The following is a 57,671-nucleotide window of genomic DNA, read 5'->3' as shown; positions in this document are numbered from 1 at the left end:
TCAACTTAACCGGCCCGCGAACAGCCGTAACTTGCTAGAAACGCTTGAATATCATCAGGTACCCATCGAATACCAATGCCGCTCTGGCTATTGTGGCTCCTGCCGCCTGCGCTTGCTGAAAGGCGAAGTCTGCTATTCGCAGCAACCTTTAGCTTTTATTCAGGCCGGCGAGATCCTGCCCTGTTGTTGTCAGCCAAAGGGCGATATTGAAATCGAGCTTTAAGCAGATAGATAAATCAGCCAATCGGATTTCACCTATAATCAGCCTGTTGAATAGATGATATTTTTGCATCTGGAATTAAAATCATAGGGACAAAAGATGAAAAGACTGTCAATCGCCATAACCAGCCTGTTAATGGCCGCCTCTGCCAGCACTATTGCCGCTACTGAGCCACCACTTAATCAACAACAGCCGTTAGAGAAGATTGCGCCTTATCCTCAAGCTGAAAAAGGAATGAGCCGCCAGGTCATTTTCCTCGAGCCACAAGAAGACGAAAGCCGCTTCAAAGTTGAATTGCTGATAGGTAAAACCATTGAAGTTGACTGCAACCGCCATATGCTCGGTGGCAATCTGGAAACCAGAACCTTGTCTGGCTGGGGCTTTGACTATTTGGTGATGGATAAAATCTCCGAACCGGCCTCAACCATGATGGCTTGCCCGGATAACACCCGCCGCCCACAATTTATCGCCGCCAATCTGGGGGACGCCGCTATGCAGCGCTATAACAGTCGCCTACCGATCGTGGTTTATGTACCAAAAGGAGTTGATGTGAAATACCGCATTTGGGAAGCAGGCAAAGATGTAAGAAACGCGCAGGTAAAATAAACGGTTCTGTCGCATTAAGACATCGTCAGGTAACATGCTGTTTTTTTTAAGATGTTGCCTAACCATGTCTCTGATCCGAAACGCCTTTAAACGCCGGCATTATCCCGTTGATATCATCGTACAATGTGTTCGCTGGTATCTGGCTTATACCCTGAGCCTGCGCAATTTGGAAGAGATGATGGCTGAACGCGGTATTGCCGTTGACCATTCCACGTTACATCGTTGGGTTATCCGCTTGGTGCCCTTGCTGGATAAGGCGTTTCGTCGGCATAAACGTACCGTAGGTCGGCGGTGGCGAATGGACGAGACCTACATCAAAGTCAAAGGTCAGTGGAAATATCTGTACCAGGCGGTCGATACTGCAGGCCAGACCATCGACTTCCTACTCACCGCCAAACGGGACGCTGGGGCGGCACTGCGTTTTTTCCGCAAGGCTATTCGCCAACACGGCGAACCTGAGGTGGTCACCATTGATAAAAGTGGTGCCAATACAGCGGCTCTGGCTACACTCAATGCCAGCAAACCGGCGGAAGAAAGCATTACCGTCAGGCAGAATAAGTACCTGAATAACCTTGTGGAGCAGGATCACCGAAATATCAAACGGCGGATACGATCGATGCTGGGCTTCAAATCATTTAGACGTGCGCAGACGATATTGGCGGGCATTGAGTTAGTGCACATGATACGCAAAGAACAGCTTCAACATCCAACTGGTGACAGATTGTCACCGGCGGAAAAATTTTATCTGTTGGCCACCTAAATAACCGACAACGCAACTTTTGCCAACTTCATATCACTAATACGACAGAGCCTTCTTGATAACGTATATCGGAGCAAGGCACTTTATTTTTTAAAGTATTTAGTATATGCAACTTTCAGGAAACACCATTAATGAGATAAAATATGTCTTCTTCATACAATATAGCAGGAAATAATTTATGATATTTTGGGTACGTATTTGTCTGGTAACATTAGTGTCAGCAGCATTTGGCTTCACATTTCATGTCTTATATGGAAGAGGATGGGTTTTAGACTACATGGATGCTGCAACTAAAGCAGGTAGGATGGATGGTCTTTTGCAGGAACCTTATCCTGTTTATATTGTAGTTATAGCTGCTTTAACTGCTTTAATCCCGACTCTGGGTAAAGTGTTTATTTGGTTATTTATTCGAGAGAAGCTACCTGGAAAAAATCTTCTAATCAAAGGAATGTGGTTTACTGTAATAATGATGATTGCTGACAGCGATTTGCTGCGTCAGTCTATAATGAATCTCCTTATAGGGATGCCTATAGATGTATGGTTTGTATACAGCGCTGAGCAGTGGATTATAGTACCAACTATGTGTTTTCTAATTGTTGCGCTATCTCCTAAGAATGAGGAAGGCTAACATGCTGTTTTTTATGATGTTACAACCCTATCAGTTAATAAATTCAATTCAAAAATGTTTCTGAATGGAGCAGGATTTTGGGGTAGGTCAAGCGTGAAGATCCGCCAGTTTGGGATAATTGGGGTAAAGCCAAGGGCAGCAGGAAGGGGAGATAATCCATGAGAAAATATTCCCTATCGTACGCTTCCGTACCATTGGACCTCAAACCCAGACTACTACAAAATATTCTTAACCATATCCAGCAGTAAAGAACTCCCCCCCATCTCAGTAAATCTATCTACACCGTGTGTACGCATATAGATAACCGATTGCCTCCACATGACAGGTTTATTAATATGCTCAGAGAGGTTTTTTATTACAGAGGATACGGTATACGGACAGGCCGTCCTATTGGAGATAACTGATATCGTGGGCGATGAAAATGAAAAGTCTTGTATATATTCCCCGAATTTTATAGCTGCGGAATTTAACATCGTACTATGAAAAGCACCACTCACTCTCAGTACAACATATTTAATTGCATAGTTATCGTAAAATATCTCTTCTGCCTGTTTAATACTCTCAATCGGCCCTGATATCACCATTTGTAAATCGGAGTTAATATTAGCTATCGAAATATCAAAAAGATTATTCTCCTCAAGGATTTGAGCCACTTCTTCAGCATTCAGACCAAGAACAGCAGCCATACCTCCCCCCTGACTTTCAGACATCAGCAAGGCTCTTTTTTTTACCAGACGCAATCCTGTTTCAAAGTCGAATACACCGGCGGCATGTAATGCATTAAATTCGCCAAGAGAATGACCCGCTAGAAATAATGGTAACGCCCCAGACTCATCAATATATCGACGATAATACAAAGCATTAACTGTATATAAAGCTGGCTGAACGTAAAGGGTGTTGCTAAACCGATCCGCAGGATAATCCAGAAAAAAATCACGAATACTAAACTCAGCAATTTCTTCAGCATCTGCCACTAATTTGGGGTAGATATCAAATATCGGAGCCCCCATGTCTGGACGCTGCGCCCCCTGCCCCGGAAATAAAATTGCATGATGTGATGCCATGTATCGCCCTCTTTACTGTGGTGGTGCTATAAAAATAGGTAATCTTTCCTATTTTAGTTCGGAAAATGGCCCCTCCGTAGGCCATAGTTCATAGATGTCTAAGCCTCTGAACTGCTCGTTACAAACATATCAATCAGGCCGTTTATAGATTTAATATTTTTTAACTCAGTACGTGGGATTTTTATTTTTAACTCTCTCATAGCACCTGAGACAACGGAAACTATGTCTAAGCTGCTTGCGCCATAGTCTGCCATTGATTTTTGCAAATCAATGTCATCTTCCTTGATACCATCGACAGAATTAATAATGTGTTTTTTCACAATATTAGCAATATATTCTCTATCCATAACATCCTCTCTTATTTATTAATAAAAATTTATTCTTCTCTGTTCCAAACAAGCTCAAACAACCATGACTCCCCATTGAGAAATATACCATCCGTGGATTTAAGAATTAACTTATCATACTCAAAAATAAAGTATCGGCGAAATTCAGTGCCAATTTGATTGGGAATTTTGCTATTTTCAATAAAATGCGTGACGATGTTTTTATCGTGATTCACATCGTAATGGCCACAATATGTTTCAAATTTAGGAAAATCTGCCACGATCTGTTCTGACGGGATAGCACGAATATCCTCCGTGCTAAATTGAGTTCTTTTACCTGATGCAATAAACACCATCATATATTGTTCGGTATAGGTCAACATACCAAACGGTTCACTACCTATAGGATAAATATGTATACCTCCACTGTTACCAACACAGGACTCAAGTTTCCATCGGCCAAGAAATGAGTTACCTTTGGAAATAGACATGATTAATACCTTTTAGGTTAAAGTAACGTGAATAATACCGAGCGATATATGAGTTAACTCGGAGTAATATTCGTGATAGAGGAGATTCTCCCTCATTATTTCTCGACAAAATGAGTTTCAATCATTTCGATCCACTTGGTAAAGTTGTCAGTAAACATCCTGCCATTATCAACGGTGATGACCTGACCACGCACGGCATCCATTAATCCGCTGCAAAGAGCTACACTTACATTGCCAACAGCCTCAGGTTTGACAATGAAATCTGGATCAAATTTTCGAATAAATGTTTGTGCTTTTTTACCAAAAACCAATTCAAAGGCTTCTGTATCTACCACACCAGGTGAAATGCAGTTAATAATGATATTTTCCCGTGCACCAATGTATTTAGTTAATGTTTCCAATACCGCTTTCGATGCCGCAACATAATCATAGCCTGTTATATGGCAACTACGATGTCCTTCGGAAGTAATTGCAACTACATAACCAGGATATTGAAAAAAATATTGCTTAATGCAATCTATATAAGTGACAAGTGGCCAGGAGTTGTGTTCAATACTATCAAGCAGCCCCCTAAATTTATAAGTATCTTTAAATTGGGGAGCAAACGCAGCATTGAGAATAAGAATATCGATTCTTTTGTTTTCTTGAGCAATGGTTTCAATTAGCCGTATGGTTGTGTCTTCATCACTGATATCCGCCTGAAGGAAGATTGGACGATTGATATATTGAGAAAAATAGTTTTCAACTTCATCTAAATTGTCTCCCCAAAAATAAGTGCCATATACTTTTGCTCCCGCCTTAACAAAGCTTTCAACAGTAGCCCGCCCGATACCTTTCGTACCGCCAGTTACCAATACGGTCATTTCACTAAAGTTATTCAGCATATCTAACCCGTGTAATTGTCTTGTATTTGCTGTTCAATATTGCTTTGATTAAATGCAATATGGTGCATAAACGCCTCTATGGTGCTTGTTTCCTCTAGTGTTTTTCGTCTGTCGATAGACATGTATTTTTTTAATAACTCCAAGCTATGGCGTGGTTTTTCAGCAATGGCTGTAGCCAATTCAATGGCTTTTTCCATGACCGTGGCGCGAGGCAAAATATAATTGAAACAACATTTTCCTTTCAGCTCACAGCCTCTAAGATAGTTACCGGTGACCATCATTTCAAAACCGGTATAGTAACCAAATGCCGCCTTACTCATGGCGGTTGATCCCATCCCTGGGGTGAAACCCATGTTCATAAATGACATGCCATAGCGGCTCTCTTCCGCCGCGACTAAAATATCCGCATATAAACCTAAGACTAATCCCCCACCTGTAGCACTGCCTTCCATCGCAGCAATAACTGGGATCGGTATATTCAGAAAGTTCTTGAGGTGATTGGCATACTCATGCTCAATATTAGTTTTGTAGTGTGTGATTAGGCTTTGTAAAAACGCCTCGGTTCCACCGGTACAAAATATATCAGGCAATCCGACTAAAATAAGTACTTTAATGGTTTTGTCTTTCTTTATCGTGTCGATAATACCATGCAACTGTAAACAGAATTCATCATCAATGGCATTATTGTTGACTGGATCGTTAATATGCATAAAAACGATGCCTTCATCAATTTTTCTTAAATAGAGTTTTTTCATATTTGTCATCCGCATATTCATCATTAAACAACTTGATGTTTTCTAAATACTGACATATTTTTTCTATGGTCTGAGAGTCATTTAATTTTTTCACCAGAAGATGTCCACCTAAATCCAGCCTTTCGTCGAAAGAATGATGTTCCGTCAACAGTAACTTACTTTCTTTTATAGCGGATGTTGGAACGCGAGATAGCTTCTTACTCATAACTTGAATATCTTGGTCTAAGTTTTCCAGTATATTTACCTGATCGATTAAACCCCATTTTAGGGCTTGTTTTGCCGAAATAACACTTGAACTCCATACGAAGTATTTAAGATGATGAGGCCTAATACGTTCAAGTAAGCAAGACATGGCTATTGTTGGTGTAATTCCAAATGTGACTTCTGGCAAACTAAAAGAAGCAGTATCGCTCGATAGAATAAAATCGACGACTGACAGTAAGGCAATTCCCCCCGCGATAACATTTCCTTCAACCTTAGCTAATACTGGCTTATGGCTACTCCTTACCATTTTTAGGATAGTGCAGAACTGTGACACAAAGTTGGCGTCATAATCGGTAGAAATATACGTAAGATCCATACCCATACTAAAGTAGGTAGGCCCGCCCGTAAGCACAATAACGTTATAGCGCTCGTTATTTAGCGCAGAGATAAAGCGGCTTTCGAAGTCGGCTAATGAATTGGGATTAAATTTGATAGGTACAGTGACATATTCATGCATAGCGATAACTCCGTAAGTGGTTATCAATACGCTCAAGAATAAGGAGCCCACTCCCGCTGTAATGTTGTGTATACCAGTCCTGTAAGTTGTCCCTGTCTAAGCTATAGTCTTTACCTTGCATTTGTGCACTACGCGCATTTTCCAGTTGCTCGTATGCCGCTATATCCAATATTTTCCGCTGGGCAAGCAATATGTCCAATGCCGTACCTTGCTGTTGCGCAATCTCTAACGCTTGATCCCCGACCTGCATACTGAAATACTCAGCACAGGACCCTGAACCATAAGAGTAGACCCCAATTCGATCACCTGGTTGAAGCTCTGGTGCTTTTACAATCAGTGAAAATAGGGAAAGAAAAATACTGCCACAATAGGTTGCCCCTATTTCTTGCGAATAATATAGAGAAGGCATAACTTTTTGTTTAAATAAAGTAGCTAATGCCTCTTTTCCAAAGAGCCCTTGGAGTTCTAATAATATTTTATGTGCTTCTTTACTAATTCCAGGGAAAGGGACGTGGTATAAATTATAATTGAAGTAGGCACTCTCTCGAGCATCAGGTGTCTGTTTACAATATTCCTCGAAAGCATTTTCGAGTCCATCCATATAAGAGAAAAGACTGGCTTCTACATCGAAAGCGACCTCTTTCCAAGGAAGAGGACGAATAACATCCGTCACTTCATGAGTATGAATACCCGATTTCCCCGTTTCAATGACCGCAAAAAGAGGATTATTTGAGATAAGCAAGGCAATAGCCCCAGCGCCAAGGCTATACTCCATCTTTCCGTGGCAAATCATGTTATTACTGATATCCACATTGATCAATAGCACTTTCTTACCGTGATTAAGACCGGATGATATCCATGACTCAGCCATTTTTAATGCCGCCGCTCCGGCATGGCAGGCAGATTTCAGTTCAAAAACACGGCAAGTCGCAGGCAGTCTCAAATAGCGGTGCGCCCAAGTACTTATAGCCTTTTCCTGGTCTAAGCCTGACTCTGTTGCAATAATAAATAAACCAATATCCGAACGGTCCTGATCGTTGAGCATATCTTTGGCACTATTGACTGCAAGGGTGACCGCATCTTCCCACTGTGGTACTAAACTGCGCTTTATAACCATTAAAGATTCTTGAATGTATTTGTTGTCTCCACCACGTGCTTGTGCCAATTCAGATAACTTCAGCGCCAAGCTACTTGGGTAGATACGGATTTTTTCAATACCAATATTATTCATTAAGGTATCCCGAAGTTAATAAACCCAGTCAATGCCACCGGTCACACTGAAAACCGCGCCGTTTACATAACTACTTTCTTTAGCTACAAGAAATAAAATGACCTCAGCTACTTCACTGGGGGAACCTAGCCTTCCCACTGGCGCATGTTGAGCAAAAAAATTCTTAATACCCTTAATGTCATTTCCAATAATTTCGGTATCAATTAAGCCTGGGACAACAACATTGGCCGTAATACCGAAACGTCCATATTCCTTCGCCGTTGTTTTAGTTAACCCGACCAAACCGGCTTTTGATGCAGCATAAGCCGCTTGTCCTGATGACCCATCTTTAGCGAGGGAAGATAGAGTGACAATGCGCCCATATTTATTGGCAAGAAATAAAGGCAAGAAATAACGAATGAGATAGAACGAGCCACTTAAATTGGTATTAAGTACTAAAGCCCAATCTTCATCAGTCATCGAAACCAAATTGCCAGGTAAATCTATCCCGGCATTGCAAATAACCGCATCAAAATTGCTAAAATCGGCGAGAAGGCAGTCACCTACTGACTCTACTGCGCCGCTGTCGGTAACATCGAGTTCATAAGCGCGACATAATTGTTGTGGGAACTGTGCGGCGGCGATATCAAGAAGTTGTTGTGCGCCATCCCTATTATTATAGTAACTAAAACCAACATTCCAGCCTTTGCCTAAAGCCGCAATGACCACACTCCGTCCAATGCCACTGGCACCACCGCTGATAAAAAGGTTCATGCTAACCATGGTATCGACCAAATAAGCTAGCGCTGTTAATCCCACCCATACCAAAAGAATTGTTTAGAAAAATATTAACTTCTTTTTTTACATTCCCAAAGGCACAAACATTTAATTCGACCTCGGGATCAAGGGTTTCGATATTATGTGATTGGTGGAATTCACCCTGCCTCATTTGCCAAATGGCTATCGCGGCTTCCACGCCACCAGATGACCACATCGTGTGCCCCAGCAAGGATTTTGGGGCATTGATAATCAGTTTTTCCGCATGCGTACCAAACACTTTTTTAATTGATTTTAATTCTACAATATCCCCTAATTTAGTAGAGGTGGCATGCGCACTGACATAATCAACTTGCTCTGGGGAGATATTGCATTTCTTTAGGACATCTTGAATAACCCGAACTTGCCCTTCATGAGAGGGATCGCCTAAATGGTTGGCATCAGAGTTAACATTGGCACCAAGAAGCTCAGCATAAATTCTAGCTCCCCGATTTTTGGCATGGTCTATTTGCTCAAGTATTAAGACTGCACCGCCTTCAGACGGCAGGAAGCCACTGCGATTTATGTCATAGGGACGACTGGCTTTGGTGGGAGTATCTTGATACTGGCTATAACAGATAGCGTCTAAAATCGTCAGCGAATGTAACATCATCGGGTGGAAAGAGGCCATTGGGCAAACAACGGCCATTACCTGTTTTTTTTCTACTGTAATTGCATTGATTGCCGCCTGAATAGCAATGTTCCCCGTAGCACAGGTGCCACCAACCAGATAGGCTAATCCTTTGGTATTTAATACCTGGGCCACAGAAGATGAATGGTCCGTATCAAGCGAATTTAACCCGGAAAAAGCATCAATAAATTCGGGTTCATCAGAGAAAATCTTTTGCTGATCAAGTAAATATTTATCAGAAAGGTTATGGCCCCCACAAATGACTCCGCAATCAAAAGGGTCAATAATTTGTTCAAATAACCCAGCGTCTAACCAGGCATCCATTGCCATCAATACTGAAAGTTGGACACCTGTGTTAGTTTGTTTAAAGACCTTCTCCGCACGGGCAAGCACGCTTTCTGGGATACGGTTTCTAAACGAGTGCAACTTGCTTTTAATATCATACTCAGGTAGCTGGCCGCCAATCTTTGAATAGATGTTGCTGGTATCAAAATTGCGCCAGTAACCAATGGCTGATTTTCCAGATAATAAATTATTGCCCACGAGATCTAATGTGTCACCAATGGGAGTATTAATGGCAATGCCTGTAACAACGATACGATCAGTAGACATAAAATTCTCCTTTTCCGATGGTTACGATCTGATCGTTAACCGTGATTTGAACAATGGCAGTGGCTATAAATGAGTCGTACTCTGTAATGCAGCAGCGAATAGTCATTAATTCACCGGGGTGTACTGCAGACAAATGAAAGACATCATAGACTCGAGTTCCCACCGCGTTAATAATATTATCCTCTACTGGTGGTATAGCCGTTTCATTTAACAGAAAATACATCAAAATAAGCGCGGTTTGAAACATGCTCTCTTGTTGCAATACACCTGGATATATAGGATCATTGGGGAAATGACCATCAAATACTGGGTTTTTTTCGTCTACTCTTCTTATTGCTTGTATTAACCTGAGCTCCAGATTGATCAGTTCCACATTGTCTACCATAAGAAATGGCTCACGATGCGGTATCATTTTTTTAATGACATCTTGTCCAAATGATGAATTCAACTCATTAGTAACATCGTTATTAAATAACAATTTCGTTTTTAAATTATTTAATTCAGTATTTTTCATATTTAAACATGGCCCATAAAAAGTGTTTGCCATCTGAACTTTACTTATATTTATCACGAAATTACTAGCCATTAATTTATGAGACATACTCCGCACGTCAGATTTTAAATCTTCTATAATATACACACCATAAACTTCAACTTAAATTGAATGTATCTTTAATTAAAAAGATAAAATATATCATCTAAAATCAATTATTAAATATAGCTTTTTTTTACATTCCCGTGATTAATCTGATAGATGATTTTTAATTCTCCACCTCGGGTGTACCATTCTCATTAAGGTCGACTAAATGTATCACCTACATGCCTGCCATCAATGACCGTTTCGCCAAGTGAACTAAAATATGCTCTCCAAAATAAGACCGCTTCTTCAGCATCTTCTTCGGAGGAAACGTTCTCTATTTCAAACACTTCGGAAATCTGAGGGTTCTGACTAACTTGCCAATCATGTAATATCTGATCTGGGCAAAGTTCTATCTGCTGCAATAAATACATTTCATGTGTTGGGATCGACTCGCACACATAATCAATGAACAGGCTATAATCGCGTGTCCCACAGACGCCATAAATGTGATAACAACCAGTACTTACCATCATATCGGCTCCTTTCTATTTAGTCACATCATAGTCATCTGCAATTCATATCCTACTTAAGAGATTATCGATAACTGGTTTAATAGAAAGTATATACAGTGTATTCAAGAATGCTAGTTGCATCCATAGATGCTGTAAAAGAGTCATTTTCTATTTAAATAAAACACAATTAATTGAAATAATTAGTTATTTAAGTTGTTTATTTGTTTTTTAAATAAGAATTATTGATGTTTTTTTTGGGAGAAAACTCAACTCCCCCACTAACTACAATTGATTATGTCGATTAATGCTGTAATTATGGTATTTAACACTGAGATATGTTTTTTACCATAAGAAATATTTCATATTAATATAACGGGCTGTGAAAATCATTTTCCCTAGTCTAGGGTATAGGAACAGTAAATTTCGGTGAATATGTAGGGTGTGAGTATTTTAAACTGTCATGTTTGTTTTAATTTTTGTTTTTAAATAAAAATTAACTGAAGTTGCCATAAGTGTATTTTTAAGGCAATGGCATGTATCGAGTTACACTCTATAAAAATAGGTATTACATGAAAAAAACAATATTGATAACGGGGGCGCTTTCTGGGATTGGGAATGCGGCGACTAAGCTATTCTCTGAAATGGGCTATAATGTCGTGTTTTCAGGTCGCCGACCCGAAGAAGGAGAAGTGATATTAAATTCCCTCAAACTCATTAATAAAGACGTACTTTATGTTAATGCTGATATGAATAGTGAATCAGATATAAAGCACCTTATCGAGATGACTCTGGAGCGATTCGACTCGTTGGATGTAGCTGTAAATTGTGCAGGCACGGTAGGTGAAACTGCAGAGATCCAAGCCGTAACCCAAGATAACTTTCATTTGGTATTCAATACCAACGTATTAGGTACTCTGCTGGCGATGAAATATCAAATTCCTGTGATGGTGGAAAGAGGAAAAGGTAGCATCATCAATATATCTTCAATTGCTGGTATCGTTGGCCTTCCTAACACTGGGATTTATGTTGCAAGTAAACACGCAATTGAGGGATTGACCAAAACAGCAGCTCTGGAAGTTGCAACTACTGGAGTTAGGGTTAATTCGATTTCCCCAGGGCCCGTAGAAGGAAAAATGTTTGATCGTTTTTTAGGCCATAGTGAAAACAATAAAAAGACATTTATAGAAATGATGCCAAACAAGCGTTTTACCACTCAGGAAGAGGTTGCACATACTATTGTTTTTCTTGCAGAAGATAACGTGACAGCTATTACTGGACAAACGATTACGATAGATGGTGGATACACAGCACAATAAGAAGAAAAGGCTTTTGTTGCAATAAGTGAAAATCAGGAGTGCGGGGGCTTCTGTCGCATTAAGGTGCAGAAAGGTAACATGCTGTTTTTTTAATGTTGCCTATTGCCATTCAGTCAAGTTATCTGCCAATCCAATAAACCGTGGAGGCTTTAATGACGACAACCCTTGATATTCTCAATAGTGCTAAAGACCTGGATCCTGCTGAGTATCGCGCGTTTTTTCTTCAAAGCAAGGCGCCCCTATTTTACGATCTGCGATTTCTTATCGCGGCTGAGCAATCACCGTTGTTAAACGTCAGTAAAATTTTCTATTTGCTTGCGCGAGACGAGGGGAGGCTGATTGCGCTGGTCCCGATTTATCTTCAAGAATTTCGGTCCGTTGATCCGTTAGGGTTATTGGTTTCCTCCACTAAGCTCTCGGTAGGATCTGAAGAGCGCGGACTGTTTAGTCATATTATACATTGTACGGATACCACGATACCGACGTTAAGTCACGACCCGAGTCTTTACGCACGAATATTCGATGCTATTACGGCTATCGCACAGGCTGAGCAGGCACGTTATTTCTGTTTTCTCAATGTACAGGATGGTGTGCTCTTGCGTGAGGCTCAACGTAATGGGCTAAATATAAACTACATGGCGGATAAATTTTCAATCGAACTGGATGCTTTTCCGGATTTTGACAGTTTTGTGCAGCCTTTGCCCAACTATGGGCATTACGAAATGATACGCCAGCTTCGTATCTTCAACCACAGCGATGCCAAAGTTCGAATACTTGCTCCTCCCTTTGATAATGAAATTGAGAAACTGGCCCGGTTGTATCATTTGACCACCAAACGGCTGGGGACGCCCTATTATTGGCCAGAATCACAATTGGCTGTTTTTTGCCATTTTTGCGGCGATTTGGTTCGCCTTATCGTCGTAGAACAGAACGGGCAAATTGTCAGCGGCTTTATCTGCTTCGAGGAAGACGGCGCTCTCCATGTCTGGTCGGCCGGCATGGATTTTGAGAGTTCCGATTTCAGCCCTTACACCTTGGGTGTGTCTGCCGTGTATCGCTATGCATTCGAAAGAGGAATTAATCTTATCGAGTGCGGCCGCTTGAATTCCCACATCAAGACTCACTTGGAGTTCAAACCGAAACGACTCTATTCCATCGTCAGCCAGGATCTGGGAATATCCGCCGCTACGCAGACTTCTCGGTCTCTACTGAAGCTGGCATCGCAACTGGATGGCGAGGTTCGTCTTGCTTCGCATCCCGCCTTTGATGAGTGGTATCTCACCAGCGTCTGGAATGGTCGAGGCCCAACACGTAGACCTGCTGGAATAGTACGCGCTGCGACTGAGGCCGATGTGATTCGCGCGGTTGTATTTGCCAAGGAGCGAAGCATGGAAGTGAGCGTGCGTGGAAGTGGGCACAATTACTCCGGTTGTTTTCTTCGCGTTGATACGCTGATGTTGGACATTTCCGGCTTGAAGGGACTTGATATCGATAGCCGGCGCAAACGCGCCATCGTTGAACCTGGGGTCAGTAGTGGTCAATTGAGTCATGCACTGGCGGCTAAAGGTTTGGCTTTTCCGACAGGGCATGTAAAAGAAGTGGGTATCAGCGGATTCCTGTTGGGGGGAGGGCTCGGGATCAACTGTAGCCAATGGGGAGGAATGAGCGTATTCAACGTACAAGCCTTGGACATTGTCACCGCAGACGGTCGTTTACGACATGTTTCCGAAACCCAGGAGCCAGACTTGTTCTGGGCCGCTCGTGGCGCTGGACCCTGTTCGTTTTTTGTTGTGACCCGTTTTTATCTCAGTTGCTACTCATTGCCTCGGGTAATAACCAACAGCTCATATACGCTACCTTTCACGCATTTGCACGATTTATTGGCGAGACTTGAAGACGCATCTCCCCCTACAAATCTTCAGGTGATGATGTCTGTCAGCCCCCCGACATCGGGTGGCACACCAACAGTGCTGTTAAATATTTTGGCGTTTACCGATAGCCCGCAAGAGGCGCAAGCGCTACGCGAATCTTTTGAAACCAGCCTAGAGCTGCCACTTACAGCCTTGGCCATCAATCAGCCCTCAAACTTCGAGGCCATTTACGAGCAGTTCAACAGCATGGTGGTATCAAAAAGGTTTTATGCCGACAATATCCTTACAGATAACACGCAAGAATTGGTTTCCATCCTATCCCGGTATTTATCAGACGCGCCGTCCCGGAGTACCCTTACAACGATTCTCTGGCGGGGTGTGACCACCTATCCGCAAGCAGCCTTTTCGGCACACGGCAAGTTCTTTGTATCGACCTACGCACAGTGGGATGATGCAAAAGATGACAGTGTCAATCAATATTGGTTAAAACGGATGTATGACGAGCTTCAGGAGATTGCTCGTAGCAGTTATATCAACGAGTACGATCTTGAGACAAGGGCGGGCGAGACCAGCATGTGCTTCGCCGCAGAGAACTGGGAGAAACTGCAAAGACTCCGGCTTGAATACGATCCTGACGGCGTATTTGTTGAGGTGCAACAGTTGGAGGAGCATGGCGATCAGCCAGGAGCGAACAACTAAATGGAATGTCAGCGCCTTGGTCCACCGCTGGGTTATCCGCCTGGTGCCATTACTGGATAAGGCGTTTCGCCGACATAAACGCTAAGGAGGTCGTCTGTGGAGCATGGATGAAACCTATATCAAAATCAAATGGCAGTGGAAATATCTATACCGGGCAGTGGATACTTCAGGCCAGACCATCTACTTCCTGCTGACCACCAAACGTAATGCTGCAGCTGCATTACGTTTCTTTAGCAAGGCCATTAGACACCGCGATGAACCTGAAACAGTGACCATCGATAAAAGTGGCGCCAACACGGCAGCGCTGACAAACTAAAAGAAGAAACCATTACTGTTAGGCAGAACAAGTATCTGAATAACCTCGTTGAACAAGATCAACGGAATATCAAACGCCGTATACGACCCATGCAGGGATTCAAATCGTTTCGGCGGGCACAGACGATATTGGGAGGTATTGAGTTAGTTCACATGATACGTAAAGGGCAACTTCAGCATCCTACCGGAGGGGGATTATCACCGGCAGAACAATTTTATCTGTTGGCCGCCTAAATAACCGACAACGCAACTTTTGCCAACTTCATATCACTAATGCGACAGAGCCGTTTTGTTGGGTATCAAGATAGCCGTGCGCCATATCATAACGAATATGCTTAATATCCGTTTCAGTGACGGGCTTATTATGACGACCCCCCACACTTTCCATATTGTGAATAGCCATGGCACCAGCGATAGAATCCCCCCTAGCCACACCATTGGCTAATATGGCATAGCGATCGCCTTTGCTGGCTAAAAAATCATACATCGGGCCGGGGTCTTTACTCTCCTTATTTGCTTCTAATAATTGCCGGGCGCAGACCAGATCGGCGGCATTAAGTTGTAACTTACCTGCATTGCTATTTTGCTGTAGCATAATTATCTTCCTTAACGTTTAATATGCGATAAAAGAAATTGTTGAGTACTGCTAACAATGGCTCTCCATTGCGGTAATTTCTCTACTGTAAAAATGACTTCAACCAGTGAGCCTATTTCTGGCATCACAAAACGGGCCTCACAGATATAATATCTTTTCTCTAACGGCAGCCACTGACAGTCAAATACCACCGGCACTTGCCCGTTAACTTCTGCCCAGTAATAACCATTAATCGTCTTATCAAACCAATAAGGGCTATTCCTATCCTGTGGTTCTGCCCGGAATAATTTTCTGGTGGCTTTAACAAAAAACAGCCCTAATTCATTAATATAAACAACCGGATCAAAGGTTTTATTCTCGTATTTTCTAAGTCTAAGATAGGCATCGCGCATAAAAGCAACATCAGTATCAGATCGTCTATACGGCTCGACGCTGATTGCTAATCCCTCAAACCTCAGCCCCTGTTTATACCATTTCGATTTATCCCCCGGTTGCATATCCGGCCAACTGGCGATCATGGGTAAAGAGGTAAAATTGGCATCGCAGCCTTTTTTATTTTTAGTAAAGCCAGGCGTCCAGGAACTTTTCCCTTCATATTCTGCCCAGTAGATAATATATTCTTTAGGCACTTCCATTACATGACCATTAAATTTACCACAAACAAAACCGGGGCGGTTTTCGGCAAAACTGAGTGGTGACATTAGCAGAAAAGCCATTATCAATAATGTGACAAAATATCTCAATCGTGTTTTATCACATAACAAACTACTCATATTTATCTTAGGGAACATAATTATCTTCCTTAACGTTTAATATGCGATAAAAGAAATTGTTGAGTACTGCTAACAATGGCTCTCCATTGCGGTAATTTCTCTACTGTAAAAATGACTTCAACCAGTGAGCCTATTTCTGGCATCACAAAACGGGCCTCACAGATATAATATCTTTTCTCTAACGGCAGCCACTGACAGTCAAATACCACCGGCACTTGCCCGTTAACTTCTGCCCAGTAATAACCATTAACATCCTCATCAAACCAATAAGGGCTATTCCTATCCTGTGGTTCTGCCCGGAATAATTTTCTGGTGGCTTTAACGAAAAACAGCCCTAATTTATCGATATAAACAACCGAATCAAAGGTTCTATCATTCTGTTTTCTTAGAAAAAAGTCACGCTTATAGGTGATATCGGTATCGGATCGTTTAAATGGCTCGACGCTGATTGCTAATCCCTCATACTCCAGCCCCTGTTTATACCATTTCGATTTATCCCCCGGCTGCATATCCGGCCAACTGGCGATCATGGGTAAAGAGGTAAAATTGGCATCACAGCCTTTTTTATTTTTAGTAAAGCCAGGCGTCCAGGAACTTTTCCCTTCATATTCCGCCCAGTAGATAATATATTATTTAGGCACTTCCATTACATGATCATTAAATTTACCACAAACAAAACCGGGGCGGTTTTCGGCAAAACTGAGTGGTGACATTAGCAGAAAAGCCATTATCAATAATGTGACAAAATATCTCAATCGTGTTTTATCACATAACAAACTACTCATATTTATCTTAGGGAACATAATTACCTTCCTTAACGTTTAATATGCGATAAAAGAAATCCTCTAGTAGATGTGGATATTTCCTTACATTGCGGTAGTTTATTTTTATGAAAAGGAAAATTAACCGACGATTGTATCTTTGGTAAAACAAACACAAGCCAGCAGTCAGGATAACATCTCATTTTTGGCATGTGATGGCATTTGATAATAATTGGCACTTAACATAACTAAAATATAAATAATTACGAATCATAATAAAACCGCCCGATTCAAGTAATTCAAAAAAAATCGATATAAGTCAGCACCTACGCAGTTAAATAGATAAAGTGAAAATAACGCAAGTGTAAAAATAAAACAAGAGATAAAAATAAAACAACAGAGCAGCAATAAATATAAAACCAGGGTAATAAATAATATGAATATAATAAAAAAGGCGCAATTTAAATACGCGCCTTTATATTATAATCGAGAGTTATTGATTAACTACAAAATCTTAACCACATCCAGCCAGCCATGCTGACCGCACACCGGGCGACCATTCAACCAACGGCGCACCATATCCAGCGCCAGCATCGCACTGCTTTCCTGGCGAATACGCAGACCATGACGGCTGGCCTGATAACGTACTGTTTGAGCAAATGTTCCTTCAGGGGTATACAGAGCCACGCTCAGGTGATCATTTTGCATAGCGCCGACCGCCAGCACCACTTGCGCACCGCACAACATAGATAACGATTGTGCACGGCAGGCAATCTCGTCTAATGTCTCCTGACAATGCGCCGGTAGCAATTCACCGCCCGCCAATGGCACACCAGCACTCTGCAACTGCCAGTTCATCAACCCGCCGGTAAATTGTTCGCTCACCGCCAGTAGCAAGCCGCGTTGGTTCAATTGCTCAGCTAACAATGCCGGCAACCCTCGCGTACCTTCAAATAGGGTGCTATCTCCCGCCACTTCCCTCACCTGCTGCCATACCTGTTCCATCGCCTGATGTTGCGAGGCAGGACCGGTCAGCTTCAATTCAATAATCGGCGCAGATGAACGGTAGCCTAACACCGCCCCCTCAGGGAGTCGCAGTGGGTCCAGTTCCTGTGCCAAATCACTTTCCGAGCGGCCAAAAGTGGTCATACGTAAGCATAATGGGGGTTCGGCCACATCAAAATGTTGGCGTAAACGTGGCATGATTTGCTGTTCAACCATTACTTTAAACTCTGATGGCACGCCGGGTGTGAAGAACATCAGGCACTTATTTAGCCGTAACGCGAAACCGCACGCTGTACCTACTGGGTTATCCAGCATTTCAGCATTAGCCGGAATATGTGCCTGTTTACGGTTAGTCGCCGACATCACCCTGCCGCGCTCATGGAAGAAAGCCTCCATACGCGCGATCCATTCCGGGTGTTCAACCAGCTCCGTTCCGGCGGCGCGTGCGGCGGCCAGAGCGCTCAGATCATCACTGGTTGGCCCCAGCCCGCCGTTGACAATCAACACATCAGCAACCTGACTGCGTTCGGTCAGCACTTCTATCAGTGCCGAAAGTGAGTCACCGACCGTTTCCCTACTGCTGATTGGCAAGCCTTGATTAAATAAATAGTCAGCCAGCCATGCCGCGTTGGTATCGATAATCTGCCCATGCAGCACTTCATCTCCGGTACTCAACATCTCAACTCTGATCATTTTTTTCTCCGTCAGTGCTTATATATTCACTTTATGAATCTGATTACATAAACACAACGTTTATCTATTATCTGAATAATTAACCCCGATAAAAGTCGACTTTTCAATACACCAACAAACGTAACTATAAGTTTACACCTTGCGTAACGTCCATTTGACACAAACAGGGCAATCCACTACCCTGCTGCACTCAATAATTCCAATAAATTGTCATGTAGTAGAGGAAAGCGTGAAGAATCGCACTCTGGGCAGTATATTTATCGTTGCCGGCACCACTATTGGTGCAGGTATGTTGGCGATGCCATTGGCAGCCGCAGGCGTGGGTTTTGGTGTCACACTTGCATTGCTTATTTCTCTTTGGATATTAATGTGTTACACCGCTTTACTGCTAGTTGAAGTTTATCAGCATGAAGCGGCAGATACCGGGCTTGGTACTTTGGCCAAACGCTATCTTGGCAACCGGGGCCAATGGTTGACTGGTTTCAGTATGATGTTTCTGATGTATGCCCTGACTGCTGCCTATATCAGCGGCGCCGGTGAATTACTGGCAACCAGTATCAGCCAATGGACGCAACAATCGTTTCCGACCTCACTCGGCGTATTACTGTTTACACTGGTCGCGGGCGGTGTGGTCTGTATCGGCACCCACTCAGTCGACTTATTCAATCGCATCTTATTTAGCGCCAAAATCATTTTTCTGATTGTGATGCTGGCACTGATGATGCCACATATCGAAAAAACCAACCTACTGACACTGCCGCTGGAACAAGGGTTGGCACTGTCCGCTATTCCGGTGATATTCACCTCATTTGGCTTCCACGGCAGTGTGCCGAGTATCGTCAATTACATGGGCGGTAATATTCGCAAGTTGCGCTGGGTATTTATTATCGGCAGCGCCATTCCGCTGGTTGCCTATATCTTCTGGCAGTTGACCACGCTAGGGGCTATTTCCTCTCATACCTTTGTCGGTATTTTGGCGCAACAGGCGGGTTTGAACGGCTTATTACAAGCGGTACGCGATGTCGTGGCCTCACCTCACGTTGAGCTGGCAGTACACCTGTTTGCAGATCTGGCGCTGGCTACCTCATTCCTTGGTGTGGCCTTAGGGTTGTTCGATTATCTGGCCGACTTATTTAAACGTCGTAATTCAGTACGAGGCCGCCTGCAAACAGGGGTTATCACCTTCACCCCCCCGCTGCTGTTTGCGCTGTTTTACCCGCGTGGCTTTATTATGGCATTGGGCTTTGCTGCGGTGGCGCTGTCAGTTCTGGCATTACTGCTGCCTGCAATGCTGGCGTGGAAAGCCCGTAAGGTCCATCAAGGGCACTATCGGGTCTGGGGTGGGAAACCAGCACTGGCTGCGGTATTTGCCTGTGGTGTGATGGTCATTGCTATTCAAGTGGGGATAGTGACTGGCGCATTACCGGCTGTCGGCTAATACCCTCCCCAATTAAAAGGGCGCATATCCTGTCAGGAATGCGCCCTTTTTTAATCAAATATTACTCATGTATTATCCAAAGTAATTGGAGTCGCAGGTAGGCAGCAAGCGAACGCATCCCAATGAGCTTACACAAGTAAGTGATTCGGGTTCGCAAGCGAAGCTAACACCCCTGTGGCTTCAAGAACGAAGGATAATCAAAATGCTAAGCCAGCGCCGATATACACGCCATCCGCCACACGGTTATCCCGATGTCCGTCTTTACCTTTCATATTGATATAGCGGTAACCGACATCCACGGTTAACGGGCGGAATACACTCCAGCGCAAGCCACCGTTAGCTTCGCTATAGGATTTCATGCCACTGGTCAGCTCTTCCGGGGCGAAATAACCTTCACCGTACAGAGTGAACGATTTGTTGATCGGATAGGTTAACCCACCGCCAATCGCAATTGCACCACCGCTGCTACCGTCTTCCGGTGACATATAGATACCCTTGCCACCGACTGTTGCCATCATTGGGCCGAGGGGGAGGTTGAAGCCCAGCCCCAGTCCGTAGACATCACCATCGTGATCACTACGTGCCCAGTTACCATTGATAGCCAAACCGCCAGTGTTGGTGCCCATGCCAAAACCTAAATTAGTGTAATCACTGCCGACTTCACCATTAAAACTCACGGCACTGGCGGAACCCGCCACAAACAGCAGGCTGGCTGCACACGCGATTAAATGCTTTTTCATATTTTTCTCTCGTTATTCGTGATGTCACCCGTGAGCAAACTCTGGCCGACAGGTTTTTCCTGTCCGAGTTTAACCGAAAAAAACAGCATAAACATACCAAAAACCGATTAAATACCACAGTAATTCAAATGATTGTAAATATTTAAGCTATAGGTCCGTATTATGCTAACAATAACAACGATAAGGTATGCCTATTTGCTGAATACAACCAATAAGGCTACAACTAGTGTGGAGATCAAAGAATAACCCCTTGTTGTTGTTTAAATTATTATTTTGTCAATCAGGCTTTTGGCGCGATGTAATGCTGTAAAACACCTAAGAAAGCAATCAATTCAACAGCCATACTGGAGAAAATGATGAGCAAAAAGAAAGGATTAACTACTGCCGCGGGCGCACCCGTTGTTGATAATAATAATGTCGTTACTGCGGGCCGACGTGGACCAATGCTATTACAAGATGTGTGGTTTCTGGAAAAACTGGCCCATTTCGATCGTGAAGTGATCCCAGAACGCCGCATGCATGCTAAAGGCTCCGGTGCCTACGGTACCTTTACTGTTACCCACGATATTACCCGATATACCCGCGCAAAGATTTTCGCAGAAATAGGCAAACAAACCGAAATGTTTGTCCGCTTCTCAACGGTGGCTGGTGAACGTGGTGCTGCCGATGCCGAACGTGATATTCGTGGCTTCGCCATGAAATATTATACCGAGGAAGGGAACTGGGATTTAGTGGGTAACGATACGCCGGTGTTCTATCTACGTGACCCGCTGAAGTTCCCTGACCTGAACCACGTGGTTAAACGTGACCCTCGCACTAACCTGCGCAACCCTATTTATAAGTGGGATTTCTTCTCCCAACTCCCTGAGTCTCTGCATCAGTTAACGATCGATTTCAGTGACCGTGGTCTGCCAAAATCTTATCGTCATATGCATGGGTTCAGCAGCCATACCTTCAGTTTTATCAATGCCAACAATGAGCGTTTCTGGGTTAAATTCCATTTCCGCTGCCAGCAAGGCATTGAAAACCTTATGGATGATGAGGCTGAAAAACTGGTTGGAACTGATCGGGAAAGCTCCCAACGTGACCTGTATGACGCTATTGAGCGTAAAGACTTCCCGCGCTGGAATCTACAAATTCAGGTGATGCCAGAACATGAAGCCTCACAAACACCTTACAACCCGTTTGATCTGACCAAAGTGTGGCCACACGGCGATTACCCACTGATTGATGTTGGTTTCTTCGAACTGAACCGTAACCCGGAAAACTACTTTGCCGAAGTTGAGCAAGCGGCATTTAATCCAGCTAACGTGGTGCCGGGGGTGAGTTTCTCCCCTGATCGGATGTTACAAGGCCGGCTGTTCTCCTACGGCGACGCTGCACGCTATCGCTTAGGTGTGAACCATCATCAGATCCCTGTCAACAGTGCTAAATGCCCGTTCCATAACTACCATCGCGATGGCGCAATGCGTGTTGATGGTAACAGTGGTAATGGTGCAACTTATGAGCCAAACAGTTTTGGCCTGTTCCAGGAACAACCTGATTTCAGCGAACCGCCATTAACACTGGAAGGCGCAGCAGATCACTGGAATCACCGTGAGGATGATGATTACTTCTCCCAGCCACGGGCGTTGTTTAACCTGCTGAGTGAAGAGGAGCATCAGCGGATGTTTACCCGCATTGCCGGTGAGTTGTCACAAGTACCGGAAGAGATTCAGCGCCGTCAGGTGGCGTTGTTTACTCAGGTTCACCCGGATTATGGTGATGGGGTTAAAAAGGCGCTGGGGCTAAATTAGCATTATTATTGTAACCGATTAGGTGATCAGCTCAATTGATGGTTGCCGGCGATCAGGTTCGGTTGTTAAAGCACCGAGTTAACAACCGAACCCTGTCACCTAATCGTCTATCAACCGAACCCGATCATCAAATCAACTTAGCCACAAAATCAATAACCGCCTGTCTGGATACCTTAATCCCCCCCTGCTTAAGCGCCGCCGGTAAGCGGTAAAACGCAATTGGTCGTTGGAATACCGCCAATTGTGGTATCAGCCAATCTGATAAACTCACCTCATCCACCTCATCGGCAGCATCTATCACCGCGACCGGTCGGTGGCCGAATTCAGCATCAACCATCGGCACGACGAAAGCTTGTTGTATCCCCGGATACTGTGACAAAACCCGCTCAATATCCTCCGGCTGAATGCCCTCGCCACCACTGAAAAACAGATTATCCAACCGCCCGAGAATATGCAGTTCACCTTGCCGCCACATCCCGCGATCACGGGTATGAAACCACCCTTCGCTGTCGGTTATGGGCTGCAACTTTCCCTGCTGCCAGTAACCCGCCGCAAGGCAATCTGCTTTTATCCATACTTCATCTGCTACCAGTTTTACCTCGCGCCCCGCCAGCGCAACCCCCACACCGGGCAAGCCATCGGCACGTTTGGCACAAACCGTTGAGGCCGACTCCGTCAGCCCATAACCGCACCAGCAGCGGATGCCACGGGTTTCGGCATGCTCCGTCAGCGCAGTTGGAATAGCCGCGCCCCCCAACAAAACCTCTTTCAGTGTTAGACGAGTGTCAGTGTTCGCTAACAAACGCCACAGTTGGGTTGGCACCAACGATGCATGGCTACATCCGGCCAGAGCATCATGCAATGCCATCCCCTCCTGCACCACCAAAGTGGCCCCGGCACTCAGCCAGCGCCAGACAATACCCTGCCCCGAAACATGAAACAGCGGTAACGACAGCAACCAGCTATCCGTCGAGGTGAAACTCATCAGCTTTAATATGCCATCGGCGCTAACCAGATGCGCCGCCAGCGAATGCACTGCGGCTTTGGGCAAACCGGAAGAGCCCGACGTTAATGTCATCGTCGCCAGCCGTAGACTATCCCAGACAACCGGTGTCATAACGGAGTTATCGGTATCAAGTACCAGTGGCGTGAAGCAGAGAGCCGCTGACAGCGGGGCTGCCAGGTTCAGCACAAAATCAATATCCAACTGGGGCAGAAGCTGTGCCAGCAACGCATCAGGTAACTGTGGATTGAGCGGTAAAACGCGCGCGCCACACTGCAATGCCGCCAGATAGGCCATCAACAATGTGTGACTATTCTTACCACGCAGTACCACACCACTACCGGGGGCGACACCTTGCAGTTGAAAACCTGCCGCTAGGCTATCGATATCAGCCGCCAATTGTTGCCAACTGATCAGTTGTGACCCCGAGCGGATGGCGATCGCCTGAGGTCGCAGATTGGCCCAGTATTTCCAAGGAGAAGAGTAAGTCCAGGGAGAAGAATATTGCCAGGGCCAATCATTCAACTGTGCCATAGAACGGCCAACTGTTCGGTTGTCACCATAGGCAAGGGACTCTCCGGCCACGGACGGACTAACTGTGCCTGCATCAGGTTCAGTGTATCCAACCCCGGCACGGTATCCGGTGTCAGCCAATCAGCCAGCCGTGCCAGTTGGGTTAAGCCAAGACTGGATTCAATGCTGGAACTGATCACCGCCACTAATCCCGCCTGATGCGCTTGCTGCACCAGTTGCTGACAGCGGCTGATGCTGCCCACCAGCGTCGGTTTGATAACAATCGCTACCACGCCGGGTTCGGCTTCAACCTTAAAATCAGCCTCGCGCACACTCTCATCCCACGCGATAGCAATCCCCGTGTCACGGGCAAACTCTCGAGACTCGGCGCGGGTTTTACAAGGTTCTTCCAAAAATGCAATGCGTGCACGCAGTTCAGGATTGACATATTTCGCAAACCCATCAGCTTTCGCCCGCGTCCAACTACGATTGGCATCCAGCCGTAGTGTCAAATCCGGCAAAGCTTCCAGCAGCACATTAACAATCATGCCATCACGCACCGCTTCATACAGCCCGACTTTCACCTTGGCGACTTTTTCCCCAGGCAGTGCTTGTAACACTGCAAATAGCTCATCTGGATCACCGGTGCACAGTGGTGCTTTGCGGTAATTTGCCGCTAATGGCAGCGTTTGATTCAGCTCCGCCAGCGCACAACTAAGGCCAAAAGCAACTGATGGCAAAGCATCAAATTCAGGTTCTGCCCCATTCACCCAGTTTTGCAGCCAATGCTGTGTCACAACCTGAGCTTCAGGCAGGGTTTCCTGGCTGAACTCCGGTAAGGGGGCAATTTCTCCCCAGCCAATCTGGTCGCCCTGCTGTAATTTAACCAATAGCCCATCGCGGCTTTTCAGCCGCTGGTGGCGCAATATCACTCCCGCTTCCATCGGAAGGCTATAGTGGTAAAGCGTGGCCGCGCGCATTACGGATTACGCTTGAATTTGCTGAAGTCCGGCTGGCGTTTCTCATTGAATGCGTTACGCCCTTCCTGACCTTCGTCGGTCATATAGAACAGCATCGTGGCGTTACCGGCCAACTCTTGCAGACCCGCCTGACCATCACAGTCAGCATTCAATGCGGCTTTCAGGCAGCGCAGTGCCATGGGGCTGTTTTGCAGCATTTCACGACACCAACGCACGGTTTCACGTTCCAGTTCAGCGATAGGTACCACGGTATTCACCAGCCCCATATCCAAGGCTTGTTTAGCATCATATTGGCGGCACAGGAACCAGATTTCACGCGCTTTTTTCTGGCCGACAATACGCGCCATATAGGCCGCACCCCAGCCGCCATCGAATGAACCGACTTTTGGCCCGGTCTGGCCGAAAATAGCGTTATCGGCGGCGACGGTTAAGTCACACATCATGTGTAATACATGACCGCCACCAATGGAATAACCCGCGACCATTGCCACGACTGGTTTCGGGCAGGTGCGGATCTGGCGCTGGAAATCCAACACATTCAGATGATGGACGCCACTGGTGTCTTTATAACCGCCGTAGTCGCCACGGACTTTCTGATCACCGCCGGAACAGAACGCTTTATCACCTTCGCCGGTCAAAATGATCACCCCGATATTGTCGTCATAGCGGGCATCAGCCAGCGCCTGAATCATCTCTTTAACCGTTAACGGGCGGAATGCGTTACGCACATGGGGGCGGTTGATGGTTATCTTGGCAATACCATCGCTGGATTTGTGATAACGAATATCTTCAAATCCAGTAGAGCAATCCTGCCAGTCGATAGCGGCGTACAACTGTTCTTCGCTCGGATAAAGCATAGTAAGCATTCCTTTAACGGGGGAGTGACAAAAATGAAGACTGTGATAAAAATGAAAGTACCTGCGCGGCAAAAGCACCGGGATTCGCCCGATGTGCATTGTGTCCGGCACGTGCCAGTGTGCGTAATGGCAACTGGTATTGAACAGCCAATTGCTGGAATTTATGGTCGCGATCGCCACACAGATAAGTGTAAGGGACCGTGAGCCGTTGTAACGCCGGTAGCAGCCAAGGTTGATGGCCGAGTGACGTTGCTTCGAGCATATCAGCGACTGATGGGCCATGATTGTCCGCCCGCAGTAACACCAATTTCTCGCGCTGTTGTGGGTCTAAATCAGCAAATACATCCTGTTGATACCAGTCAGCCAGCACCTGCGGCAACGGCTCTTGGCGAAAACGCTGGCCCCACAGGCGGTCTTGCTGCAAGCGTTTTTCACGCAATTCAGTGCTTTCCAGCCCGAGGTTACCCCCTTCGACCAATAAGCCCTGCAAACCATGATGGCTACCATAGCAGGCGTGATACATCGCAATTCGCCCCCCTAAAGAGTAGCCTGCCAGCCAATATTCGCGAATACCGTTAGCCTGTAACGTTTGTACTAACTGACGGCTGATATCCGCAAAACCACAGGTAGTCTCGGCGGCCGATTTACCGTGGCCGGGCAGGTCTATCAGCAGCGAGGGATAATCGCCACATAACTCAGCAACCGGCAACCAATCCAGACCACTGCCTAACAAACCATGTAACCACACCAACCATGGCCCACTATGATGCCGGGCGGGAGACTGCGGGTGGGGATCGAGTTTACGGCAAGCCAGCGTCATAATTGGGCCACCTGTTGCACCAGTTGTTGCAGTGTTTCTGCCCCCTGACTGGGCGGCACCACGATTTCAATCAATGTAACGCCACCTTGCAACCAGCATTGCGCCACCTGTTGTTGGAGCTGGGGCCAGCTATCCGGTCGAGCATAATGCAGACTGAACATAGCTGCGGCGTGCTCAAAACTCACATCTTGCGGCATACAATAAAAGCGCTGGCGGTCTGCTTCTGGGGTAGGCAACAACGAGAAAATCTGCCCGCCATTATTGTTCACCACCAGCAGCACCGTAGGGGCCGAGCTTTGGCGCAATAAGGCGAGAGCATTAAGGTCATATAAGGCCGATAAATCACCCACGATAACCAACGTCGGCTTAGCGGTTGCACGCTGAACACCGGCTGCCGTTGACAATAAACCGTCGATGCCACTGGCACCACGGTTACTGTAAACCGGATAGCCAGCAGGCAGTTGGCCCAACGCATCAATCAAACGCACAATTAAACTGTTACCGACAAACAACTGACCATTATCCGGCAATAATTCTGCCAGTTGATGCGCGACCGCGGCTTCGCTAAATTGCTCATTCAAGGCTTCAGCCACATGGGCTTGAGCATTCTCCGAGCAGACGGTCAGCTCACCGGCCCACGGCGTGCGACGCTGTGCTGGATGTTCCTCCAGCCATGTATTCACCGGTGAAATAATTCTGCGGCCACGATGATTCGCCGGATCGAGGCGACCGGGCAGGTTATCGACCAACCAGTACTCTTGCGGCTGACACCCAGCCTGCCATTGCAACAGCCGTTTACCGGTCAGGCTGCTACCCAATTGCAGCACAATCTGCGCCTGCGAGAGAATAGTTTTAGCGGTGGGATGCCCAAGCCATAAGTCAGCACAAGGTAGCGGCTGACCGGTTTGTGACAACACATCACCGATCAGCGGCCAACCGAGCAGAGCAGCCCATTCAGCCAGTAGCTGCCCCTCTTGTGCCGTCATGCGCCCGGCAATCACCACTCCGCGCTTTTGTCGCCAGAAAAACCAGTCCGCTTGCTGGCCTTGTGGCACAGATAAGGATTGACGCAGCCACGGATGGCACTCCTGCCACCAGTCGCCTAAGGTGGCAGACCATTCGGCATAGGCGTGCTCATCACCACCATACAAGGGTTCGGCAAACGGGCAGTTAATGTGCAAGCCACCGTGCTGTAATTGTGCCATCGCATTATCGAGTGTGGAAACCAGCCAACTGGCAGAAATATCGGGGGTCGGACGCGGCAGATTGAGGCTTAGTGTAGGGTGGCTGGCAAACAGCCCTTGTTGACGAATAGCCTGATTGGCACCGCAATCAATCAATTCTGGCGGACGATCTGCGGTCAATAACACCAGCCGCTCACCGGTTAGCCCGGCTTCAATCAGAGCAGGATAAAGATTGGCGGCGGCAGTACCGGAAGTGACAATAACGGCCACAGGCTCGGTGGAAGCTTTTGCCAGACCTAAGGCCAAATGGCCCAAACCGCGCTCATCAAAATGGGTATGACAAACCAGCGCAGGATTGGCCGCTGCCGCCAGTGTTAACGGCGTCGAGCGGGAGCCGGGAGCAATACAGATATGACGCACACCGTGGCGGGTCAAGGCTTCCAGTAGCAACGCCGCCCAACGACGGTTAAAAACACTTGTCGACATTGTTCGCTCAACAGTCAGTTAACAGACACTGCGACCCCGATAATCAACATGAGGATAGTGCTTCATCCTGTTAAAAAAGCCCGGAGTGACTGATTAATGGTTATAAGTAAGGAAAGTGCTCACAGTTTACACCTGCCGCTTAGGTGTCACAATCCGCCCACATAATGAGTGCGGTTAATTACGGCATTTTATTATCCTACAGCTGACTTTCCAGCAAGGTGCGTAGCCCGGCTGATTTATTGTTAATTTCTTGCCATTCCTGTTCCGGGTCAGAGCCGGCCACAATACCGGCTCCGGCATACAGATGGACCTGCTGTTCTTCTACCCTGGCAGAACGCAGGGCGACACTAAATTCAGTCTGTTTTGCCGAAAGATAGCCGGCCGAACCGGCATACCAGCCGCGGGAAAAAGGTTCATATTGCGCAATAAACTGTCGCGCGACATTGCGAGGCAAACCGGCGACGGCCGCCGTCGGTTGTAGACGTTGCAGGCAATCGGTATCGCTGGCGCGGGTGAGTTGAGCATGAATGCAGCGGCGCAAGTGCTGCACTTTACGCAAGCGGATGATTTCCGGTGGCATTACATCAACTGCTGCCACCCCGCCCTGCAATCGCTGGCAGATATCATCCACCACCAACAAGTTCTCGCGTTGATTCTTTTCATCATGCATCAGCCAATCGGCCAGTTCTGCCGCTTGCTCGGGGGTTTCTGCGCTGGATACCGTGCCCGCCAGAGCCTCAGTCTCCAGATGCAACTGCTGGCGTAGATAGAGACGCTCAGGGCTGGAGCCGAGAAATGCGCGCCGCGCATCAAAACGCAGCATAAAGTGGAAACAGTGGTGATTGACCTGCCGGCTGGCGGCCATAAATGCCCCACTGGAGAGAGGCTTATCCAGCGTCAGTTGGGTGGCACGCGCCAGAACCACTTTCTCCATCTTCTGCTGCTCAATCTCAGCCAACGCGTGCTGAATAAGATGGCGCCACTGCGGATATTCCGGCATATGGCGGGCATGTTGCACCTGAGTATCAAGTGCAGGCAACGGCCTGGCAGCCACCAGTTGGTCGATAAAGCTAATTGCGTGCAGAGCATCTTGCTGTAGGGAGAAGTCGCTGGCCAAATTGAGCGTTAAATAGGTCTGCTCACCCCGACGTAATATTTCAATGCGGGGTAGAAACAGGAAACTGGCCTGCGCCAGTGGCGCGCCATCAGCGGGTTGGTTAACGATCACCGGTTCAAAGGCATTCAAGCCCCAAATACGTAATCCGCTCGCATCCCGATGCTGCTGAATAAAATGATCAGCCGCTTGCATATCATTGAAGAGCCGAGTTTGACCGCAGACCGCAGCCTCTTCATGACCTTCGCGATGGAGCCAGTAAAATTGTGGGAAATGGCATTGGGCGGCCAGCCACTCTAATAGTTGGCTACCGATTCGACCCGGTGCGGGCACGATAATTTGCCGGATACCTGCCTGGTCAGGGAAACCGGCACGTAATTTCTGCCGTAATTCACCCAGCAAACCAGAAAGTTGTTTCACGACCACCTCGGCAAATCAACAGAAAGAGTGGGATTATACGGGGCGTGAATAATAAGAAAAGTCAGATTCAAAAGTTATTGTTAGTTATCACACTAATATTTGATATTGATGGTTTTGTATACTCAATAAGTGTTATCTGGCACTCAGCACAGGTGTCTACTGGCTAGACTCCAATTATGTCGCGTTGCAGCAAAGCGGCAATTGAAAAATAAAGGGGCCGCAGCCCCTGGTAATGGATCCAGTGATCAGCCGTCAATCCTTCAGCGACGGGCGATCAATAGCCCCACGATCAAGCCAGCAGTCGCCCCTATCCCTACGCTGCACCAAGGTTTTTCACGCACATAATCATCGGTGCAACACGCCAGTGCTTTCGCCCGCTTGATATAGCATTCACTGCGGCCATTCAAACGGTTCTGAACCTCCTTTAATGCTTTTTCCGCCCGGGCTTTAATCTCTTGATAGCTTTCATCAGCCGCATCACCCGAGGCGCGCAGCACTTCTTCCAACGTATCGGTCAGCATAGTCAGATCGTCATCCAGCGAGGTTTGCTGTTCTTTATCTCGGTTCATATGCGTTCTCCATGAGTGAAAAAAGGACATCTCATAAGGATAGTCGAAAATAGCCGGCGTAATATTGATTCAAGGTGGAAATGGAGTTTTCAGGATTAATCTGTATGGCAAGTAATATGAGGGGAAAAAGAGTTACTGATGCCCCTTCCCCCTGTTTTATGACTAAAAACGGATACAACAAGCCCCTTGCTCAGCACCGGAAAGTTGTTCGCGCAATGCACCAAACAATTCACGGCCACATCCTACGTGGAAGGCAGCAATATCTGGCAAGTCGGTATGGCGGGCAGCCAGTTCAGCTTGATCCACTAACAGTGAAAGCTCGCCAGTGACACCATCAACACGCACCCGATCGCCATTACGGATTTTCGCCAGCAAACCACCGCAATACGCTTCGGGTGTCACATGGATGGCTGAGGGCACTTTACCTGACGCACCAGACAAGCGGCCATCGGTGACCAGTGCCACCTTAAAGCCACGGTCCAGTAATACACCTAATGGTGGCATCAGTTTATGCAACTCCGGCATACCAATAGCACGCGGCCCCTGATAACGCACCACCACCACGCAATCGCGATCCAGTGCGCCTGCGTCAAATGCCGGACCAATGTCGTGCTGGCTTTCAAACACCACGGCCGGGCCTTCAATGATCTGATGATCACGCGGTACTGCCGAGGTTTTCATCACTGCCCGCCCTAGGTTGCCACTTAAGACTTTGGTGCCGCCATGTGGTGAGAAAGGCATCGCGATACTGGCGATAACAGTTTCATCCAGCGATTGCTGTGCCCCGTCACGCCAACATAATTGCCCCTGATCCAGATAAGGCTCTTGGGTATAGCGCTGCAAGCCAAATCCGGCCACGGTATGGACATCTTCATGGAGTAAACCGCCCTGCAACAGCTCTTTTACCAGCAGCGCTACACCACCGGCCGCCTGAAAGTAGTTGATATCTGCTGGGCCATTGGGATAAATGCGGCATAACTGTGGTATCACTTCCGATAACTCAGAAAAATCATCCCAATCGATGATGATCCCCGCCGCGCGCGCCATCGCCACTAAATGCATGGTGTGGTTAGTCGAACCGCCGGTCGCCAGTAGTGCCACAATGCCATTGACCACCACCTTTTCATCCACCAACTGACTAATGGGTAAATAGCTACCGCTGGTTTCTGTCAGGCGCGTGACCTGACGGGCGGCAGCGGCGGTGAGCGCATCACGTAGCGGCGTATTGGGCTGGATAAAGGAAGAGCCGGGTAAGTGTAACCCCATCACCTCCATCACCATCTGATTGGAGTTGGCGGTGCCGTAAAAAGTACAGGTACCGGCACTGTGGTAGGAGGCAGCTTCCGCGTCCAATAAAGCCTGTCTATCGACTTTGCCCTCCGCAAACAACTGGCGCACTCGCACTTTTTCTTTATTAGACAGGCCGCTGGCCATCGGCCCGGCGGGGACAAAAACCGCCGGTAAATGACCGAATGACAACGCCGCCATCAACAAACCGGGGACAATTTTGTCACACACCCCAAGATAGAGTGCACCATCAAACATATTATGTGACAGGCCAATCGCCGCAGACATCGCAATTACATCGCGGCTCATCAGCGACAGTTCCATGCCATCCTGCCCTTGCGTCACCCCGTCACACATCGCCGGAACACCGCCCGCCACCTGGCCGACTGCCCCCACAGCATGCAAGGCATCTTTTAGTTGTTGCGGATAATGTTCATACGGCTGATGTGCCGATAGCATGTCGTTATAGGAGGTAATAATCGCGATATCGCTGCGTACCATGTTCTTCAGCGCTATTTTGTCGTCCGGCTGGCAGGCCGCAAAACCGTGCGCCAAATTGCCACAGGCCAGTTGCGAACGGCGAACTGTATTTTCCTTAGCCGCGCTGATACGTTGCAAATAGGCAGTACGGGTGGCTACGGATCGCGCAGTAATACGTTGCGTGACTCGGGTGAGGGTCGCGTTCATCGCCATTCCTTATTCACTCAAGGGCGTTAAAAGTTCAATGCTGCTCAGAGGCAGGCCGATAAAATCTGCCAATACCTGTAACAACAGATTGTGATCATCCAGATGGGGGGCGCCAGATACATTCACACTACCAATCACACCAGCCTGTTGAACCTGTAACGGAAAGCCACCGCCCAAGGCGGCATAATCCCGCAAGCTGACACCATAGCGTGCTTCCAGTGAGGTTTGACGCTGCTGTAACATCAAGCCAGCGGCATAAGAGCTGGTATTAAGTAGCTCTACCACATTGCGCTTACGTCGCAGCCAGTCATGGTTTTCAGCGCTAGTCCCCAACATGGCATAACTAAACAGTGTCTGACGATTTACCGTGATATCGATGGCCAGAGCCACGCCTTGCCGCTCAGCCTGACACTTTATTTTCTCACCCAACCGCCAGGCCGTTTCATGATTGAAATGAGGCAATTGCAGTAGTTGTTGATGCTGCTGACAGCGAGCTAATTGCTGTTGTAGATTCATGAAATTCTCCGGTGATAAATGGCGGGGCATAGTGGTTATCCACCAAAACCCCACCACGGCTTAAGCGCGTTTAGCTTTAGCCAAACCTTTGTCAGCGATGCCCTTCCCCGCCGTGCTAACTTCAACATCACACTCTTTCGGCAGGGTTAAGGTTATCAATCCCGCAATAATCAGGGAGCCTGCCAGCATGCAAACTGCCGCGCTCTGTCCATAGAAGAAAATCATCACGCCTACCAGATACGGGCCACAGAAACCGCCCAGATTGCCTAAGCCATTGATCACCCCGCGTGCGCCACCCGCCACTTCAGGCACCGCGATACGGCCCGGAATTGACCAAAATGGACTGGTTGCGGCTTTGAGGAAGAACCCGCACACCACCAGTGCCAAGTAAGAGACCAGTACGTTGTGGCGGAAAATCACCGACGTCACCAGACCGGCGGCGAAGCAGAACAGGGAAACCATAATCAGCAGTCGGCGCTTACCGGTTCTGTCCGACAAGGCAGAAATGAAGTAGATACCGGCAGTGGTGGCAATAAAGGGTAAAATCGCCAGAATACCGACGGAAGCCATATTACCGCCGGTTAGGTTTTTCAAGATGGTCGGCAGCCATAAGGTATAACCATAATCGCCGGTCTGATAAAAGAAGTTCAGTGCGACCAGTTTCATCAAGCCTTTATTCAGGAATACCGCCTTTAATGGCGCATTGGTCACCGGAGCATCGAGCATCCGTTCAGCCCGTTCCCGCGCCAACTCAGTCACCAGATAATCGCGCTCCCTTGCCGACAACCATTTAGCTTCCTCTGGTCGGTCACTGATAACAAACCACCACATCACCAGCACCACGGCTGACAGTGAACCTTCGAGGAAAAACAGCCAACGCCAGTCCAGAGCATTAATAATGAAACCCGATAGCGGTGCGGTGAACATGCCGCCAATTGGGGCAAACATCATGACAAAAGCATTGGCCCGGCCGATTTCGCGTTCCGGGAACCAGTTACTGACCATAGTCAGCACCACTGGCAGCATGCCGCCTTCTGACACCCCGAGCACAAAGCGCAGGAATAGCAGTTGATAATGATTAGTGACAAAACCGGTCAGAATCGAGACGACGGCCCAAACACAAAGAGAGTAAGCAATAAATTTTCTGCCGCTGCCATGAACCGCAATACGGCCACCCGGTACTTGTAGAAATAAATAACCAATAAAGAAAATACCGCCCGCTAAACCAGCCATTTGACTGGTAATTGCTAGATCACTTTCCATACCACCAGGTAATGCAAAACTAATATTTACCCGGTCCATAAAAGAAATAATACAAGCAATCATTATTGGAACAATAACGCGAAACCAACGGGCATTAGGGATCTTACTGTCCATATAAACACGCCTCATGATAATAGCAGAGTATTACCCGCACCATAAATAATGGTGTAGGGAATGCCGCAAGCAAATAAACAGAAGTTTATTTTCTGGTGTTAATTAAAATTCACTGGTCATTTTTAATATTTAATTAAAAGTAATTATCTATTATTTATAGGTGATCGCCGTAGGGGCTTTTTCACCAGAAAAATGGGCTAATATATTTGAGAAGACAATATCGCTCATTTGAATTCGAGTTTCCGTCGTTGCACTAGCAATGTGTGGCAGCAAGACCACATTATCCATCTCGATCAATGCTGGTGGCACATTAGGCTCATCGGCAAAAACATCTAAGCCCGCACCACCAATATTTTGCTGCTGCAACGCAAGGATTAAATCATCCTGATTCACCATACTGCCCCGGGCAATATTGATCAAAATGGCGTGATTAGGCATCGCAGCAAAAACGGTTTTATTCACCAAACCGGCACTGTCTTTCCCTCCCGAGATTGCGACCACCAGAATATCGCTTTGGCTGGCAAGACTCATAAGATCAGGCATATATTGGTAGGGCAGCGTTTCGTTGTGTGCTTTGTCGGTATAGGCAATTTGCATATCAAACCCCGCCGCTCGGCGAGCAATGGCTTGGCCAATCTGCCCCATACCAAAGACCCCCAGACGCTTGCCGGTAACCTTAGATGATAATGGCAAAGTACTGTGCGGCCACTGTCCGGCACGCAGGAATTTATCAGCCAGACACAGGCGACGAGAAGTCGCAATGATTAGCCCCAGCGCGGTATCAGCAACATCGTCAGTCAGTACACCGGGAGTGGTAGTAACAATAATATTGCGCTCGTGGGTGGTTGCTAAATCCACCGCATCGGTACCGACGCCAAAGATTGAGATTATCTGCACTTCAGGCAACAGTGCCAACACCTCATTGCTGACACCAATATCACCACGGGTCACTATGCCTTTAATATTCTGCCCCTGTTCTGCAAAAAACTCAGCATGATCGGTAACCTGGAAGAGTTTATGAACAGTAAAGGTTTGCTCCAATTTTTCAGTTAAATAGTCCATTACCGGAGCGATGATTAATACGGCTTGTTTGCTGTTTTTCATTACGGGTACCTGATCATGTCAATAAATCATAAAAAACCAGAATGGCGGCAGGTAATCATCGGATGATTTAGCCATTCAGCGAATGTCGTTATAAGACCCGTTTTCAATGTTTTATTTTGTGATGTAGGTCACTGTAAATCATGTTAAGAAAACATGTTACCGGTAACGTGATCGACCTATCATTGCCAGTGCTGAATTGTTTCAGCCAGGCAAATGCCGGTTAAGAACTTATAGAATTAACTAAGTAAAATGTTATCGGTTGCCGTTATTTGTTATTGATTGACGGAGGGATAATTTAGCGGCCATTGACCAAAGTGATTCGCAGCCATCATCCAGAGCCATGGCTGCTAGCGGTGATAAGAAGATCAGATAGTCCCACCGAGTGAAATGCGGTAATGCAGGTCAACCTGTTCAATTGTAGGGATTTTATTTATTTTCTTAATCAGAATTTCCGCTGCAACTTTACCCATTTCAAACCGTGGGGTGGTAACACTGGCCAGCACCGGGGTGGTTGCCTGGCCGATATCTAAGCCATGGAAACCCGAAATTGCCATTTCAGCCGGTATCGCCATGCCTATTTTCAGACATTCTTGTAACACGCCGACGGCCATATCATCATTAGTACAGAAAATAGCATCAACCTGCGGATACATTTGTCGTGCCAGAGCTAGCATCCCAGCCCCGATCGAGACAGAAGAGACCTTATTAGGAGTGATATGCAATGGCGTAAATCCTGTATCTATCATCGCCTGGCTATATCCCTGATAACGTTTGCGATCTCGTACATCTGACATCGAGCCAAAATAGACAATATTCTGCTTACCACTGGCCAATAGTGTCGCTGTCATATCGTAGGCAGCCTGATAATTATTAAAACCAACGGTAATACGATTGAACTGTGGCTCTAAATCCATCACTTGTGCAACCGGAATTTCGGCTGCATTCAAATACTTATCAGCACGTAAGGTATGTTCTGAATCAGTGAGTATCAGACCTGAGATCTGACAGGACAACAGATTAACGATCTGCTGCTCCTCACGTTCTTTATCATAGTTATAGTTAACCACCAGCGTTTGATAGCCGCTGGCAGCGGTTACCGATTCAATACCCGCCAGCAAGTCAGAGAAAATCTGGTTATTAAAGGAAGGTATCAAGATACCAATACGCGGGATCTTTTGATTGAAACCATTTTCCCCTTCAGAATCAGGAGCATAATTAACCTCCGCCATCACTTGAGCAATACGCTCAGCCGTCTCTGGAGCCACTTTTTCCGGCGTGCGTAAGTAGCGGCTGACAGTCATTTTGGTCACGCCTGCAAGTAACGCGATATCCTGTAACGTAACACGCTGGTTTTTCATGGCAAATACCTGGAACAAGAGTGCGCAATGGGTAATATGATTATGCACTGTTAGCTTGTGTAATGAAAAGCATGTTACTGCTTTAAAATACAATAACAGCCAGGTGACATATTATTAATCTAGTTTATTATCAATAAGTTAAACTGAAACCTTGCAATAAAACAGCAAAAAAACCGGCTAACAGCAGTATTTCCCCTTCATCAAGGGGATATCGCTCACGTATGTGGTAACAGCTTGTTGTAACATGATTTAAAGTGATCTACATCACAGTTTACCCAAGCGGAAAACGGTTTGATATGCACATGTTTTCACCCAGTCATTATTCAATAATATTTATTTTATAATGTCGCTTAATAAGCGCCATTTCCATCAGGAATTTATTATGAAGAATTTATTTTCGTTAGAAAACCGCAAAGTATTAATTACGGGATCTGCTCAAGGCATTGGTTTTTTATTAGCGAAAGGCCTGGCCGAATTTGGTGCAGAGATAATTATTAATGATATTACCGCAGAACGAGCGGAAAAAGCCGTGGCGGAATTACGTGCTAGCGGTTTTATTGCTCATGCTGCCGCCTTTAATGTGACTAATCACGATGCGGTTAATGAAGCCATTGAACAAATAGAAAGTAGCATCGGTGCTATCGATATTTTAATTAATAATGCCGGCATTCAGCGCCGCCATGCCTTTACTGAATTCCCAGAAAAAGATTGGGATGACGTGATTGCGGTCAACCAGAAGTCCGTATTCTTGGTTTCACAGGCCGTATCCCGCTATATGGTTAAACGTCAACGCGGCAAAATTATCAATATCTGCTCGATGCAAAGCGAATTAGGCCGCGACACTATTACCCCCTATGCCGCCTCTAAAGGTGCGGTAAAAATGCTAACTCGTGGTATGTGTGTTGAGCTGGCTCGCTATAATATTCAGGTCAATGGTATCGCACCTGGCTATTTCAAAACGGATATGACAAAAGCGTTGGTAGATGATAAAGCCTTTACTGATTGGTTATGTAAACGGACACCGGCTGCTCGCTGGGGAGACCCGGAAGAGTTGATTGGTGCTGCGGTTTATCTCTCCTCCAAAGCCTCTGATTTCGTGAATGGTCATCTGTTGTTTGTTGATGGCGGGATGTTAGTTGCAGTTTAACCTTCGCTTGAAGTGATTGGGAGATTAGCGACCTTCGTTATTCGTCCCATCAATAACGTTGGTTAATGCTTCAATTGACTGGGAACAGAGGAACATTATGTCTGGGAAATGCATTATTGTTATGGGCGTATCCGGCACGGGGAAATCCTGCGTCGGTCAAGCACTGGCACAAGCGCTTAACGCCAAGTTTATTGATGGTGATGACCTACACCCGCGCGCCAACATCCAAAAAATGGCCTCAGGTCAGCCGCTAAATGATGTTGATCGTGCTCCTTGGTTAGAACGGTTAAGTGATGTGGCCTATAGCCTGCAACAGAAAAATGAAGTCGGTTTTTTAGTCTGTTCGGCGCTGAAAAAGCAGTATCGCGATCGTTTGCGTGCCAGCAATCAAGGGATACGTTTTCTGTGGCTGAGCGGTGATTACGATTTGGTGCTACACAGAATGCAGCAGCGCGCTGGGCATTTTATGCCTGAAAGCCTGTTGCAAAGCCAATTCGCAACCCTGGAAGTACCGGGTATCAGTGAACCGGATGTTATCCAGATAGATATTTCGCCCGACGTCGCCGGTGTGGTTAAGCACTGTATTGCCGCGCTGGAGCATGAAAATAGCGTGAGTCATTGCGCCTAAACGCGCGGGCCACATAAGCATATAGGAAGAGTTATGATACTTGATGAACTGAAAAGCGCGGCGAATAATCCAATCTATCCAGATGTTATCCGCCGCACCCTTGCGGCTATCTGCAAAATGGATTTGGTTAACCTGCCAGCGGGCGAGCAAGAAATCGAAGGGCGTGAGATTTACTTAAATCATATTATCGCCGCGACCAAGCCACTATATGAACAAGCCCCTGAATTACACCGTTACTATATTGATATTCATATTTTGCTGGAAGGTAGTGAAGTGATTGGTGCGTCGCCATCCACACAGGGCCAGCGCCCGACGATGGATTTTGATAGCGAGCGGGATTATGGGTTGTTTGAAGGTATTACTACCGAAACCTTGTTAACACTGGCGCCGGGTGATATTGCCCTGCTGTTCCCCGGCGAGTTACATCGCCCGATGGGAACATTAGGTGACATCGCACCGATTCGTAAGATCGTGGTTAAAGTGGCGAATCATCTTATCTGATTCGGTATTATTTCGGTTGATAGATACCGGATCAGGTTTCGGTTGATAGTCGTCCAGATTTTCGGTTCGGTTGACATGAGATCGGTGTTCACTTGACCTCCTGCGCCTCAACCGCCAAAGGGGTTACAAGCGCGTAACCCCCTTGGAACCCCTGCGCTAGCGCACGTATCGCTTGCCCACTTCGCGGGTCCCCTCACTCATCATTTCGCTGGCGGGACGGCTTTACGCGGGTCCCTCCGCGTGACGCCTAAATCCGCCGTCCATGGCGGATTTCCCTTGCTACACTCTTCACTCGACAGCTCAAATGTGCTTTAAACGTCAAAACCTAAAAGCAAGGTTTTGATTTTGACCTTGAGCGCAATCAGGAATATTACCGACAAAGACGATGGCCCGAGTGAGCCGCCATGGACGGCGGCGAAAAGCGCGCTTGAGCAGGAGCGAATCGCGCTGGCTCGATAAGGCCAACGACTGCCGGAGGGCACTGCGAATAGCAGTAATATTTCGCGCAAGCCGCAGGTGCAGGAGGGCCGGCTAGCCCTCCTGCTCGGTTGAGGCGATAGAGGTAAGGTGATAACTGAACGACTATCAACCGAAACCTGATCCGGTATCTATCAACCGAACCGATAACCTGAACGACTATCAACCGAACCGGATCATCTAATCAATATCAACCGGCGCTCCCAAGGAGCGCCTCCCTTGACCCCGCCGCGCCGCCAACCACAACCCGCTGTTCTTCATAGCGTAGCCAAATACCACCCCGACTAACAATGAAGCAACCACCAGCTTCCAATTACCATTACCGGCAAAAGTAGCGCAAGCGCCGATAAAAGTACCTGGAACAAATGATAACCACTGCTGGCAGGCCTGGATGCACATCAAAAACGCCACAAGCCCTGTTAAAACATACCCAAGGATGGTCCATTCCGGTTGCAAGGCACTGCCCTGGATAATCATCATCGCCCAGAACACCCCGCTCAGGCAGGTTAACAGCGTAATCAGTAATCCTTTTAAACCACCTTGTGGGCAAGCGAAATAGGCGGTACAGCCAAGGAAACCAGCCCAACTGATTAGCCCTAAACTGACCGCTACCCAGCCCCAGACACCCGAGAGAATGCCGGTGGTAATGGCAATCATCAGAATAATGTTCATCAGTGTTACCTGCGCGAAAGTATCAAAGCAATATCGATTGAGTGAAAGTCGAGCAGTTTACCTGAATTGATGAGCAATATTCCGTATTTTTGTCACGAAAATATAAATACTGTTGTTATCATTACATTTGTAATGTGATCAAAGTCACACAATAAACACTATGCATAATTTGGAAGCGCGATACACGCGCGTTTATTAAAAATTTGCTTATCACCATTTGCGGTCCATTCGCTAAAATAACCCTTTTCATTAGCATATGGTGTTATTTGTGTTTGGAAATTAAAAATATTGAAAAGCAGTCTATTAGTAAGTACCTCAGGGTCGCAATCTAAAAAAGACACTCCGTTTTTTATAGATTGATAGTACTGAATGACTCTCTCTGAGATAACCGCATTAATATCAGCCTGCCCATGATTATCTTTAATACAAAACTTCAGCGCTTTAGTTAGCGGGTTTCTATTTACCCAATTATCAATATTGATATCATCTATTTTTAAGTCAGATGCTGTGCCAATGAAATGATTAATGATGACTTTATTGAGCAATTCGCCAGCTTTAATATAAATATCACTGCCTTCATCTATTTTTTTCTGCAAAATATTCAAAGAGTTAATTGCAGAAATGTTAACCTTGTCGATTAAGTCAACATAAGGGTTTCTCATATATGTATCATTTTTATTTGTAATTAAATATGCATTTTCTATCATCGCCATATTGAATTTTTCATCTCCCTTCGCCCTATCAAGCAAGAAGTTGATTGTTTCTTTATCTTTAAAAAAACCGGCCGTTGGAACTATTTCATCTGATAGCGATAAAAAATCATCCATAGAATCATATTTTGTATAAGAGTTATTATCATTAATTGATGGAGGTGAAGGTATACAGCACAACATAAATATCCTTAAGAATAGAGTGAAATAATCACTGATAAAGATATCTCAAAAAAATGTGTTCACCGCTCCATGTTTTACCCCACCCCCACCTTAAATAACATTAATTTCAGCACCGGGTAAAAAAACAAAACCCCCTGCGCGTTTCGGCTAACAGGGGGTTTGGGAACAGGCTTAACAATCAATTACATCAGTGGCTGAGCCATCTGAACCAGCGAGATCAACGGCTGCGGGTAAATACCCAGGAACAGCACCAAAATCGCAGAAATCAGCACCACCACACCGCCAGCAGTCAATGCCCAGTTGCTTGGTGTGTCACGCACCAGTGTTTCCGGCGCGCTGAGGAACAGGCTCACCGTCACACGCAGATAGTAGTACAGGCCGATGGCACTGCCTAAGACCACCGCACCGGTCAACCACCACAGGTTGGCGCTGACACCCATTGCGACCACAAAGAACTTACCGATAAAGCCCAACGTCATTGGGATACCGGCCAGTGATAGCATCATTACGGTCATCACCGCCGACAGAATCGGTTTATGCCAGAACAGACCACGATAAGAGAACAGCGATTCTGCATCCGGGCCTTTATACGGGCTAGACATCAAGCTAACCACACCGAACGCACCCAAGCTGCTGAACAGGTAACCGGCCAGATAAACACCGACGGTTTCCAGTGCCAACTGATGGGTCTGCACCGCCACCAGCGCAATCAGCAAGTAGCCAAGGTGCGCGATAGAAGAGTAACCCAGCAGACGCTTGATGTTGGTCTGGCTGATAGCCATTAAGTTACCGAACAGTATTGATGCCACCGCAATCAAGGAGAGCACCAAACGCACCGCTTCACTGTCGGCGGCCGGCGCGTACAGGAACAAGCGCATGACTACCGCAAAGATGGCAATCTTACTGGCGGTCGCCAGGAAGGTAGATACCGGAGCGGGAGCACCCTGATACACATCCGGCGTCCACAGTTGGAACGGCACCAGCGACAACTTAAAGCCAAGACCAACAATCATCATCCCGAGGCCCGCCAGAATCAACGGCTGGTGGATAGCGGAGTCACTTAGGCTCTTGCCCAGACCGGCGAAAGACAAACTGCCAGACTCAGCATACAGCAGCGCCATCCCGAACAACAGGAATGACGATGCCGCCGCAGACAGCAGCATGTATTTGATACTAGCTTCCAGTGAACGCTTCTGGCGATAGGCATAACCAATCAGGCCAAACAGCGGCAGGGAGATAAGCTCAATACCCAGGAACAGCGACGCCAGATGGTTGGCACTGGCTAACAGAATGCCGCCCATGGTGGCAATCAGCACCAACAGGTAGAACTCTTCGCGGTTATCTGGATAGCCATTCAACCAAGGATAAGCAAAGGTGCTGGTTGCCAGGCTGGCAACAATCACCAGCCCGGTATAGAACATCGCATAGCCGTCAATCCGCATCAGCGGCGTGACATCCATCGGCCCGACCTGGCCGACAAAATAGAGTGACAGCAGCGCCAGGTTAAGCCCGATGACCGTCAGGGTGGCGTTAATAAAGTGATCGCGTCGCCACGCAATGGAGAGCATCACAACCACCACCGTCAATCCGACGATCAACAGCGGTAGCATTGCGATCAGTTGTTGAGGAGTTATTGTCATGGCGAATTACGGCCTTGTAGTTGTAATAGATGAAGCATTGAACCACTGCTGTACATTACTCATCGCAGCATGGGAGGTATCAAGAATCGGCTGCGGGTAAACCCCCAGCAACACTAATAACACCACTAACAGCAGGATGATGGATAGTTCCCTTGCGCTCATGCCCGGTAACGCTTCTTGTGATTTTGGCGCACCATAATAAGCACGCTGCATCATGATAAGCGAATAAACCGAAGCAAAGACCAGACCAAAGGTAGAGATCACGGTAATCACCGGAACCACCTGGAAGCTGCCAAACAGGATCATAAACTCGCCGACGAAGTTACCGGTGCCCGGCATCCCCAGTGTCGCTACCGCGAAGAACAGCGATAGTGCAGGCAAGTATTTGATTCGGCCCCACAGGCCGCCCATCTGACGCATGTCACGGGTATGCAGGCGCTCATACAACTGACCACAGATGATGAACATACCGGCGGCAGACAAGCCGTGGGCAATCATCTGGATAACCGCACCTTGATAAGCCAGTTGGCTGCCGGTATAGATGGCAATCAATACAAAGCCCATGTGCGACACGCTGGTATAAGCAATCAGGCGTTTGATATCAGTCTGGCAGAAGGCCATCCACGCACCGTAGAAGATACCGATGACACCTAACCACATGGCGATAGGTGCAAACTCATGAGAGGCGTTCGGGAACAGCGGCAGACTAAAGCGCAGCAAACCATAAGCTGCGGTTTTCAGCAAAATCCCCGCCAGGTCAACAGAACCTGCGGTGGGTGCCTGACTGTGTGCATCTGGCAACCAGCCGTGCAGTGGCACAACCGGCATTTTTACCGCAAAGGCGATAAAGAAGCCCAGCATCAGCAGATATTCCACATTGTGGGACATCGGCGTCTTCAACAGATCTTCGTAGTTGAAGGTCCAGATACCGGTGGCGTTGTAGTGCACAAACACCAACCCCAAAATGGCAATCAACATAATAAGACCGCTGGCCTGGGTATAGATGAAGAACTTGGTTGCTGCCGCGATACGGGTTTTACCGTCTGATGCTTTGTGACCCCACAAGGCAATCAGGAAGTACATCGGCACCAACATCATTTCCCAGAAGAAGAAGAACAGGAACATGTCGATGGCGAGGAACACGCCGATAACCCCACCCAGAATCCACAACAGATTCAGGTAGAAGAAGCCCTGATTGCGCTGAATTTCACGCCACGAACAAAGGATAGCCAGCACACCTAGCAGGCCGGTTAGCACCACCATCAGCAGTGATAACCCATCCAGCGCCAGATGGAATTCAATACCAAACCGTGGGATCCACGGCAAGATGAACTCTGATTGCCACTGCGGGATACCCGCTGGGTTAACCAGTGAATAGTTGCCCTGCCCCCACAACAGCAAGGAGAGCACTAATGTCAGCCCCATCGCGAATAGCGCTATCCAACGCGGTACCTTAGTACCGAAGCGCTCACACTGCCAAGACAGCAGGCCGCCGATAAAGGGGAGAAGAATTAGCCAAGGTAATAGCATGGCGTTTTGTGTCCCTAATTAAACGAAAAGCAACAGAGCCAGTACGACGACTGCACCCAAACCCATAGACGCGACATACCAACGCACCTGTCCATTTTCACTGAGCGTCAAACCGCGATTACTCCAGCGCGAAAGTATCGCCGGGGTATTCATCAGTGAGTTCAGCGGATCACGCTGCAATAGCCTTGCAATCCACAAATACGGGCGGACAAACACATTGTGGTACAGCCAGTCGAAGCCCCACGCATGGAACCACCAGACCGTAAAGAAGCGGCCCGGCGCACTTTGCGCGATGCTGTTGACCAACTGACGCTTGCCCAGATAGAGTGCCGCAGCCAGTGCAATCCCGATAACCACTAACACGCCGGAGAAGATTTCCAGTGGCATTTTACCCTCTTCACCGAAGTGAAGCTCTGGCAACACACCCGCCAGCGGTGGTGTTATCAGCGCGCCGACGAAAGTCGACAGCACCAGCAACACAATCAGCGGCAGGCTGTGAGCTACCCCTTTAACCGGATGCGCTTTGGTTTTTGGCTCGCCGTGGAACACAATGAAAATCATACGGAAGGTATACAGCGCGGTGAGGAATGCCCCAACCAGCCCGGCGACCATCAGATTGATATGGCCACTGGCCAATGCACCCCACAGAATTTCGTCTTTACTGTAGAAGCCTGCGGTAACCACTGGCAGTGCAGCCAATGCCGCGCCACCTACCAGGAAGCAGATATAAACCAATGGGATCGTCTTGCGCAGACCACCCATTTTGAAAATATTCTGCTCGTGGTGACAGGCCAGAATCACTGAACCCGAAGAGAGGAACAGTAACGCTTTAAAGAAGGCATGGGTCATCAGGTGGAAGATAGCCGCATCCCACGCCTGAACGCCCAGCGCCAGGAACATGTAGCCAATCTGGCTCATGGTAGAATAAGCCAGCACCCGCTTGATGTCGGTTTGTACCAGCGCGGCAAAGCCTGCCAGCACTAGGGTTACCGCGCCGATAATACCCACTAAATGCAGCACTTCAGGCGCCATCAGGAACAAACCGTGGGTACGCGCAATCAGGTAGACACCTGCAGTCACCATGGTTGCCGCATGGATAAGCGCGGAGACCGGGGTTGGGCCTGCCATTGCATCGGCCAACCAGGTTTGTAACGGCAACTGTGCCGATTTACCCACCGCACCACCGAGCAACATCAGCGTCGCCCAGGTAATGGCAGTAGAGCCCATTTCCAGTTTCTGCGGTGCCAATACCATCAGCTCGCGAATATTCAGCGTACCCAGTTCTTGATAAAGGATGAACAGGGCAATGGCGAGGAATACGTCACCAACGCGGGTCACGATAAAGGCTTTCATCGCCGCCGCGCCGTTGGCAGGATTGGTGTAGTAGAAACCGATCAGCAGGTAACTGCACAGACCCACCCCTTCCCAACCCAGATACATCAGCATCAGGTTATCTGCCAACACCAAAATCACCATGCTGGCGATAAACAAGTTGGTGTAGGCGAAGAAACGAGAATAACCCTCCTCCCCACGCATATACCAAGAGGCATACATATGAATCAGGAAACCCACGCCGGTGACCACAGACAACATGGTCAGCGACAGGCCATCCAGTGTCAGGGTCAACGGAATGTTGAAGGTGCCAACCGACATCCAGTTCCACAACGTCTGGTTAAAGACTTGGACACCGGTGGCCTTTTGGCTAAGAAAATCCACTGCAACATACAGTGTGACCAACGCCGTCAGGCCAATCGATCCCACCCCGACCGTGGCTGAGGTATTTTCAGACCAGCGCCCACGGGAGAATGCCAACAGCAAGAAGCCCAGCAGTGGCAGCAGAATTGTTAAATATAATAGGTTCATCCGCGCATCTCACTGACTGTATCGATATTCAGAGTATGACGGCGACGATATAGCTGTAACAGCAATGCCAAGCCAATACTGGCCTCCGCTGCTGCCAGCGTGATCGCCAGGATATACATCACCTGACCGTCAGCCTGACCCCAATAACTGCCCGCCACAACAAAGGCGAGCGCCGCTGCGTTGATCATCACTTCAAGGCTTATCAGCATAAACAACAGATTGCGACGAATCAGCAACCCCGTCAGCCCTAGCACAAACAGTATGGCCGCCAGAATCAGGCCATGTTGTAGAGGGATCATGCTTGTTCCTCCGTTTTTCTTTTCGCGCTGTCGCTCGCGCCCATCACGTCACCCGGCTTATGTTCGCGCCCGATATGGAAGGCAACCACCAGACCGGCCAGCAACAACATTGACGCCAGTTCAACTGCCAGCACATAAGGACCAAACAGGCTGATACCCACAGCTTTGGCATCGACCATTTCACCGCTAATACCGGAATCAGTCACTGAACTGATGGCATAAATCAGTACCGACAGCAGCACCAGTGCTAGCAAGCCGGGGCCAATCCACAAACTCGGTTTCAGCCAGTCGCGCTCTTGTTGTTCGACGTTGCCCAAGTTCAGCATCATCACCACGAACACGAACAGCACCATAATGGCCCCGGCGTAGACGATGATTTCCAGCGCACCGGCGAAATAAGCACCCAGCGAGAAAAACACCGCCGAGATAGCCAGTAAAGAGATAATCAGGTACAGCAGAGCATGTACCGGGTTGGTGTGAGTGATGACGCGAATAGTCGCCACCACTGCCACCAATGCTGCAATATAAAATGCAAATTCCATGGAAAGCGGCTCCTAAGGCATCAGACCTTTAACGTCAATCGGTTTGGCTTCGTTTTCGGCTTCGCCTTTCTGCTTGCCGTCTACTGCCATACCGGACATCCGGTAGAAGTTATATTCAGGATATTTACCCGGGCCGGAGATCAACAAGTCTTCTTTCTCATACACCAGATCCTGACGCTTAAATTCACCCATTTCGAAATCCGGCGTTAGCTGGATAGCAGTTGTTGGGCAAGCCTCTTCACACAAACCACAGAAAATGCAGCGGGAGAAGTTGATACGGAAGAACTCAGGATACCAGCGGCCATCTTTGTGCTCAGCTTTCTGTAATGAGATACAGCCAACCGGACAAGCAACAGCACACAGATTACAAGCAACGCAGCGCTCTTCACCGTCAGGGTCACGCGTTAACACGATACGACCACGGTAGCGCGGCGGCAGGTAAACCGGCTCTTCAGGATACATTTGGGTTTCACGCTTGTGGAAGGCATGAAGGCCAATCATCCACAGGCTGCGCACTTGGGTGCCGAAACCAACCACTAACTCTTTCAACGTCATGGTTCATTCACCCCTTATTGAGCGTTGTACAAAATGACCGCGGCAGTCGCCAGCAGATTCAGCAGGGTCAACGGCAGGCAAACTTTCCAGCCGAATGACATCACTTGGTCATAACGTGGGCGCGGCAAGGATGCACGGATCAGAATGAACATCACCATGAAGAAAGCCGTTTTCAGCGCAAACCAGATAAATGGCGGCAGGAACGGACCTTGCCAACCACCGAAGAACAGAGTGACTATCAGAGCAGAGACGGTCACGATACCGATATATTCACCGACGAAGAACAGACCGAATTTCATACCGGAATATTCAATGTGGTAACCATCGGCCAGCTCTTGTTCAGCTTCTGGCTGGTCAAAGGGATGACGGTGACATACTGCAACACCCGCAATGGCAAAGGTCAGAAAACCAAAGAATTGCGGAATCACATTCCAGACGTGTTCCTGAGAGTTAACAATATCCTGCATATTGAACGAACCCGCCTGTGCGACTACGCCCATCAATGATAAGCCGAGGAACACTTCGTAGCTCAGGGTTTGCGCAGATGCACGCATCGCCCCTAACAGAGAATATTTGTTATTACTGGACCAACCGGCAAACAGCACGGCATATACCGTCAGCCCGGCCATCATCAGAAAGAACAGAATACCGATATTAAGATCCGCAACCGCCCAGGTCGGGCTGACCGGGACGATGGCGAAAGAGAGCAGTAGTGAGGTAAAGGCAATCACCGGGGCCAATGTAAAGATAGCCTTGTCGGAGAAGCGCGGAACCCAGTCCTCTTTGAAGAACATTTTGATCATGTCAGCAACCAACTGCAATGACCCGCCCCAACCGACACGGTTTGGCCCGTAACGGTTCTGGAACAAGCCCAGCAGGCGGCGCTCGCCGAAGCTCATAAATGCGCCGCAGGTCACCACCACCAACAGAATCACTACCGCTTTCAGGACAGAGATTAAAATCTCAATCAATTCAGGGGTAAACCAGCTCATAATACTGCCTCCCGCAGATTCTCAACACGCGCACCCACCATAATCGGCGGAATGCCCGGTAAGCCAAGCGGCAAGCCGACCTGACCCCGAGCCAAGGTTTCACTCAGGCGCACTGGCAGACGCAATGTCTGACCGGCACAGTTGAATTCCACCAGCGTACCGAGGTTAACCCCGAGCGTTGCAGCATCGGCTGGATTGACCATCACATAAGGTGCTGGCATGCGCTGCTGGATGACATCTGAGCGCTGCGACATCTCTTCACTACCAAACAAATGGTAGTAAGGGGCAATCTGCCAGCCATCAGTCTGAGCGGTAAAGGCTGTCGGTACTGAATCAAAGTAACCAAGCGTCCCCTCACCTGCTTCAATCAGGCGCACACCCGGATCACCAAAGCGCAAGCTCCCCCCCACTTCAGCCTGGAATTTGTTCCATGCCTGCGGTGAGTTCCAGCCCGGTGCCCAAGCAAATGGGATCTGCTGACGATCGGCCAATGGGCTGTTGTTCCCTTCCATTGAGAAAGCGAACGGCGTGTCGATATCCTGTGGCTGACGCGGTTCATGCACACTGATATCCGCGCGCATAGCCGTGCGGCCACTGTAACGGATAGGTGAACGCGCCAGTTTCTGACCACGAATACGGAAGGTCGCATCCGGTGCCGCTTCAACAATACCTTCCAACTGTGGTAATGCGCGAACACAAGCCGCAATCACGTGATCCAGTTGCGTCCAGTCTACATGGCGACTGGTATAAGTTGAATGCAAGGAGTGCAACCAGCGCCAGCTTTCCAGCATGATGCTGTTGTTTTCCGGTTTTTTCGGGTCGTCGTAATAGGTTGGATCGTAAACCTGGAAGAAACGCTGAGCGCGGCCTTCCTGATTGACCAGCGTACCGTCGCTTTCAGCAAAGCTGGCGGCAGACAGAATCAGGTCTGCTTTTGCCATGATCGCGGTGCGTTGATGATCAACCACGATCACGTTGGCTGCTTGCTCCAGCGCGGCGTCAACTTTGTCTTGCGCCGCATGGCGATAGAGGTCGTTCTCCATCACGATAACGCTGTCAGCATCACCACGGGTCAGCAATTCCAGCGCGCTATCCAGTGAGCCGCCGCCAATCATGGTCAAGCCGATGCTGTTCGCTGCACTGGCAACAAAGGTGATACCCACATCAGAGCCACGGCTTTTCAGCGCGGTTGCCACGTTAGCTGCCGCAGCAATGATGGCTTCGCTGCCTGCATTGCTGCCGGTCACGATCAGTGGTTTCTTCGCGCCCGCCAGAGCCTGCACGATGATATCCACTTTGCCTTTCAGCGCAGGGTCCAGATCCGTGACCGCCGGTGACGACGCATCCAGCGCGTTAGCGATAGCAAAGCCTAAACGTGCCTGATCATCCACCGGTGCGCGGTAGTTCCACGCCGCGATATCATCCATACGGGTGTTATCAACGTTAGTGATAAACAGCGGATGTTTAGCGTGCTGACCGATATTCATAATCGCCGCGATTTGCCAGTCAGCCACTTTCTGTGCGGCGGCCATTTCACGGGCTTTACCTTTCACCGCCTGACGGACAGACAGTGCGATACGTGCGCCAGTCTGGGTCAAATCTTCACCCAGAATCAGCACCGCATCATAGCTTTCAATCTCGCGCAGCGATGGTGTGTAAACCCCACCTTCTTGCAGCACTTTCAGCATCAATTGCAGGCGTTGTTGTTCACTCGCGGCAATGCCGGTATAGAAGTTTTCCGCACCGACCAGCTCGCGTAACGCAAAGTTACTTTCCAGGCTGGCACGCGGTGAACCGATACCGATGGTTTTCTTCGCCTGACGTAGAATATCCGCCGCGCCCTGCATTGCCTGTTCGGCATTCAGGTGGATCCAGTCATTACCACGCAATTGTTGTGGCTGACGTGGGCGGTCTTTCAGGTTGACATAGCCATAGCCAAAGCGGCCACGGTCACACAAAAAGTAGTGGTTGACGCTGCCGTTGTAGCGGTTCTCGATGCGGCGCAATTCACCATAGCGTTCGCCAGGGCTGGTGTTACACCCCACACTGCACTGCTGGCAGATACTTGGCGCAAACTGCATATCCCATTTACGGTTATAACGTTCGGAATGGGTTTTATCGGTGAATACCCCGGTCGGGCACACTTCTACCAGGTTGCCTGAGAACTCGCTTTCCAGCGTGCCACTCTCAGTACGACCAAAGTAGACGTTGTCGTGCGCGCCATAAACACCCAGATCGGTGCCATCAGCGTAATCTTTGTAGTAACGCACACAACGATAACAGGCGATACAGCGGTTCATTTCATGTGAGATGAACGGACCGAGATCCTGATTCTGATGAGTACGTTTACTGAAGCGATAGCGGCGGAAACTGTGTCCGGTCATCACTGTCATATCTTGCAGATGACAGTTCCCCCCTTCTTCACAGACCGGGCAATCGTGTGGGTGGTTAGTCATCAACCATTCAACCACACTCTCACGGAACGCTTTGGCTTCGCCGTCATCAATGGAAATAAAGGTTCCATCGGTGGCCGGGGTCATACAGGACATGACCAAACGCCCACGGGTATCATCGGCGTTTTGGTATTGCTTTACCGCACATTGGCGGCAAGCACCGACGCTTCCCAGCGCCGGATGCCAGCAAAAGTAAGGAATATCGAGTCCCAGGGAGAGACAAGCTTGTAACAGGTTGTCGGCCCCGTTTACGTCGTATTCTTTGCCGTCTACATGTATCGTAGCCATATGCATGCTTCCAAGTGGCCTGAAATAACCGTCATTCTTTACGCTGCTGCTGTGTTGGCTGCCGTCGTTCACACCGGTCATTTAGTTCACTAAACTCCCGGCGTTTCTCTTCGTTGCCGCCTTGCCGCCACGCAAATTATTTGGTTATTTTTCAAGCGTTAATTATAAAAACTTTCTTATTGGGTACACTGAGAGGCTACATTCAACGTATCTCATATATTACCCAAAGTATCACCAGCGCGCTTTTAATAGGTTCGGTTGAATACCGGCTATGGCTCGGGTATTGCCATAGTCTTTACTTGCGATCCCGGCTTCGAATTCTTCGCGGAAATATTTGATAGCACTTTGTAGTGGTTCAACCGCGCCCGGCGCGTGAGCACAGAAGGTTTTACCCGGCCCCAAGAAGCGGCAAAGTTGTTCCAGCGTCTCAATGTCGCCCGGCTGACCTTCGCCGCGCTCCAATGCACGCAAGATCTTCACGCTCCACGGCAACCCATCGCGGCAAGGGGTACACCAGCCGCAGGATTCACGGGAAAAGAACTCTTCCAGATTGCGCACCAGCGGCACCATACCGATTTCATGGTCTACCGCCATCGCCAGTGCAGTGCCTAACCGGCTACCTGCTTTGGCAATATTCTCGAAGTCCATCGGTAAATCCAGATGATCAGCGGTCAGGAAGTCGGTCCCTGCCCCACCCGGCTGCCAGGCTTTGAACTTCAAGCCATCGCGCATACCACCCGCGTAATCTTCCAGAATTTCACGCGCCGAAATACCAAATGGTAGTTCCCACAGACCTGGGTTTTTCACCCGGCCAGAGAAGCCCATCAGTTTGGTACCGGCATCGTTACTCTTACCCGCCGTGATCCCCTGATACCAGTCAACGCCGTGCTCAAGAATGGCCGGAACGTTACACAGGGTTTCAACGTTATTGACGCAAGTCGGTTTGCCCCATACCCCGGACGATGCGGGGAAAGGCGGCTTGGAACGTGGATTGGCGCGGCGGCCTTCCAGCGAGTTAATCAGGGCGGTTTCTTCACCACAGATATAACGGCCAGCACCGGTATGAACAATCAGTTCAAAATCAAAACCGCTGCCCATGATGTTTTTGCCCAGCAAGCCGGCTTCGGTTGCTTCGCTAATCGCACGGCGCAAATGCACGGCAGCTTCGATATATTCGCCACGCAGGAAGATGTAGCCGCGGTAAGCTTTCAGCGCAAATGCACTGATCAACATCCCTTCCACCAGCAGATGAGGCAATTGCTCCATTAGCAGACGGTCTTTATAGGTACCCGGCTCCATTTCATCGGCGTTACACAGCAGATAGCGGATGTTCATGCTTTCGTCTTTTGGCATCAGGCTCCACTTTAAACCGGTGGAAAAGCCTGCGCCGCCGCGCCCTTTCAGGCCAGCGTCTTTTACCAAATTGACAACATCAGGGGCTGCCATGCCTTTTAACGCTTTTTCAGCACCCAAGTAGCCGTTTTTGCTGCGATATTCATCCAGCCATACCGGCTGTTTGTCATCGCGCAAACGCCAGGTCAGCGGATGCATTTCTGGTGTGCGAATAACCTCTTTGGTAAAACCCGAATTAGTTGTCATGGATATTGCTCCAGTAACTTCTCAATATCTTCAGGTTTCAGATAGCTGTGGGTATCGTCGTCGATCATCATGGTCGGACCGCGATCACAGTTGCCCAAGCAGCAGGTTGGCAGCAGCGTAAAGCGGCCATCAAACGTGGTCTGGCCCGGCTCAATACTGAGTTTCTTCGAAATCGCGGCCTGAATCCCTTGATAACCGGTGATGTGGCACACCACGCTGTCACAATAACGGATCACATGGCGCCCAACCGGCTGACGGAAGATCTGACTGTAGAATGTGGCCACACCTTCGACATCGCTGGCCGGGATACCCAGCACTTCAGCAATGGCGTGAATCGCCCCATCCGGCACCCAACCACGTTGTTTCTGCACAATTTTCAGTGCTTCGATCGACGCGGCGCGGGCATCTTCGTAATGGTGTTTTTCATGCTCGATAGCATCACGTTCTTCAGCACTCAACTCAAAAACTTCAGTTGTGGTCGCCGGTTCAGCCGCATTGACTGCCAGATCCACCACATTTTGGCTTTCGTTATGATTCTGAGTCTCTTTTTGGTAGCTCATAATTAGCGGTCCACATCAGACATTACAAAATCGATACTGCCCAGATAGACGATCAGGTCAGATACCAGGCTGCCACGGATAACCGAGGGGATCTGCTGCAAATGGGCATAGCTTGGCGTACGTATCCGGGTGCGATAGCTCATAGTGCTGCCGTCACTGGTCAGATAGTAGCTGTTGATCCCTTTGGTCGCTTCAACCATTTGGAATGATTCGTTAGCTGGCATTACCGGACCCCATGAAACTTGCAGGAAGTGGGTAATCAGCGTTTCGATATGTTGCAGCGTACGTTCTTTCGGCGGCGGCGTCGTCAGTGGATGGTCAGCCTTAAATGGCCCTTCTGGCATGTTTTTATAACATTGCTCCAGAATGCGCAGGCTTTGACGTAACTCTTCCACTTTCAGCATCACGCGGTCATAACAGTCGCCGTTATTCCCGACCGGAACTTCAAAATCAAAGTTTTCATAGCCGGAATACGGACGCCATTTACGCACGTCAAACTCAACCCCGGTGGCACGCAGGCCAGCCCCGGTCACCCCCCATTCCAGTGCTTCTTTGGAATTGTAAGCAGCAACGCCGATAGAACGCCCTTTCAGGATACTGTTCTGCAACGCCGCTTTGACGTAGGAATCGAGCCGTTTTGGCATCCAGTCAAGGAAGTCACGCAGCAAACGTTCCCAGCCGCGAGGTAAATCATGCGCCACACCACCAATACGGAACCAGGCCGGATGCATACGGAAACCGGTAATCGCTTCAACCAAGTCATACACTTTCTGACGATCGGTAAAGGCGAAGAACACTGGCGTCATTGCGCCTACGTCCTGAATAAAGGTACTGATATACAGTAAGTGACTGTTGATACGGAATAATTCAGACAACATTACCCGGATGGTTTTAACGCGATCAGGAACCTCAATACCCGCCAGCTTTTCAACTGCCAGCACATAAGGCATTTCGTTAACACAACCACCCAGATATTCGATACGGTCGGTATAGGGGATGTAGCTGTGCCAGGACTGGCGCTCACCCATCTTCTCCGCACCACGGTGGTGGTAACCCACATCCGGTACGCAGTCGACAATCTCTTCACCATCAAGCTGCAACACGATACGGAACGCACCATGTGAAGAAGGATGGTTCGGACCGAGGTTAAGGAACATAAAGTCCTCGTTTTCGGTGCCGCGCTTCATCCCCCAATCTTCGGGTTTGAAGGTCAGAGATTCCATCTCCAGATCCTCTTTCTGCTTGGTCAGCACAAAGGGATCGAATTCGGTAGCACGCGCCGGATAATCTTTACGCAGCGGGTGCCCTTCCCAAGTCTGTGGCATCATGATGCGCGTCAGATGTGGGTGACCATCGAAGGTAATACCGAACATTTCCCAAGTTTCCCGCTCATACCAGTTAGCATTGGGGAAAATCTTAGTCGCTGTGGACACGTGCAAGTCTTTTTCAGACAGTGCCACTTTCAGCATAATGTCGCGGTTACGCTCGATGGAAAGCAGATGATAGAAAACAGAAAAATCCGCTTCAGGGAGGCCCTGGCGGTGAGTGCGAAGACGCTCATCGACACCATGCAAGTCGAACAGCATGACATACGGCTTCGGTTGTTTTCTCAGGAACGTCATTACTTCCAGCAATTGCTCACGCTTTACCCATACCACGGGCATACCGGTACGGGTCGCTTGAACAACAAAGGCCTCAGGCCCAAAACGGTTCGACAGCTCGCTAATCACCGGATCATCGAGATGGTCACGGGTCTGCCATGCAGGCTGAGTGCTATCGGACGTCGTTAAATCGGTCATTATTTATTCACCACACTGTTTTTTCACCACACTGAATGTGTCATTTTGTGGTCATTTGCCGCACACATGTTCTGGAAGAAAATCATTCATTCCCAAAACAAATCACTTACGCACCGCGATCCTGAGCCGTTATTTTTGCCAAAATAACAAGCTTAGATCTCGTCAGGTGTACGCAGGTTAGTTACTGCAATTCGTTCAGCATGCTTACGTTCTCTTTCTGGTTGCATATTGGCGCGGTAAACGCCTTGGTCACCTACAACCCAAGAGAGAGGACGGCGCTCTTTACCGATAGATTCTTGTAGCAGTAACAGTGCTTGCATATAAGCTTCAGGGCGCGGTGGGCAGCCAGGAATATACACATCGACCGGTAGGAATTTATCCACGCCTTGTACTACGGAATAGATATCGTACATGCCGCCGGAGTTAGCACAGGCACCCATGGAGATAACCCACTTGGGTTCCAGCATTTGTTCATACAAGCGCTGAATAACCGGGGCCATTTTGGTAAAACAAGTGCCCGCCACGACCATGAAGTCAGCCTGACGCGGAGAAGCACGCAGCACTTCCGCACCGAAACGTGCCACATCATGTACGGCAGTGAACGAGGTCACCATCTCCACATAACAGCAGGAAAGACCGAAGTTATACGGCCAAAGAGAGTTCTTACGCCCCCAGTTCACCATGTCGTGCATGGCGTTCTCAAGTTTACCCATGTAAACACTACGGTGGACATGTTGCTCGAGAGGATCGCCGCTGACGGTTTCCTGAGTTTGCAGGGGGTAACGGTCATTCTCACCGTTAGGGTCTATGCGGGTGAGCGTATAGTCCATGTTAATGCCTCGCTGTATTTATTGACCACTATACCCTTTGTACTTAGAGCTGCAGGGTTGTTAGCTACTTTCACTCACCCGAATCACTGACTTGAGTCAGCTCATCGGGATTAATGAGCCTCATGGTTGAGACTCACCCTACGGGCTAGCATACATGCGGTTCAAATCGTGACCGATTTATCGCCCGCTTGCTGCCGACCTGCAACACCAAGACTGTTAGGTATATCTTGTGGAGGACTGCTGGCGTATTTGACTATGCTCGGTTTGCTCACTCGGCGATTAGAACGCGTAGGAGTCCAATCCAGCGCGCCGATACGCACCAGATAAACCAAACCAGCCAAGAGCACCAAAATGAAAATGGTTGCTTCGATAAAGCCTACCCAGCCACTCTCACGAATAGAGATTGACCACGCATACAAGTACAGGGCTTCAACATCGAAAATAACGAAGAACATGGCGACCAGATAAAACTTGGCGGACAAACGCATACGCGCCGAGCCGACCGAGTCAATACCGGACTCATAGGGGACATCTTTGGCGCGGGCCCGAGCTCTCCCACCCAGAAAGAACGCACCCAATAGCATCAAGCCGCATAACCCGATAGCGCCGATCAGAAATACAGCGAACGCCCAATGATGAGCGATAACTTCAGTGGTTGTTGACATACTCATTGCTTACTCATCAAAAGTGGCGTCGGACATCCTGCTCTTATGTTGGCAGTTAGTGCACCACATCGATTCAAAGGGAAGGATAAAAACCACACGAAACACACTGTCTTTACAACTGTTTAGCCAGTGTTTTACTGTGGGCTTTTTACTCCTTTCAGTAACCTTTTGTCAACTTTGACAAAAGTAACTACAGATTAATTTACAAACGCACGATCTTACTTAACATTTGGTGCGAAGTATAAAGCTAAATCGAGTCAGTAATTTGTTAAGTCAGAACATACACCTATAACCCAACGTGGAAACTTCGCTTTAACTATACCATTGTCTCAGGAATAACCGGTTCTTCCACTCACTAGCTAGGGGTATTTTTTTGATCCAGAACACGTTTTGAGTGTTATTTCATAAATATTCGGCATGAAAAGTTGTTTTTTAAAAAAATAAATAATGGAACACTGTTTTAATAAAAAACAAATAGCAGAAAATGAGAAGAAATATTAACCACTATTTTTATCTGGTTTATTCCCCCTGATCCAGTACGCAGATATACCGCTAAATGAAATAAAACGACGTTTTAAGCATGAAATTAAACTGGAGCAGTAGAAAACTGTTTTTTTAAAAGTTATAAATAAAAAAAGCCCCTAA

General features: G+C 47.9%; 53 protein-coding genes and 3 pseudogenes (1 of these 56 cut by a window edge). 13 read left to right on the top strand and 43 right to left on the bottom strand.

What is annotated here, in order from left to right; translation table 11 throughout:
* From A6J66_002145 to A6J66_002130, 4 genes are all read left to right on the top strand, one after another.
* On the top strand, positions 1–223 hold the 3' portion of the coding sequence (locus A6J66_002145; protein PNM23091.1) for a 2Fe-2S ferredoxin. The gene continues 35 nt to the left of window position 1, outside the view; the window shows 223 of its 258 coding nt (coding positions 36–258); its start codon lies beyond the left edge, outside the window; it ends in the stop codon at positions 221–223.
* A gap of 96 nt (positions 224–319) precedes the next feature.
* Positions 320–826, top strand: a complete 507-nt coding sequence (locus A6J66_002140; GenBank protein ID PNM23090.1) for an ecotin — start codon at positions 320–322, stop codon at positions 824–826.
* Between the two features lie 64 nt (positions 827–890).
* Positions 891–1,586: a DDE domain-containing protein gene (locus A6J66_002135; protein PNM23089.1), complete on the top strand. Its 696-nt coding sequence runs from the start codon at positions 891–893 to the stop codon at positions 1,584–1,586.
* A 178-nt stretch (positions 1,587–1,764) separates the two neighbouring features.
* Positions 1,765–2,214, top strand: coding sequence for a hypothetical protein (locus tag A6J66_002130; GenBank protein PNM23088.1), 450 nt, complete (start codon positions 1,765–1,767; stop codon positions 2,212–2,214).
* Between the two features lie 215 nt (positions 2,215–2,429).
* On the opposite strand, the gene fabD is transcribed toward A6J66_002130, so the two are convergent.
* The 11 genes from fabD to A6J66_002075 all read right to left on the bottom strand — a co-directional run bounded on the left by fabD (position 2,430) and on the right by A6J66_002075 (position 10,837).
* The gene (gene fabD, locus A6J66_002125) at positions 2,430–3,278 is read right to left on the bottom strand and encodes a [acyl-carrier-protein] S-malonyltransferase (GenBank protein PNM23087.1); all 849 of its coding nucleotides are present in this window, start codon (positions 3,276–3,278) and stop codon (positions 2,430–2,432) included.
* 98 nt (positions 3,279–3,376) lie between these two features.
* On the bottom strand, positions 3,377–3,625 hold the full coding sequence (locus A6J66_002120; protein ID PNM23086.1) for an acyl carrier protein: 249 nt from the start codon (positions 3,623–3,625) through the stop codon (positions 3,377–3,379).
* A 29-nt stretch (positions 3,626–3,654) separates the two neighbouring features.
* A complete protein-coding gene (locus tag A6J66_002115) occupies positions 3,655–4,095 on the bottom strand; it encodes a hypothetical protein (GenBank protein ID PNM23085.1) in 441 nt (146 codons plus the stop codon).
* Between the two features lie 95 nt (positions 4,096–4,190).
* Positions 4,191–4,979 (bottom strand): SDR family NAD(P)-dependent oxidoreductase, encoded by a 789-nt coding sequence (locus A6J66_002110; GenBank protein ID PNM23084.1) that lies wholly within the window; start codon positions 4,977–4,979, stop codon positions 4,191–4,193.
* Positions 4,980–4,981: 2 nt separating this feature from the next.
* Positions 4,982–5,743: an enoyl-CoA hydratase gene (locus A6J66_002105; GenBank protein PNM23083.1), complete on the bottom strand. Its 762-nt coding sequence runs from the start codon at positions 5,741–5,743 to the stop codon at positions 4,982–4,984.
* Positions 5,706–6,455 (bottom strand): enoyl-CoA hydratase/isomerase family protein, encoded by a 750-nt coding sequence (locus tag A6J66_002100; GenBank protein ID PNM23082.1) that lies wholly within the window; start codon positions 6,453–6,455, stop codon positions 5,706–5,708. Before A6J66_002100 ends, A6J66_002105 begins: the two co-directional genes overlap by 38 nt.
* Complete coding sequence (locus A6J66_002095) at positions 6,448–7,686, bottom strand: hydroxymethylglutaryl-CoA synthase (GenBank protein ID PNM23081.1); 1,239 nt, start codon at positions 7,684–7,686, stop codon at positions 6,448–6,450. Before A6J66_002095 ends, A6J66_002100 begins: the two co-directional genes overlap by 8 nt.
* Positions 7,687–7,701: 15 nt before the next feature.
* The gene (locus A6J66_002090) at positions 7,702–8,448 is read right to left on the bottom strand and encodes a 3-ketoacyl-ACP reductase (GenBank protein PNM23080.1); all 747 of its coding nucleotides are present in this window, start codon (positions 8,446–8,448) and stop codon (positions 7,702–7,704) included.
* Entirely contained in the window at positions 8,441–9,724 is a 1,284-nt protein-coding gene (locus A6J66_002085) for a beta-ketoacyl-[acyl-carrier-protein] synthase family protein (protein ID PNM23079.1), read from the bottom strand. Before A6J66_002085 ends, A6J66_002090 begins: the two co-directional genes overlap by 8 nt.
* Positions 9,714–10,172 (bottom strand): 3-hydroxyacyl-ACP dehydratase, encoded by a 459-nt coding sequence (locus tag A6J66_002080; GenBank protein ID PNM26868.1) that lies wholly within the window; start codon positions 10,170–10,172, stop codon positions 9,714–9,716. Before A6J66_002080 ends, A6J66_002085 begins: the two co-directional genes overlap by 11 nt.
* 344 nt (positions 10,173–10,516) lie before the next feature.
* Positions 10,517–10,837, bottom strand: coding sequence for a hypothetical protein (locus A6J66_002075; GenBank protein PNM23078.1), 321 nt, complete (start codon positions 10,835–10,837; stop codon positions 10,517–10,519).
* 548 nt (positions 10,838–11,385) lie between these two features.
* Between A6J66_002075 and A6J66_002070 the strand changes: the two genes are divergently transcribed.
* The 3 genes and pseudogenes from A6J66_002070 to A6J66_002060 all read left to right on the top strand — a co-directional run bounded on the left by A6J66_002070 (position 11,386) and on the right by A6J66_002060 (position 15,251).
* Positions 11,386–12,132 (top strand): KR domain-containing protein, encoded by a 747-nt coding sequence (locus tag A6J66_002070; GenBank protein ID PNM26867.1) that lies wholly within the window; start codon positions 11,386–11,388, stop codon positions 12,130–12,132.
* A 152-nt stretch (positions 12,133–12,284) separates the two neighbouring features.
* Positions 12,285–14,702: an FAD-binding protein gene (locus tag A6J66_002065; GenBank protein PNM23077.1), complete on the top strand. Its 2,418-nt coding sequence runs from the start codon at positions 12,285–12,287 to the stop codon at positions 14,700–14,702.
* A gap of 19 nt (positions 14,703–14,721) precedes the next feature.
* Positions 14,722–15,251: pseudogene (locus tag A6J66_002060) on the top strand (IS6 family transposase).
* A 55-nt stretch (positions 15,252–15,306) separates the two neighbouring features.
* Here A6J66_002060 and A6J66_002055 read toward each other — a convergent pair.
* The 4 genes and pseudogenes from A6J66_002055 to A6J66_002040 all read right to left on the bottom strand — a co-directional run bounded on the left by A6J66_002055 (position 15,307) and on the right by A6J66_002040 (position 18,844).
* Positions 15,307–15,612 (bottom strand): annotated as a pseudogene (locus A6J66_002055) (hypothetical protein).
* An 11-nt stretch (positions 15,613–15,623) separates the two neighbouring features.
* Positions 15,624–16,403, bottom strand: coding sequence for a hypothetical protein (locus A6J66_002050; GenBank protein PNM23076.1), 780 nt, complete (start codon positions 16,401–16,403; stop codon positions 15,624–15,626).
* Between the two features lie 11 nt (positions 16,404–16,414).
* Positions 16,415–17,188: pseudogene (locus A6J66_002045) on the bottom strand (hypothetical protein).
* 462 nt (positions 17,189–17,650) lie between these two features.
* Positions 17,651–18,844: a competence/damage-inducible protein A gene (locus A6J66_002040; GenBank protein PNM23075.1), complete on the bottom strand. Its 1,194-nt coding sequence runs from the start codon at positions 18,842–18,844 to the stop codon at positions 17,651–17,653.
* A 229-nt stretch (positions 18,845–19,073) separates the two neighbouring features.
* Between A6J66_002040 and A6J66_002035 the strand changes: the two genes are divergently transcribed.
* A complete protein-coding gene (locus tag A6J66_002035) occupies positions 19,074–20,282 on the top strand; it encodes a tyrosine transporter TyrP (GenBank protein ID PNM23074.1) in 1,209 nt (402 codons plus the stop codon).
* 197 nt (positions 20,283–20,479) lie between these two features.
* Here A6J66_002035 and A6J66_002030 read toward each other — a convergent pair whose 3' ends face one another.
* A complete protein-coding gene (locus A6J66_002030; GenBank protein PNM23073.1) occupies positions 20,480–21,022 on the bottom strand; it encodes a porin in 543 nt (180 codons plus the stop codon).
* A gap of 353 nt (positions 21,023–21,375) precedes the next feature.
* Between A6J66_002030 and A6J66_002025 the strand changes: the two genes are divergently transcribed.
* Entirely contained in the window at positions 21,376–22,818 is a 1,443-nt protein-coding gene (locus tag A6J66_002025; protein PNM23072.1) for a catalase, read from the top strand.
* 127 nt (positions 22,819–22,945) lie between these two features.
* Here the strand turns inward: A6J66_002025 and A6J66_002020 are convergent, their stop codons facing one another.
* The 12 genes from A6J66_002020 to A6J66_001965 form a co-directional block, all read right to left on the bottom strand.
* Positions 22,946–24,355 (bottom strand): o-succinylbenzoate--CoA ligase, encoded by a 1,410-nt coding sequence (locus tag A6J66_002020; protein PNM23071.1) that lies wholly within the window; start codon positions 24,353–24,355, stop codon positions 22,946–22,948.
* The gene (locus A6J66_002015) at positions 24,343–25,314 is read right to left on the bottom strand and encodes an o-succinylbenzoate synthase (protein PNM23070.1); all 972 of its coding nucleotides are present in this window, start codon (positions 25,312–25,314) and stop codon (positions 24,343–24,345) included. The genes A6J66_002020 and A6J66_002015 overlap by 13 nt, the downstream gene beginning before the upstream one ends.
* Positions 25,314–26,171: a 1,4-dihydroxy-2-naphthoyl-CoA synthase gene (locus A6J66_002010; protein PNM23069.1), complete on the bottom strand. Its 858-nt coding sequence runs from the start codon at positions 26,169–26,171 to the stop codon at positions 25,314–25,316. Before A6J66_002010 ends, A6J66_002015 begins: the two co-directional genes overlap by 1 nt.
* A gap of 13 nt (positions 26,172–26,184) precedes the next feature.
* Entirely contained in the window at positions 26,185–26,994 is an 810-nt protein-coding gene (locus A6J66_002005) for a 2-succinyl-6-hydroxy-2,4-cyclohexadiene-1-carboxylate synthase (GenBank protein ID PNM23068.1), read from the bottom strand.
* On the bottom strand, positions 26,988–28,661 hold the full coding sequence (locus tag A6J66_002000; GenBank protein PNM23067.1) for a 2-succinyl-5-enolpyruvyl-6-hydroxy-3-cyclohexene-1-carboxylic-acid synthase: 1,674 nt from the start codon (positions 28,659–28,661) through the stop codon (positions 26,988–26,990). Before A6J66_002000 ends, A6J66_002005 begins: the two co-directional genes overlap by 7 nt.
* 196 nt (positions 28,662–28,857) lie before the next feature.
* Positions 28,858–30,195 (bottom strand): isochorismate synthase MenF, encoded by a 1,338-nt coding sequence (locus A6J66_001995; GenBank protein PNM23066.1) that lies wholly within the window; start codon positions 30,193–30,195, stop codon positions 28,858–28,860.
* A gap of 260 nt (positions 30,196–30,455) precedes the next feature.
* Positions 30,456–30,764 (bottom strand): DUF883 domain-containing protein, encoded by a 309-nt coding sequence (locus tag A6J66_001990; protein PNM23065.1) that lies wholly within the window; start codon positions 30,762–30,764, stop codon positions 30,456–30,458.
* Positions 30,765–30,926: 162 nt separating this feature from the next.
* Positions 30,927–32,744, bottom strand: a complete 1,818-nt coding sequence (locus tag A6J66_001985) for a phosphogluconate dehydratase (GenBank protein PNM23064.1) — start codon at positions 32,742–32,744, stop codon at positions 30,927–30,929.
* A 3-nt stretch (positions 32,745–32,747) separates the two neighbouring features.
* Entirely contained in the window at positions 32,748–33,254 is a 507-nt protein-coding gene (locus A6J66_001980; GenBank protein PNM23063.1) for a heme-degrading domain-containing protein, read from the bottom strand.
* Positions 33,255–33,314: 60 nt separating this feature from the next.
* Entirely contained in the window at positions 33,315–34,631 is a 1,317-nt protein-coding gene (locus A6J66_001975; protein ID PNM23062.1) for an MFS transporter, read from the bottom strand.
* 150 nt (positions 34,632–34,781) lie between these two features.
* Positions 34,782–35,735 carry a 2-hydroxyacid dehydrogenase gene (locus A6J66_001970; GenBank protein PNM23061.1) on the bottom strand — a complete coding sequence of 318 codons (954 nt, stop codon included), beginning with the start codon at positions 35,733–35,735 and terminating at the stop codon, positions 34,782–34,784.
* Between the two features lie 365 nt (positions 35,736–36,100).
* Complete coding sequence (locus A6J66_001965) at positions 36,101–37,093, bottom strand: LacI family DNA-binding transcriptional regulator (GenBank protein ID PNM23060.1); 993 nt, start codon at positions 37,091–37,093, stop codon at positions 36,101–36,103.
* Between the two features lie 382 nt (positions 37,094–37,475).
* On the opposite strand from A6J66_001965, the gene A6J66_001960 reads away from it, so the two are divergent.
* The 3 genes from A6J66_001960 (at position 37,476) to A6J66_001950 (ending at position 39,369) form a co-directional block, all read left to right on the top strand.
* Positions 37,476–38,240 (top strand): 3-oxoacyl-ACP reductase, encoded by a 765-nt coding sequence (locus A6J66_001960; protein PNM23059.1) that lies wholly within the window; start codon positions 37,476–37,478, stop codon positions 38,238–38,240.
* A 97-nt stretch (positions 38,241–38,337) separates the two neighbouring features.
* Positions 38,338–38,868 carry a gluconokinase gene (gene idnK / locus A6J66_001955; protein PNM23058.1) on the top strand — a complete coding sequence of 177 codons (531 nt, stop codon included), beginning with the start codon at positions 38,338–38,340 and terminating at the stop codon, positions 38,866–38,868.
* A 33-nt stretch (positions 38,869–38,901) separates the two neighbouring features.
* Positions 38,902–39,369, top strand: a complete 468-nt coding sequence (locus A6J66_001950; protein ID PNM23057.1) for a YhcH/YjgK/YiaL family protein — start codon at positions 38,902–38,904, stop codon at positions 39,367–39,369.
* A 657-nt stretch (positions 39,370–40,026) separates the two neighbouring features.
* Here the strand turns inward: A6J66_001950 and A6J66_001945 are convergent.
* The 15 genes from A6J66_001945 to nuoA form a co-directional block, all read right to left on the bottom strand.
* Positions 40,027–40,518 carry a DUF1097 domain-containing protein gene (locus A6J66_001945; GenBank protein PNM23056.1) on the bottom strand — a complete coding sequence of 164 codons (492 nt, stop codon included), beginning with the start codon at positions 40,516–40,518 and terminating at the stop codon, positions 40,027–40,029.
* A 158-nt stretch (positions 40,519–40,676) separates the two neighbouring features.
* Entirely contained in the window at positions 40,677–41,345 is a 669-nt protein-coding gene (locus A6J66_001940; protein PNM23055.1) for a hypothetical protein, read from the bottom strand.
* A gap of 248 nt (positions 41,346–41,593) precedes the next feature.
* Complete coding sequence (locus A6J66_001935; protein PNM23054.1) at positions 41,594–43,051, bottom strand: NADH-quinone oxidoreductase subunit NuoN; 1,458 nt, start codon at positions 43,049–43,051, stop codon at positions 41,594–41,596.
* A gap of 6 nt (positions 43,052–43,057) precedes the next feature.
* Positions 43,058–44,581, bottom strand: coding sequence for an NADH-quinone oxidoreductase subunit M (locus A6J66_001930; protein PNM23053.1), 1,524 nt, complete (start codon positions 44,579–44,581; stop codon positions 43,058–43,060).
* A gap of 18 nt (positions 44,582–44,599) precedes the next feature.
* Positions 44,600–46,444 (bottom strand): NADH-quinone oxidoreductase subunit L, encoded by a 1,845-nt coding sequence (locus A6J66_001925; protein PNM23052.1) that lies wholly within the window; start codon positions 46,442–46,444, stop codon positions 44,600–44,602.
* The gene (locus A6J66_001920) at positions 46,441–46,743 is read right to left on the bottom strand and encodes an NADH-quinone oxidoreductase subunit K (protein PNM23051.1); all 303 of its coding nucleotides are present in this window, start codon (positions 46,741–46,743) and stop codon (positions 46,441–46,443) included. Before A6J66_001920 ends, A6J66_001925 begins: the two co-directional genes overlap by 4 nt.
* Entirely contained in the window at positions 46,740–47,285 is a 546-nt protein-coding gene (locus A6J66_001915) for an NADH-quinone oxidoreductase subunit J (protein PNM23050.1), read from the bottom strand. Before A6J66_001915 ends, A6J66_001920 begins: the two co-directional genes overlap by 4 nt.
* Before the next feature lie 12 nt (positions 47,286–47,297).
* A complete protein-coding gene (locus A6J66_001910; protein ID PNM23049.1) occupies positions 47,298–47,840 on the bottom strand; it encodes an NADH-quinone oxidoreductase subunit NuoI in 543 nt (180 codons plus the stop codon).
* Positions 47,841–47,854: 14 nt separating this feature from the next.
* Positions 47,855–48,832 (bottom strand): NADH-quinone oxidoreductase subunit NuoH, encoded by a 978-nt coding sequence (locus A6J66_001905; protein ID PNM23048.1) that lies wholly within the window; start codon positions 48,830–48,832, stop codon positions 47,855–47,857.
* Positions 48,829–51,573 carry an NADH-quinone oxidoreductase subunit NuoG gene (locus tag A6J66_001900; protein ID PNM26866.1) on the bottom strand — a complete coding sequence of 915 codons (2,745 nt, stop codon included), beginning with the start codon at positions 51,571–51,573 and terminating at the stop codon, positions 48,829–48,831. Before A6J66_001900 ends, A6J66_001905 begins: the two co-directional genes overlap by 4 nt.
* Before the next feature lie 231 nt (positions 51,574–51,804).
* The gene (locus tag A6J66_001895; GenBank protein ID PNM23047.1) at positions 51,805–53,172 is read right to left on the bottom strand and encodes an NADH-quinone oxidoreductase subunit NuoF; all 1,368 of its coding nucleotides are present in this window, start codon (positions 53,170–53,172) and stop codon (positions 51,805–51,807) included.
* On the bottom strand, positions 53,169–53,687 hold the full coding sequence (locus tag A6J66_001890) for an NADH-quinone oxidoreductase subunit NuoE (protein PNM26865.1): 519 nt from the start codon (positions 53,685–53,687) through the stop codon (positions 53,169–53,171). Before A6J66_001890 ends, A6J66_001895 begins: the two co-directional genes overlap by 4 nt.
* Positions 53,688–53,734: 47 nt before the next feature.
* On the bottom strand, positions 53,735–55,531 hold the full coding sequence (locus A6J66_001885; protein ID PNM23046.1) for an NADH-quinone oxidoreductase subunit NuoC/D: 1,797 nt from the start codon (positions 55,529–55,531) through the stop codon (positions 53,735–53,737).
* Positions 55,532–55,683: 152 nt separating this feature from the next.
* Positions 55,684–56,361, bottom strand: a complete 678-nt coding sequence (locus A6J66_001880) for an NADH-quinone oxidoreductase subunit B (GenBank protein ID PNM23045.1) — start codon at positions 56,359–56,361, stop codon at positions 55,684–55,686.
* 161 nt (positions 56,362–56,522) lie between these two features.
* Positions 56,523–57,026 carry an NADH-quinone oxidoreductase subunit NuoA gene (gene nuoA, locus A6J66_001875; protein PNM26864.1) on the bottom strand — a complete coding sequence of 168 codons (504 nt, stop codon included), beginning with the start codon at positions 57,024–57,026 and terminating at the stop codon, positions 56,523–56,525.
* Between nuoA and A6J66_001870 the strand changes: the two genes are divergently transcribed.
* Positions 57,013–57,207: a hypothetical protein gene (locus tag A6J66_001870; protein PNM23044.1), complete on the top strand. Its 195-nt coding sequence runs from the start codon at positions 57,013–57,015 to the stop codon at positions 57,205–57,207. The genes nuoA and A6J66_001870 overlap by 14 nt on opposite strands.
* Positions 57,208–57,671: the final 464 nt, after the last annotated feature.

Source organism: Yersinia enterocolitica, assembly GCA_002082245.2.
Classification (GTDB): domain Bacteria; phylum Pseudomonadota; class Gammaproteobacteria; order Enterobacterales; family Enterobacteriaceae; genus Yersinia; species Yersinia enterocolitica_E.
This window is presented reverse-complemented; position numbering and strand designations above follow the sequence as displayed.

Excerpts from the sequence above, each read along its gene's own strand:
- A6J66_001980 (PNM23063.1), bottom strand. The coding sequence starts at position 33,254 with ATGAATCTACAACAGCAATTAGCTCGCTGTCAGCAGCATCAACAACTA.
- A6J66_002105 (PNM23083.1), bottom strand. The coding sequence starts at position 5,743 with ATGACAAATATGAAAAAACTCTATTTAAGAAAAATTGATGAAGGCATC.
- A6J66_001960 (PNM23059.1), top strand. The coding sequence starts at position 37,476 with ATGAAGAATTTATTTTCGTTAGAAAACCGCAAAGTATTAATTACGGGA.
- A6J66_002030 (PNM23073.1), bottom strand. The coding sequence starts at position 21,022 with ATGAAAAAGCATTTAATCGCGTGTGCAGCCAGCCTGCTGTTTGTGGCG.
- A6J66_002000 (PNM23067.1), bottom strand. The coding sequence starts at position 28,661 with ATGTCGACAAGTGTTTTTAACCGTCGTTGGGCGGCGTTGCTACTGGAA.
- A6J66_002070 (PNM26867.1), top strand. The coding sequence starts at position 11,386 with ATGAAAAAAACAATATTGATAACGGGGGCGCTTTCTGGGATTGGGAAT.
- A6J66_002065 (PNM23077.1), top strand. The coding sequence starts at position 12,285 with ATGACGACAACCCTTGATATTCTCAATAGTGCTAAAGACCTGGATCCT.
- A6J66_002115 (PNM23085.1), bottom strand. The coding sequence starts at position 4,095 with ATGTCTATTTCCAAAGGTAACTCATTTCTTGGCCGATGGAAACTTGAG.
- A6J66_001925 (PNM23052.1), bottom strand. The coding sequence starts at position 46,444 with ATGAACCTATTATATTTAACAATTCTGCTGCCACTGCTGGGCTTCTTG.
- A6J66_002085 (PNM23079.1), bottom strand. The coding sequence starts at position 9,724 with ATGTCTACTGATCGTATCGTTGTTACAGGCATTGCCATTAATACTCCC.
- A6J66_001965 (PNM23060.1), bottom strand. The coding sequence starts at position 37,093 with ATGAAAAACCAGCGTGTTACGTTACAGGATATCGCGTTACTTGCAGGC.
- A6J66_002130 (PNM23088.1), top strand. The coding sequence starts at position 1,765 with ATGATATTTTGGGTACGTATTTGTCTGGTAACATTAGTGTCAGCAGCA.
- A6J66_002040 (PNM23075.1), bottom strand. The coding sequence starts at position 18,844 with ATGATCAGAGTTGAGATGTTGAGTACCGGAGATGAAGTGCTGCATGGG.
- idnK (PNM23058.1), top strand. The coding sequence starts at position 38,338 with ATGTCTGGGAAATGCATTATTGTTATGGGCGTATCCGGCACGGGGAAA.
- A6J66_002050 (PNM23076.1), bottom strand. The coding sequence starts at position 16,403 with ATGTTCCCTAAGATAAATATGAGTAGTTTGTTATGTGATAAAACACGA.
- A6J66_001915 (PNM23050.1), bottom strand. The coding sequence starts at position 47,285 with ATGGAATTTGCATTTTATATTGCAGCATTGGTGGCAGTGGTGGCGACT.
- A6J66_002090 (PNM23080.1), bottom strand. The coding sequence starts at position 8,448 with ATGGTTAGCATGAACCTTTTTATCAGCGGTGGTGCCAGTGGCATTGGA.
- A6J66_001895 (PNM23047.1), bottom strand. The coding sequence starts at position 53,172 with ATGACAACTAATTCGGGTTTTACCAAAGAGGTTATTCGCACACCAGAA.
- A6J66_001905 (PNM23048.1), bottom strand. The coding sequence starts at position 48,832 with ATGAGCTGGTTTACCCCTGAATTGATTGAGATTTTAATCTCTGTCCTG.
- A6J66_002020 (PNM23071.1), bottom strand. The coding sequence starts at position 24,355 with ATGGCACAGTTGAATGATTGGCCCTGGCAATATTCTTCTCCCTGGACT.
- A6J66_002075 (PNM23078.1), bottom strand. The coding sequence starts at position 10,837 with ATGATGGTAAGTACTGGTTGTTATCACATTTATGGCGTCTGTGGGACA.
- A6J66_002015 (PNM23070.1), bottom strand. The coding sequence starts at position 25,314 with ATGCGCGCGGCCACGCTTTACCACTATAGCCTTCCGATGGAAGCGGGA.
- A6J66_001940 (PNM23055.1), bottom strand. The coding sequence starts at position 41,345 with ATGGATGATTTTTTATCGCTATCAGATGAAATAGTTCCAACGGCCGGT.
- A6J66_002135 (PNM23089.1), top strand. The coding sequence starts at position 891 with ATGTCTCTGATCCGAAACGCCTTTAAACGCCGGCATTATCCCGTTGAT.
- A6J66_001945 (PNM23056.1), bottom strand. The coding sequence starts at position 40,518 with ATGAACATTATTCTGATGATTGCCATTACCACCGGCATTCTCTCGGGT.
- A6J66_001975 (PNM23062.1), bottom strand. The coding sequence starts at position 34,631 with ATGGACAGTAAGATCCCTAATGCCCGTTGGTTTCGCGTTATTGTTCCA.
- A6J66_001910 (PNM23049.1), bottom strand. The coding sequence starts at position 47,840 with ATGACGTTGAAAGAGTTAGTGGTTGGTTTCGGCACCCAAGTGCGCAGC.
- A6J66_002120 (PNM23086.1), bottom strand. The coding sequence starts at position 3,625 with ATGGATAGAGAATATATTGCTAATATTGTGAAAAAACACATTATTAAT.
- nuoA (PNM26864.1), bottom strand. The coding sequence starts at position 57,026 with ATGTCAACAACCACTGAAGTTATCGCTCATCATTGGGCGTTCGCTGTA.
- A6J66_002140 (PNM23090.1), top strand. The coding sequence starts at position 320 with ATGAAAAGACTGTCAATCGCCATAACCAGCCTGTTAATGGCCGCCTCT.
- A6J66_001985 (PNM23064.1), bottom strand. The coding sequence starts at position 32,744 with ATGGCGATGAACGCGACCCTCACCCGAGTCACGCAACGTATTACTGCG.
- A6J66_001990 (PNM23065.1), bottom strand. The coding sequence starts at position 30,764 with ATGAACCGAGATAAAGAACAGCAAACCTCGCTGGATGACGATCTGACT.
- A6J66_001885 (PNM23046.1), bottom strand. The coding sequence starts at position 55,531 with ATGACCGATTTAACGACGTCCGATAGCACTCAGCCTGCATGGCAGACC.
- A6J66_001920 (PNM23051.1), bottom strand. The coding sequence starts at position 46,743 with ATGATCCCTCTACAACATGGCCTGATTCTGGCGGCCATACTGTTTGTG.
- A6J66_001970 (PNM23061.1), bottom strand. The coding sequence starts at position 35,735 with ATGAAAAACAGCAAACAAGCCGTATTAATCATCGCTCCGGTAATGGAC.
- A6J66_002110 (PNM23084.1), bottom strand. The coding sequence starts at position 4,979 with ATGCTGAATAACTTTAGTGAAATGACCGTATTGGTAACTGGCGGTACG.
- A6J66_002010 (PNM23069.1), bottom strand. The coding sequence starts at position 26,171 with ATGCTTTATCCGAGCGAAGAACAGTTGTACGCCGCTATCGACTGGCAG.
- A6J66_001900 (PNM26866.1), bottom strand. The coding sequence starts at position 51,573 with ATGGCTACGATACATGTAGACGGCAAAGAATACGACGTAAACGGGGCC.
- A6J66_001880 (PNM23045.1), bottom strand. The coding sequence starts at position 56,361 with ATGGACTATACGCTCACCCGCATAGACCCTAACGGTGAGAATGACCGT.
- fabD (PNM23087.1), bottom strand. The coding sequence starts at position 3,278 with ATGGCATCACATCATGCAATTTTATTTCCGGGGCAGGGGGCGCAGCGT.
- A6J66_001930 (PNM23053.1), bottom strand. The coding sequence starts at position 44,581 with ATGCTATTACCTTGGCTAATTCTTCTCCCCTTTATCGGCGGCCTGCTG.
- A6J66_002025 (PNM23072.1), top strand. The coding sequence starts at position 21,376 with ATGATGAGCAAAAAGAAAGGATTAACTACTGCCGCGGGCGCACCCGTT.
- A6J66_001950 (PNM23057.1), top strand. The coding sequence starts at position 38,902 with ATGATACTTGATGAACTGAAAAGCGCGGCGAATAATCCAATCTATCCA.
- A6J66_002095 (PNM23081.1), bottom strand. The coding sequence starts at position 7,686 with ATGAATAATATTGGTATTGAAAAAATCCGTATCTACCCAAGTAGCTTG.
- A6J66_001935 (PNM23054.1), bottom strand. The coding sequence starts at position 43,051 with ATGACAATAACTCCTCAACAACTGATCGCAATGCTACCGCTGTTGATC.
- A6J66_002100 (PNM23082.1), bottom strand. The coding sequence starts at position 6,455 with ATGCATGAATATGTCACTGTACCTATCAAATTTAATCCCAATTCATTA.